General features: G+C 60.3%; 50 protein-coding genes and 1 pseudogene (1 of these 51 only partly in view). 24 read left to right on the top strand and 27 right to left on the bottom strand.

Annotation, left to right across the window (positions count from 1 at the left end; genetic code table 11):
* Positions 1 to 62 precede the first annotated feature (62 nt).
* A complete protein-coding gene (locus ACP7C6_RS06020) occupies positions 63 to 422 on the top strand; it encodes a winged helix-turn-helix transcriptional regulator (RefSeq protein ID WP_122685067.1) in 360 nt (119 codons plus the stop codon).
* 60 nt (positions 423 to 482) lie between these two features.
* Here the strand turns inward: ACP7C6_RS06020 and ACP7C6_RS06015 are convergent, their stop codons facing one another.
* The gene (locus ACP7C6_RS06015) at positions 483 to 1,208 is read right to left on the bottom strand and encodes a methyl-accepting chemotaxis protein (protein ID WP_426108602.1); all 726 of its coding nucleotides are present in this window, start codon (positions 1,206 to 1,208) and stop codon (positions 483 to 485) included.
* Between the two features lie 132 nt (positions 1,209 to 1,340).
* A pseudogene (locus ACP7C6_RS06010) lies at positions 1,341 to 2,096 on the bottom strand (MCP four helix bundle domain-containing protein); the annotation flags it as partial.
* 161 nt (positions 2,097 to 2,257) lie between these two features.
* Between ACP7C6_RS06010 and ACP7C6_RS06005 the strand changes: the two are divergent.
* The gene (locus tag ACP7C6_RS06005; RefSeq protein ID WP_122685063.1) at positions 2,258 to 3,466 is read left to right on the top strand and encodes a multidrug effflux MFS transporter; all 1,209 of its coding nucleotides are present in this window, start codon (positions 2,258 to 2,260) and stop codon (positions 3,464 to 3,466) included.
* Here the strand turns inward: ACP7C6_RS06005 and ACP7C6_RS06000 are convergent.
* The 8 genes from ACP7C6_RS06000 to ACP7C6_RS05965 form a co-directional block, all read right to left on the bottom strand.
* On the bottom strand, positions 3,436 to 3,744 hold the full coding sequence (locus ACP7C6_RS06000; protein ID WP_068933156.1) for a DUF971 domain-containing protein: 309 nt from the start codon (positions 3,742 to 3,744) through the stop codon (positions 3,436 to 3,438). The two genes, ACP7C6_RS06005 and ACP7C6_RS06000, sit on opposite strands and share 31 nt — an antisense overlap.
* Positions 3,741 to 4,685 (bottom strand): HEAT repeat domain-containing protein, encoded by a 945-nt coding sequence (locus ACP7C6_RS05995; RefSeq protein ID WP_068933155.1) that lies wholly within the window; start codon positions 4,683 to 4,685, stop codon positions 3,741 to 3,743. The genes ACP7C6_RS06000 and ACP7C6_RS05995 overlap by 4 nt, the downstream gene beginning before the upstream one ends.
* Entirely contained in the window at positions 4,682 to 5,512 is an 831-nt protein-coding gene (locus ACP7C6_RS05990) for an ABC transporter ATP-binding protein (protein WP_426108413.1), read from the bottom strand. The genes ACP7C6_RS05995 and ACP7C6_RS05990 overlap by 4 nt, the downstream gene beginning before the upstream one ends.
* Positions 5,512 to 6,288 carry an ABC transporter permease gene (locus ACP7C6_RS05985; RefSeq protein WP_426108412.1) on the bottom strand — a complete coding sequence of 259 codons (777 nt, stop codon included), beginning with the start codon at positions 6,286 to 6,288 and terminating at the stop codon, positions 5,512 to 5,514. The genes ACP7C6_RS05990 and ACP7C6_RS05985 overlap by 1 nt, the downstream gene beginning before the upstream one ends.
* A 1-nt stretch (position 6,289) precedes the next feature.
* Positions 6,290 to 7,696: an ABC transporter substrate-binding protein gene (locus ACP7C6_RS05980; protein WP_426108411.1), complete on the bottom strand. Its 1,407-nt coding sequence runs from the start codon at positions 7,694 to 7,696 to the stop codon at positions 6,290 to 6,292.
* A gap of 118 nt (positions 7,697 to 7,814) precedes the next feature.
* Entirely contained in the window at positions 7,815 to 8,060 is a 246-nt protein-coding gene (locus ACP7C6_RS05975; RefSeq protein ID WP_028616162.1) for a 4Fe-4S dicluster domain-containing protein, read from the bottom strand.
* Positions 8,061 to 8,174: 114 nt separating this feature from the next.
* Positions 8,175 to 9,905 (bottom strand): fumarate reductase/succinate dehydrogenase flavoprotein subunit, encoded by a 1,731-nt coding sequence (locus ACP7C6_RS05970; protein WP_122685052.1) that lies wholly within the window; start codon positions 9,903 to 9,905, stop codon positions 8,175 to 8,177.
* On the bottom strand, positions 9,902 to 10,657 hold the full coding sequence (locus ACP7C6_RS05965) for a GntR family transcriptional regulator (RefSeq protein WP_028616164.1): 756 nt from the start codon (positions 10,655 to 10,657) through the stop codon (positions 9,902 to 9,904). Before ACP7C6_RS05965 ends, ACP7C6_RS05970 begins: the two co-directional genes overlap by 4 nt.
* Before the next feature lie 184 nt (positions 10,658 to 10,841).
* Here ACP7C6_RS05965 and ACP7C6_RS05960 point away from each other — a divergent pair, with 184 nt between their 5' ends.
* Positions 10,842 to 11,699: an SDR family oxidoreductase gene (locus ACP7C6_RS05960; protein WP_028616165.1), complete on the top strand. Its 858-nt coding sequence runs from the start codon at positions 10,842 to 10,844 to the stop codon at positions 11,697 to 11,699.
* Between the two features lie 177 nt (positions 11,700 to 11,876).
* Here the strand turns inward: ACP7C6_RS05960 and ACP7C6_RS05955 are convergent, their stop codons facing one another.
* Both ACP7C6_RS05955 and ACP7C6_RS05950 read right to left on the bottom strand, forming a co-directional pair.
* Entirely contained in the window at positions 11,877 to 12,791 is a 915-nt protein-coding gene (locus ACP7C6_RS05955; RefSeq protein ID WP_016975660.1) for a site-specific integrase, read from the bottom strand.
* Between the two features lie 108 nt (positions 12,792 to 12,899).
* Entirely contained in the window at positions 12,900 to 13,712 is an 813-nt protein-coding gene (locus ACP7C6_RS05950) for a M949_RS01915 family surface polysaccharide biosynthesis protein (protein ID WP_068933144.1), read from the bottom strand.
* Between the two features lie 412 nt (positions 13,713 to 14,124).
* Between ACP7C6_RS05950 and arnC the strand changes: the two genes are divergently transcribed.
* From arnC to ACP7C6_RS05895, 11 genes are all read left to right on the top strand, one after another.
* Positions 14,125 to 15,159: an undecaprenyl-phosphate 4-deoxy-4-formamido-L-arabinose transferase gene (gene arnC, locus ACP7C6_RS05945; RefSeq protein WP_068933143.1), complete on the top strand. Its 1,035-nt coding sequence runs from the start codon at positions 14,125 to 14,127 to the stop codon at positions 15,157 to 15,159.
* The gene (arnA, locus tag ACP7C6_RS05940; protein WP_236321567.1) at positions 15,156 to 17,147 is read left to right on the top strand and encodes a bifunctional UDP-4-amino-4-deoxy-L-arabinose formyltransferase/UDP-glucuronic acid oxidase ArnA; all 1,992 of its coding nucleotides are present in this window, start codon (positions 15,156 to 15,158) and stop codon (positions 17,145 to 17,147) included. The genes arnC and arnA overlap by 4 nt, the downstream gene beginning before the upstream one ends.
* Positions 17,147 to 18,031: a 4-deoxy-4-formamido-L-arabinose-phosphoundecaprenol deformylase gene (gene arnD / locus ACP7C6_RS05935; RefSeq protein WP_068933140.1), complete on the top strand. Its 885-nt coding sequence runs from the start codon at positions 17,147 to 17,149 to the stop codon at positions 18,029 to 18,031. Before arnA ends, arnD begins: the two co-directional genes overlap by 1 nt.
* A complete protein-coding gene (arnT, locus tag ACP7C6_RS05930) occupies positions 18,028 to 19,683 on the top strand; it encodes a lipid IV(A) 4-amino-4-deoxy-L-arabinosyltransferase (RefSeq protein ID WP_426108410.1) in 1,656 nt (551 codons plus the stop codon). The genes arnD and arnT overlap by 4 nt, the downstream gene beginning before the upstream one ends.
* Positions 19,680 to 20,027, top strand: a complete 348-nt coding sequence (gene arnE, locus ACP7C6_RS05925; RefSeq protein ID WP_028616171.1) for a 4-amino-4-deoxy-L-arabinose-phosphoundecaprenol flippase subunit ArnE — start codon at positions 19,680 to 19,682, stop codon at positions 20,025 to 20,027. The genes arnT and arnE overlap by 4 nt, the downstream gene beginning before the upstream one ends.
* Positions 20,024 to 20,425 (top strand): 4-amino-4-deoxy-L-arabinose-phosphoundecaprenol flippase subunit ArnF, encoded by a 402-nt coding sequence (gene arnF, locus ACP7C6_RS05920; protein WP_308908865.1) that lies wholly within the window; start codon positions 20,024 to 20,026, stop codon positions 20,423 to 20,425. The genes arnE and arnF overlap by 4 nt, the downstream gene beginning before the upstream one ends.
* Positions 20,422 to 21,801, top strand: a complete 1,380-nt coding sequence (locus ACP7C6_RS05915) for a UDP-glucose dehydrogenase family protein (protein WP_028616173.1) — start codon at positions 20,422 to 20,424, stop codon at positions 21,799 to 21,801. Before arnF ends, ACP7C6_RS05915 begins: the two co-directional genes overlap by 4 nt.
* Positions 21,802 to 21,804: 3 nt before the next feature.
* Positions 21,805 to 23,427, top strand: coding sequence for an ArnT family glycosyltransferase (locus tag ACP7C6_RS05910; protein ID WP_426108409.1), 1,623 nt, complete (start codon positions 21,805 to 21,807; stop codon positions 23,425 to 23,427).
* 192 nt (positions 23,428 to 23,619) lie between these two features.
* The gene (locus tag ACP7C6_RS05905) at positions 23,620 to 24,330 is read left to right on the top strand and encodes an HPP family protein (RefSeq protein ID WP_323623640.1); all 711 of its coding nucleotides are present in this window, start codon (positions 23,620 to 23,622) and stop codon (positions 24,328 to 24,330) included.
* A gap of 141 nt (positions 24,331 to 24,471) precedes the next feature.
* Positions 24,472 to 25,575 carry an enoyl-CoA hydratase/isomerase family protein gene (locus ACP7C6_RS05900; RefSeq protein ID WP_308907439.1) on the top strand — a complete coding sequence of 368 codons (1,104 nt, stop codon included), beginning with the start codon at positions 24,472 to 24,474 and terminating at the stop codon, positions 25,573 to 25,575.
* Between the two features lie 3 nt (positions 25,576 to 25,578).
* Positions 25,579 to 26,730: an acyl-CoA dehydrogenase family protein gene (locus ACP7C6_RS05895; RefSeq protein WP_426108408.1), complete on the top strand. Its 1,152-nt coding sequence runs from the start codon at positions 25,579 to 25,581 to the stop codon at positions 26,728 to 26,730.
* A gap of 161 nt (positions 26,731 to 26,891) precedes the next feature.
* On the opposite strand, the gene ACP7C6_RS05890 is transcribed toward ACP7C6_RS05895, so the two are convergent.
* From ACP7C6_RS05890 to ACP7C6_RS05875, 4 genes are read right to left on the bottom strand one after another with little or no spacing between them, the layout of a single operon-like run.
* Positions 26,892 to 27,665, bottom strand: coding sequence for an enoyl-CoA hydratase (locus ACP7C6_RS05890; RefSeq protein ID WP_033902889.1), 774 nt, complete (start codon positions 27,663 to 27,665; stop codon positions 26,892 to 26,894).
* Positions 27,666 to 27,676: 11 nt separating this feature from the next.
* Positions 27,677 to 28,804 carry an acyl-CoA dehydrogenase gene (locus tag ACP7C6_RS05885; RefSeq protein ID WP_122685042.1) on the bottom strand — a complete coding sequence of 376 codons (1,128 nt, stop codon included), beginning with the start codon at positions 28,802 to 28,804 and terminating at the stop codon, positions 27,677 to 27,679.
* A 9-nt stretch (positions 28,805 to 28,813) separates the two neighbouring features.
* The gene (locus ACP7C6_RS05880; protein WP_028616180.1) at positions 28,814 to 29,998 is read right to left on the bottom strand and encodes an acetyl-CoA C-acyltransferase; all 1,185 of its coding nucleotides are present in this window, start codon (positions 29,996 to 29,998) and stop codon (positions 28,814 to 28,816) included.
* Between the two features lie 12 nt (positions 29,999 to 30,010).
* Positions 30,011 to 30,778, bottom strand: coding sequence for an SDR family NAD(P)-dependent oxidoreductase (locus ACP7C6_RS05875; RefSeq protein ID WP_426108407.1), 768 nt, complete (start codon positions 30,776 to 30,778; stop codon positions 30,011 to 30,013).
* Between the two features lie 201 nt (positions 30,779 to 30,979).
* On the opposite strand from ACP7C6_RS05875, the gene ACP7C6_RS05870 reads away from it, so the two are divergent.
* The 5 genes from ACP7C6_RS05870 to ACP7C6_RS05850 all read left to right on the top strand — a co-directional run bounded on the left by ACP7C6_RS05870 (position 30,980) and on the right by ACP7C6_RS05850 (position 41,250).
* Positions 30,980 to 31,873 carry a bestrophin family protein gene (locus ACP7C6_RS05870; protein WP_028616182.1) on the top strand — a complete coding sequence of 298 codons (894 nt, stop codon included), beginning with the start codon at positions 30,980 to 30,982 and terminating at the stop codon, positions 31,871 to 31,873.
* Positions 31,874 to 31,943: 70 nt separating this feature from the next.
* Entirely contained in the window at positions 31,944 to 33,002 is a 1,059-nt protein-coding gene (locus tag ACP7C6_RS05865; RefSeq protein WP_028616183.1) for a tetratricopeptide repeat protein, read from the top strand.
* Between the two features lie 144 nt (positions 33,003 to 33,146).
* The gene (locus ACP7C6_RS05860) at positions 33,147 to 34,646 is read left to right on the top strand and encodes an ATPase domain-containing protein (protein WP_236318941.1); all 1,500 of its coding nucleotides are present in this window, start codon (positions 33,147 to 33,149) and stop codon (positions 34,644 to 34,646) included.
* The gene (locus ACP7C6_RS05855) at positions 34,646 to 36,361 is read left to right on the top strand and encodes an ATP-binding protein (protein ID WP_426108406.1); all 1,716 of its coding nucleotides are present in this window, start codon (positions 34,646 to 34,648) and stop codon (positions 36,359 to 36,361) included. Before ACP7C6_RS05860 ends, ACP7C6_RS05855 begins: the two co-directional genes overlap by 1 nt.
* A 116-nt stretch (positions 36,362 to 36,477) precedes the next feature.
* A complete protein-coding gene (locus ACP7C6_RS05850) occupies positions 36,478 to 41,250 on the top strand; it encodes a hypothetical protein (RefSeq protein ID WP_426108405.1) in 4,773 nt (1,590 codons plus the stop codon).
* A 25-nt stretch (positions 41,251 to 41,275) separates the two neighbouring features.
* On the opposite strand, the gene ACP7C6_RS05845 is transcribed toward ACP7C6_RS05850, so the two are convergent.
* The 5 genes from ACP7C6_RS05845 to ACP7C6_RS05825 all read right to left on the bottom strand — a co-directional run bounded on the left by ACP7C6_RS05845 (position 41,276) and on the right by ACP7C6_RS05825 (position 47,849).
* Positions 41,276 to 41,653: a response regulator gene (locus ACP7C6_RS05845; protein WP_027605876.1), complete on the bottom strand. Its 378-nt coding sequence runs from the start codon at positions 41,651 to 41,653 to the stop codon at positions 41,276 to 41,278.
* A 78-nt stretch (positions 41,654 to 41,731) separates the two neighbouring features.
* Positions 41,732 to 42,925: a hybrid sensor histidine kinase/response regulator gene (locus tag ACP7C6_RS05840; RefSeq protein WP_426108404.1), complete on the bottom strand. Its 1,194-nt coding sequence runs from the start codon at positions 42,923 to 42,925 to the stop codon at positions 41,732 to 41,734.
* Positions 42,919 to 43,524 (bottom strand): chemotaxis protein CheB, encoded by a 606-nt coding sequence (locus ACP7C6_RS05835; RefSeq protein ID WP_426108403.1) that lies wholly within the window; start codon positions 43,522 to 43,524, stop codon positions 42,919 to 42,921. Before ACP7C6_RS05835 ends, ACP7C6_RS05840 begins: the two co-directional genes overlap by 7 nt.
* Positions 43,521 to 44,351, bottom strand: a complete 831-nt coding sequence (locus tag ACP7C6_RS05830; protein WP_012724198.1) for a CheR family methyltransferase — start codon at positions 44,349 to 44,351, stop codon at positions 43,521 to 43,523. The genes ACP7C6_RS05835 and ACP7C6_RS05830 overlap by 4 nt, the downstream gene beginning before the upstream one ends.
* Positions 44,352 to 47,849, bottom strand: a complete 3,498-nt coding sequence (locus tag ACP7C6_RS05825) for a response regulator (protein ID WP_028616190.1) — start codon at positions 47,847 to 47,849, stop codon at positions 44,352 to 44,354. It abuts the gene before it with no gap.
* 240 nt (positions 47,850 to 48,089) lie between these two features.
* Between ACP7C6_RS05825 and ACP7C6_RS05820 the strand changes: the two genes are divergently transcribed.
* Together ACP7C6_RS05820 and ACP7C6_RS05815 are read left to right on the top strand one after the other, a co-directional pair.
* Positions 48,090 to 48,455 carry a response regulator gene (locus ACP7C6_RS05820; protein WP_426108402.1) on the top strand — a complete coding sequence of 122 codons (366 nt, stop codon included), beginning with the start codon at positions 48,090 to 48,092 and terminating at the stop codon, positions 48,453 to 48,455.
* A gap of 157 nt (positions 48,456 to 48,612) precedes the next feature.
* Positions 48,613 to 50,013 (top strand): DUF1254 domain-containing protein, encoded by a 1,401-nt coding sequence (locus ACP7C6_RS05815; RefSeq protein WP_068933120.1) that lies wholly within the window; start codon positions 48,613 to 48,615, stop codon positions 50,011 to 50,013.
* A 49-nt stretch (positions 50,014 to 50,062) separates the two neighbouring features.
* Here the strand turns inward: ACP7C6_RS05815 and ACP7C6_RS05810 are convergent, their stop codons facing one another.
* Positions 50,063 to 50,734: a DUF3313 domain-containing protein gene (locus ACP7C6_RS05810; RefSeq protein ID WP_426108401.1), complete on the bottom strand. Its 672-nt coding sequence runs from the start codon at positions 50,732 to 50,734 to the stop codon at positions 50,063 to 50,065.
* Positions 50,735 to 50,823: 89 nt separating this feature from the next.
* A complete protein-coding gene (locus tag ACP7C6_RS05805) occupies positions 50,824 to 51,318 on the bottom strand; it encodes a hypothetical protein (RefSeq protein ID WP_426108400.1) in 495 nt (164 codons plus the stop codon).
* 166 nt (positions 51,319 to 51,484) lie between these two features.
* Here ACP7C6_RS05805 and ccoN point away from each other — a divergent pair, with 166 nt between their 5' ends.
* The 3 genes from ccoN to ACP7C6_RS05790 all read left to right on the top strand — a co-directional run bounded on the left by ccoN (position 51,485) and on the right by ACP7C6_RS05790 (position 53,903).
* Positions 51,485 to 52,912: a cytochrome-c oxidase, cbb3-type subunit I gene (ccoN, locus tag ACP7C6_RS05800; RefSeq protein ID WP_028616195.1), complete on the top strand. Its 1,428-nt coding sequence runs from the start codon at positions 51,485 to 51,487 to the stop codon at positions 52,910 to 52,912.
* Positions 52,896 to 53,123 (top strand): cbb3-type cytochrome c oxidase subunit 3, encoded by a 228-nt coding sequence (locus ACP7C6_RS05795; protein WP_426108399.1) that lies wholly within the window; start codon positions 52,896 to 52,898, stop codon positions 53,121 to 53,123. Before ccoN ends, ACP7C6_RS05795 begins: the two co-directional genes overlap by 17 nt.
* A 90-nt stretch (positions 53,124 to 53,213) precedes the next feature.
* A complete protein-coding gene (locus ACP7C6_RS05790) occupies positions 53,214 to 53,903 on the top strand; it encodes an aspartate/glutamate racemase family protein (protein WP_028616197.1) in 690 nt (229 codons plus the stop codon).
* On the opposite strand, the gene ACP7C6_RS05785 is transcribed toward ACP7C6_RS05790, so the two are convergent.
* From ACP7C6_RS05785 to ACP7C6_RS05770, 4 genes are all read right to left on the bottom strand, one after another.
* On the bottom strand, positions 53,900 to 54,412 hold the full coding sequence (locus ACP7C6_RS05785) for a GNAT family N-acetyltransferase (RefSeq protein WP_028616198.1): 513 nt from the start codon (positions 54,410 to 54,412) through the stop codon (positions 53,900 to 53,902). The two genes, ACP7C6_RS05790 and ACP7C6_RS05785, sit on opposite strands and share 4 nt — an antisense overlap.
* Positions 54,413 to 54,473: 61 nt before the next feature.
* Positions 54,474 to 55,538, bottom strand: coding sequence for a DUF1176 domain-containing protein (locus ACP7C6_RS05780; RefSeq protein ID WP_426108398.1), 1,065 nt, complete (start codon positions 55,536 to 55,538; stop codon positions 54,474 to 54,476).
* Between the two features lie 53 nt (positions 55,539 to 55,591).
* Complete coding sequence (locus tag ACP7C6_RS05775; RefSeq protein ID WP_426108397.1) at positions 55,592 to 56,731, bottom strand: glycerate kinase; 1,140 nt, start codon at positions 56,729 to 56,731, stop codon at positions 55,592 to 55,594.
* A gap of 91 nt (positions 56,732 to 56,822) precedes the next feature.
* Positions 56,823 to 57,435 carry the 3' portion of a sugar diacid recognition domain-containing protein gene (locus tag ACP7C6_RS05770; protein ID WP_426108396.1) on the bottom strand. It continues 494 nt past the right edge of the window, so the window shows 613 of its 1,107 coding nt (coding positions 495-1,107); the start codon falls outside the window, past its right edge; its stop codon occupies positions 56,823 to 56,825.

Here is a 57,435-nt window from a genome sequence, read left to right as displayed (position 1 = left end):
GAGCTATTCTTTTGAATAGTATGCACCTTTAAGTAAGTACCCTATGCGGAGTCCTCTGGATCATGGCCAACAACTCATTCAATTGCGGGCTCGAGGCCGCCCTGGCGGTGATTGGCGGTAAATGGAAGCCGCTGGTGCTGTTCAACTTGGCGCAAAATGTTCATCGATATGGGGAATTAAGGCGCGCGATTGGCGGCGTGACCGATAAGGTGCTGATCCAGCAGCTCAAGGAATTGGAGCGTGATGAGATCATTTTCCGGGTGGATTTCCAGGAAATACCGCCCAAGGTCGAGTACTCGCTGACACCATTCGGGCGATCCTTGGCAACTGCGTTGGGCGCGCTGTGCCAATGGGGCACGGAACATATGCAAACCGTTGAGCGTATCGCCGAGCGGCGTATGGCCACCCTCTCCCAGTCTTGAGCCCCCTGCCCTGAGATCCAACTCAACTAAATGACTATTTAGTTGAGTTAAATCAATGAGTTACATTTGAAATCGATCAACCGACTGTGACAGCTTTCCTGCTAGGTTGGACAGTTCATCGGTGGTCGACGCTGTCTGCTCGATCACTCGGCTATTGCTCTGCGACATCCCCGCAATCATCTCCACTTGGTGCGCAATTTCATTGCTGGCCAGGCTCTGCTCGCCGATGGTCCGAGAGATATCGTTGACCATTTCCGTGGTGTTCAACGTCGCTTGGAGAATCTCGCGAATTGCCCGCTCCACTTCGGCGGTTACCGCCATGCCTTTGTCCACCTGAGCAACGCCCTCCTCCATGCTGGTCACCGCTTCCCGGGTGTTCTGCTGGATACGCCCGACCATGGCGGCAATTTCCTGGGTCGATGCGCTGGTGCGTCCGGCAAGGTTGCGCACTTCATCAGCAACCACAGCAAATCCACGCCCCTGCTCACCGGCACGGGCAGCCTCAATCGCGGCATTCAGGGCCAGCAAGTTAGTCTGGTCAGCGATCCCCTTGATCACTTGGATAATGCTGAAAATGGCCTCGGACTCCTTGTCCAGCGTGCGAATCACTTGGGCGGATTGCTGTGCGGAACGAGCGATGCCGTCCATGTCACTGACCACCTGATGAATCACCCGGCCGCCGTCCTTGGCCAAGGTTTGCGCCTGGTTGGCCATGTCCAGTGCGCGTCCGGCGTGCCGGGTGATTTCCTCGATACTCGCGGTCATCTCACTCGCAGCAGCGGCCATGGTGCTGGCGGCGGCGCTCTGTTGCTGGCTGCTGCCAGCCACTTCATGGCAGCCGCGGCTCAGTTGCTCGCTCATGCCATTGACGCCATGGGCGTTGCTGCGCACCACTTCAATCATGCCGCGCAGGTCCTTTTGCATGGTGGCGAGGCTGCGGATCAAGGCGCTGGCTTCATCCTTGCGCCGGGGCTCGACGATAGGTTCACTCAAGTTGCCACGCGCGATGCTGGCGGCAATGCGGCTGGCCGCCTGTAGGGGGCCCATGATGCTGAGGATCACCCAGCGCCCCTGGGCCAGCAGCAGTAAAAGACTGGCGATCAACACCGCGCCCAGCGTGAAGTTGGCGTTGCTGATGGCCTGTCGCGTACCGACGCTGGTCTGCTGGGTATTGGTTTCGATCAACTCGCTCAGGCTCGCCATTTGATCTTCCAACTGGCTGAACGCGGCATTGAATGTGCCCAGTTCCCCGCGCGCGGCCTCAGGGTTATCCAATGCCAGGGCGACGATGCGTTCGCCGGTGGCGATGTAGTTATCCAGGCTGGGTTTGATTTTTTCCAGGCTTGCCTTGAGCGAATCGTCCAGCGGCAGCTTGAGGTTGTCTGCCAACACTTGCCGAAAGTGTTCGGCGTGCTCTTTTAGAGAACTATCGACGTCGGCCTTGCTGCTGGTGCTTTTACCCAGGCCCACCAGCATCGCCGATAACACATCGGCGCGCAGGGCGTCGTGCATCATGTCGGCTTCCATGTGGTTGCGCAGCACCGTCATGCTCACTTCGTTGTCCTGCACGGCAGTGCCCATCCGGGTGTTTCCCAGGTAGCCGGCCAGGCTCATGATCAAGGCAGTGAGCAATCCGGTCGCTATCAACAGCATCAAGCGCAGTTTGATCGTCATGCTGGTATCCCCGTGCCTGGTCAGCCGGTTGAGAACCCAACCGTAGAAGCCCCGCTGCTCATGTTATCGGCCATCCATACTGTTTATTGAAGCCTAAGTTTGCGGATCTGCGCAGATCCCTTAAGCTGGCCGACCTTTGTTTGCTCCGCCCGGAATTGCCCATGTCTCGAAGTATCGCCCGCCTGGCCCTGCTGCTGGGCTTGATCACCGCCGTCGGCCCCTTCGCCATCGACATTTATCTGCCGGCCTTGCCGACCCTGGGCGCGAGCCTGCACGCCTCGCCGGCGTTGGTGCAGATGAGCCTCACGGTGTTTTTTGTCATCGTCGGCGTGTGCCAGTTGTTCTACGGCCCGATCAGTGATGTGTTCGGGCGCAAGCCGCCGATTTATGCCGGCCTGGTGATTTTTGCCGTGGCCAGTGTCGGTTGCGCATTGGCGCCTAACATTGAATCACTGATCGCCTTTCGGGCCCTGCAGGCGTTCGGTGCGTGCGCGGGCATGGTGATTCCACGGGCCATCGTGCGTGACCTGTACACCGGGCATGAAGCCGCGAAACTCATGGCGTTGCTGATGCTGGTGATGAGTGTCTCTCCGATTCTTGCGCCGCTCGCCGGTAGCCTGGTGATTTCGCTGTGGAGTTGGCGCGAAGTGTTTGCTGTGCTGGCGGTGCTCGCAGTGGCGTGCCTGGTGATGACCATCGTACAACTGCCGGAAACTCACCCGGCCGAACGGCGCTTGGGCAAGACTCTGGGCAACGCCTTCAGCAGCTACGGTGCGTTGCTGCGTGACCCGGTATTTATCGGTTTGTCGGTGGTGTGCGGGTTCGGCTTGGCGACGTTTTTCGTGTTTATCGGCAGCGCGCCATTCGTGTACATCGAGCATTACGGCCTGACACCCACGCAGTTCAGCCTGGGGTTTGCCGTGAACGCTGCGTCGTTCTTCGCCATGAGCCAACTCACTGCACGCCTCAGCGCACGCTTTGGCCTGGCGCCGCTGATTCGTTGGTCGGTGGTGGCCGTGGCGGCGGTTATGGCGGTGCTGGCGGTCACGACGCTGTGGGTCGACAGCCTGACCTTGATGATGACGTTGCTGTTTATCGGCTTCGGTTTTCTCGGTTTGCTGTTACCGGCGGCGGGCGTCTTGTCGCTGGAGGACCACGGCGCGGTAGCCGGCTCTGCGTCAGCCTTGCTCGGGGCGATCCAGATGATCACGGCGGCCGTGTCCATGACGGTGATCGGTGTGTTCGCGGATCACACGCCAGCGCCGATGCTGGTTGGCATTGCGTTGTGCGCCATCGCCGCAATGCTCACCACGCTGTGGACCTTGCGCCGCCTGCCGGCTCACTTGGCCAGCGCACCGCCCTCCTCCTGATCGCTGCCCATCCCGGCCAAATACGCCCAGGGATAAATCCCGCGCTGGTGACCATCGCTGAACACCAGTTGTACGCCATAACCCTGAGGGTGTATCTGCACCACCCTCACCGCTTCCGACACCAACGGCTGGCTGCCCCGCAACCGCAACGCCTGGCATTGGGAGCACGGGCATTCGCGGCGCAGGCGTGCGTGGTTAATCCACTGCGCGCCTTCCATCCACTCCAGGCGCAGTCGACCGTCGCGGCCTTTGCCAATGGCGTGCGGCGCGGCGGTCATTGCAGTTGCGCCAAGGCAATCCGCACGGCCTTGCGCACTTCCGGATCGCCATCGTCGGCGGCATCGCGCAAGGCCGTCAGTGCTTGACGATCACCCAGCTCACCCAGTGCCAGAGCGGCTTCCTTGCGCAGGTTGCTGATGCTATGGCCCAGGGTCTGGACCAAGGCGTCCAGTGCGGGTAAATACCGTAACCGGCCCAGGCTGCGAGTCGCACGCAGACGAACCTGCCAATACTCATCGGCCAGCGCGCCGACCAGCGCATCCCCGGCATTGCGGCTACCGACTTTGCCCAAGGTGGTCGCGGCTTCCTCGCGCACTTGCCACGCCGGGTCCAGCAACGCTTGGTGCAACGCCGGTAAGACCAGGTCATCACTCGCCAAGCCGAGTGCGCCGGTAGCCGCGCGGCGGACTTCGGTGTCGGGATCGCTGCTGGCCAAGGCGGCCAACGCCTCAAGCGCAGGTAGATGTTTGAGCCAACCCAGCACACCCACCGCTTCACGGCGGACACCCGCATCAGCATCCATCAACGCCAGCAAGGCCGCCGGCGCAGCGGCTTCCAGGCGCAGTTCGCGCAGAGCACGGAAGATGGCGGTGCGCACGCTGGCATCGGTGTGTCCGGTCCAGGGCAATAGCACCCTGCCCGCCTCGATGGTCTTCAATACGCTCAGGCTTTGCGCCGCGGCGTCGCGCACGGAGTACTCGGTATCTGTGAGGGCTTCACACAAGGCCTGTACCACTTCGCCGTCTTCCCAGGCTTCGAGCAAGGTCGCGGCCTGGGCGCGCACTTCTATGCTGGGGTCGTTGCGCAGGCTGTCCACCAGCCATTCCAAACCGTCGGGGTCTTCAAGATCAGCCAGGTCGATCAGGGCAATGCGGCGCATGCCGGCGTCCGAGGCTTGCAGACGTGGGCGCAGGGCTTCTATTTCCAGGTTATAGGTCATATGGCAAATCGCGGTGTTGAATGATCGGTGGGCAACCCGAGCGGGTTCAGCCGTGGCAACTGGCGGCCATCCTCATGATGCAGCAGTGCCAAGCAATGACGCTTGAGGAGAGTGAATTCGGGGGTGGTCATCAGTTCGGTGTGGCGCGGGCGCGGAAAGTCCAGCTGAAAATCCTCGATGATGCGACCCGGCCGTGGGCTCATCACCAGGATGCGATCGGCCAGGAACAGCGCCTCATCGATATCGTGGGTGACAAACACCACAGTGGTGCGGATGCGCGTCCAGATATCCAGCAACAAGGCCTGCATCTTCATGCGGGTCAGCGCATCCAGTGCGCCAAACGGCTCATCCATCAGCAACAGGCGTGGTCGATTGACCAGCACACGGGCGATTTCCACACGCTGCTGCATGCCGCCGGAAAGCTGGTTCGGCCAACGCTCGGCGAAGCCTTCCAGCCCGACCAACGCCAAGATCTCATCCGCCGCCGCCAGCCGTTCAGTCTTGCTCACGCCGCGCATTTTCAAGCCGAACGCGACGTTCTCACGCACGGTGCGCCACGGGAATAACGTGTGCTGCTGAAACACCATGCCGCGCTGCTGGGACGGACCGACCACCGCCTGCCCATCCATCTGCAAGCTGCCCTGATTAGGCACCAGATGTCCGGCCAACGCGCCGAGCAAGGTCGACTTGCCACAGCCCGACGGCCCCAGGATGCACACAAATTGCCCCGGCTCGATGTCGCAGTCCAACGCCTTGACTGCCTCGAATGCCTGATCACGCTCGCCGAGCACAATGGACAATCCGCTGATTGCTATACGTCCTTCCATCAGGCTTTACCTCCCGGGCGATGCCAAGGGGTGAATACCGTGCCCAGGCGCTTGACCAGCCAACTGCTGCCCATGCCCAGCACGCCGATCAACAACATGCCGACCACAATGTCGGCATAGTTCTGGATGGTGTACGACTCCCAGGTGTAATAGCCGATGCCGAACTGCCCGGAGATCATCTCCGCCGTCACCAGGCAGAACCACGACGTGCCCATGCCGATGGCCAGGCCGGTGATGATGCTCGGCGCGGCCCCCGGCACAATCACCTCCAGCAGGATCGCGCCGCGCCCTGCCCCCAGGCTGCGCGCCGAAGCGATCAGCCGGGGGTCGACACCTTCGACGCCATGCACGGTGTTGAGCAGGATCGGAAACAGCGCGCCGGTGAAGGTGATGAACACCATGGACAGCTCTGACGACGGAAACATCAGGATTGCCAAAGGTATCCAGGCCACCGCCGGAATCGGGCGGATCACTTCCAGGGGCGGTAGCAGCACATCTTCAGCCCATTTCGAGCGGCCGATGGCGATGCCCAGGCCAACGCCCACCAGCACCGCCGCCAGGTAGCCTTCAAACACCCGGGTCAGGCTGGCACTCAGGTGCTGAGCCAGCTTGCCCGAATCCACCAGGCCCAGCGCCGCCTCGACCACGGCGCCCGGCGTGGGCACGTTGGCAAAGGTCACCAGCCACAGGTTCCAGTGATGGCTGGCAGCGAGTTGCCAGAACAGCAGGCACACCAGCAATGAGGCCGCGCGCGGCAGCCAGCGATAGGTCGACATATCAGCGACCGACCACGGCCTGGGCGCCGGCGCTGGTGAAATCGAACACCTGGCCGCCCTGGGCATCCGCGAATTGCTGGGCCTGGCCCTTGAGCAGGAATGCACTCAATTTGCCCTGGCGATCACTGGCGAACCAGGCCTGGTTGGCGAGCAGCTTGATGCCGCTGTCTTCGGCCTGGGCGTAGACCGCACGCACGTCCTTGCCGTCCTTCTTCAAACGGGCCAACGCACTGAAGGCTGATTCAGCCGACGCGTAGTCACGCACCTTGGGCTCGCCTTTCACCCAGATCTGCGCCACGTGTTTCCAGTCGGTGATCGGCTTGCCGGTCAACGCGTCGTTGGCTTTGAGCGGGCTCTGGGCGTAGTTGCCCAGCTGTGCCTGATAGTCCAGGCCGGACGCTTTGAAGGCGGCGCGCAGGTACTGGTCGTCGATAAAGGTATTGAGGTCCAGGCCACGGTCGGCTTTTTTCAGCAGCTTGAGGGTGTCGATGGCGGTGCCGACGGCCTGGCGGTATTCCGGCTTCCAGCTCAGGTCACGGGTTTGCACGCCCAGCGGGCCATGGAACAGGTAGTTGACCTCAGCCTCGACGCCGGTAACTTTCTCGATCAGCTCGCTGTATTTCTCAGGCTCTGCCGTCAGCAGCTGATTGGCTTCGATACTGGCTCGCAGGTAAGCAACTACCACTTCAGGGTACTGGCGGGCGTAGCTTTCATCCACCAGGGCGCCGTGGAAGGTGGGCGTGTTGGACTGCGACCCGTCGTAGATCTTGCGGGCGAACCCACGGTTGGGAAACAGCTCGGCAAACGGCACGAAGTCGGCATGCGCGTCGATCTTATTGGCCTGCAACGCCGATCCGGCCACTTCAGGCGCCTGGGCGATGATGTTCACGTCCTTGAGCGGGTCCCAGCCTTGCGCAGCGACCGCACGCAGCAACATGCCGTGGGCGGTGGAGGCGAACGGTACGGAAATGGTCATGCCTTTCAAGTCCGCCAAGGACTGCGCGCTGGACTCGATAGGCACCACGATGCCATTGCCACTGCCCTTGATATTGCCCGACAGCACACTGATAAACAGGCTGTGCTTGCCCGCGCCCTCGAACGCCACGCCGTTGAATGCGCCGGGGAAGTCCGCCATGGCGCCGAAGTCCAGCTTGCCGGCCACCATTTCATTGGTCAACGGTGCGCCACTGGTGAAATTCTTCCACTGGATATCGTAGGTGGCATCCTTGTACTTGCCATCGTGGGGCAAGTACTTGTCCAACAGCCCCAACTCCCGGATCAGCAAGCCGCCGGCGGCGCAGTTGATAGTGGTGTCCTGGGTGCCGATGGCCACCCGGATGGTTTCAGCCTGTACCGACAGGCTGATGGAAGCCAGCACCAGGCTGGTGAAGGTTGCGCGCAAGAACATTGGGTGTATCCCCTCGAATCATGGTTATAGGATCGTCTCCGCCGTGATCAGGCACGGTGGGAAACGAGGGGTATGGCAGTGGCGTCCGGTGATGGCGGATAGCTTGGAGTCGTAACGCTCAGCGCAGCAGGTACGGGATCTCGACCTTGACTGCGCCTGTGGGGCAATCCTTTTCGCAGGGCATGCAGTACCAGCATTCGTCGAACGCCATGTACGCTTTCTGCGTCGCGGGATTGATCGCCAACAGGTCCATCGGGCACACGTCGACACACACCGTGCAGCCTTTTTCGGCGATGCACTTGTCTTCGTCTATCGTCACCGGCGCGTTGGAACGAAAGAATATTTCCTGGGGTTGGTAGGCCATTTCACGGTGTCCTTAGCACTTTGTGGTTGTGCTGATTGTTTTGGTGAGCGGGCTTCTGTGGTGAGCGGGGCAAGCCCGCTCACCACAACAAGCCCGTTCACAAGAGATTGAGCTTCAAGCAGCATCAGCCCCCACGCGCAGGCGGTCGTAGGCTTGCATTTCTTCGGCGTCCAGTGGAATTACGTAGGGTTCCACGGGTTTCTTGAAGCTGACCATCTGCCCGTCATCGCCCTTTTTCAGGTGGCAATGGCAGAACCAGTCGGCGTCATTGCGCAGCGGGTGATCGACGCGATGGTGGTAGAGGCCCCAGCGACTTTCGGCGCGGTACAACGAGGCGCGGGCGGCCATTTCGGCACAGTCACGGATCACGCTGGTTTCCATGGCGCGCATCAGTTCGTGGGGGTTATGGGCTTTCATCTGGTCGAGGTCGCGCTCGATATCGCTGAAGCGCTGCAGGCCGATTTCCATCTTGCGGGTGACCTTGGGCGGTTGCAGGTAATCGTTGACGAAGCGGCGCAGCTTGTATTCGACCTGGGCCGGGGGCAGGCCGGTTTCACGGTCCAGCGGCGCGTAGACACGGGCCTGTTCGGCGGCGACCTGCTCGGCATTCACCGCGCTGAAGTCTTTTTCCACCACATACTGGGCGGCGTTGGTGCCAGCGAACCAGCCGTAGGTAAAGGCGCCCAACATATAGTTATGCGGCACCGCCGCCATGTCCCCGGCCGAATACAGGCCCTTCACCGACGTCTCCGCGCGCTCATTCACCCACACGCCGGAGGCCGAATGCCCGCTGCAAAAACCGATTTCGGAGATGTGCATTTCCACCATGTCGCTGCGGTAATCGGTGCCGCGATTGGCATGAAACTGGCCACGGCTCGGCCGTTCATTGCTGTGCAGGATGGTCTCGATGTTCTGGATGGTTTCCTCGGCCAGGTGGTCGAGCTTGAGGAACACCGGGCCATTGCCGCTTTCAAGCTCCTGATGGAACTCCCACATCATCTGGCCGCTCCAGTAGTCGCACTCGATAAAGCGCTCGCCCTTATTGTTCGCGGTGTAGCCACCGAGCGGACCGGTAACATAGGCGCAGGCCGGGCCGTTGTAATCCTTGATCAACGGGTTGATCTGGAAGCACTCCAGATTCGCCAGTTCGGCGCCCGCGTGATAGGCCATCGCGTAGCCGTCGCCGGCATTGGTGGGGTTTTCATAGGTGCCCATCAGGTAACCCGACGACGGCAGGCCCAGCCGGCCCGCCGCGCCGCAGCACAGAATCACGGCCTTGGCCTTGATCACCTGGAAGTCGGCCGTGCGGCAGTCGAAGCCCATCACGCCGTTGACTGCCCCTTCGCTGTCGGTCAGCAAACGTGTGCACACCAAGCGGTTAGTGATGGTCACCCGCGCACGCTTGAGCTGGCGATACAGCACCTTCTTGATGTCATGCCCCTCGGGCATTGGCAGCACATAGGCGCCCATGTGATGGACCTTTTTCACCGCGTAGTCGCCGGTCTCGTCCTTTTCGAACTTGACGCCCCAGCGGTCCAGTTGCTCGATGGTCTCGAAACTGTGGGTAGCGTAGGCGTACACCGCCGCCTGATTGACGATGCCGTCATTGGCGATGGTGATTTCCTTGGTGTACTGCTCCGGCGTCGAGTGGCCGGGGATGATCGCGTTGTTCAGTCCGTCCATGCCCATGCTGATCGCACCGCTGCGCTTGACGTTGGCCTTGTCCACCAGCAACACACGCAGCGCCGGGTTGGCTTCTTTGGCCTTGATCGCCGCCATCGGCCCGGCCGTACCGCCGCCGATCACCACGATGTCGTATTCCAGCTCCAGGGTTGTGCGGCTCACGGGCGGCTTCCTCGTTCACGGTCGATGCGCAGGCGATACTGGAAGGCGTCGCCACGGTAATACAGGTGTTCAAAGTCAACCGGCTGGCCGTCGGCGGTGTGGGTCAGGCGCTCGATATGCATGATCGGCGAGCCTGGCTCTACATTCAGCGCCTGGGTCAGGTCGCTGTCGGCCAGCACGGCGTCGATGGCCACATCCGCATGCCCCAAGTGCAGGCCGCAGTCGTTTTCCAGGATCAGGAAGATGTCGCGGGTGACCAGGTCAGCCTTTTCCAGGCGCTCGCCGAGGGGTTGCGGCAGGTAGGTGATTTCCAGCGACACCGGCTCTCGGTTGATCAGGCGCACCCGCTTGATCTGCGCAACCACGGTGCCCTCCTCCACGCCCAGGCGCTCGGCCACCTGCTTGTCGGCTGGCACGAAACGAAAACTGCGCAAGCGGTTGATCACTTCGTAGCCGCGTTCGGTCATGGATTCGGCCAGGCCCTGCAAAGTGCTGACGTTCTGGTAGGCCTTGGGCTTGGACACAAACGTGCCTTTGCCATGAATCTTGTAGATCAAGCCCTCTTTTTGCAGATCGCCCAATGCCTGGCGCACGGTGATGCGGCTGACGTTGAAGCGCGTGCCCAACTCGCTTTCTGAGGGCATTTGGGTGTTGGGCGCGTATTCGCCGTCGAGAATGCGACTGCGCAACAGGTCGCGCAGTTGGGCATGCAGGGGAATACTGGACAGTGGAGAGAGGCTGGAATCGTTCATCAAGTTCACTTGTCATAACGAGTTATGACGTGATCTTAAGAAGTCTAATGGCGGCGGTGGAAATACCGTTTATGCATAAGCTTAAAGCCAACCACTCGTCGGGCTTCGGCGGCATCCGTCACAACTATCGCCCGGCATGTCACTACTAACCCCATAGCCCCTTTGCACTGCTATGGAGATTGATATGACTGACTATCCTCGCCCGCCCTTCGCCCCTCAAGCCCAAGCCGTCCCAGGTGCGCAGAAAAAAATGGACCCGTACCCCGACTGCGGCGAGAAAAGCTACAAGGGCTCCGGCCGGCTCGCCAACAAGATCGCGCTGATCACCGGGGCCGACAGCGGCATCGGCCGCGCCGTGGCGATCGCCTTTGCCCGTGAAGGCGCCGACGTGGCCATCGCTTATCTGGACGAGCATGAAGATGCCCAGGAAACCGCACGCTGGGTCGAAGAGGCTGGTCGCCAGTGCCTGTTGCTGCCCGGTGACATCGCGCAGAAAAGCGTGTGCCAGTCGTTGGTGGACAAAACCGTCGAGCAGTTCGGCCGCATCGACGTGCTGGTGAACAACGCCGCGTTCCAGATGACCCACGAGACCCTTGAGGACATCGAGGACGAGGAATGGGTGAAGACGTTCGATATCAACATCACGGCGATGTTTCGTATCTGCAAGGCGGCCTTGCCACATATGAAGGCCGGCAGTTCGATCATCAACACCAGCTCGGTCAACTCCGACATGCCCAAGCCGACGCTGCTGGCCTATGCCGCCACCAAGGGCGCGATCGCCAACTTCACCGGTGGCTTGGCGCAGTTGCTCGGTAGCAAAGGGATTCGGGTCAACAGTGTGGCACCGGGGCCGATCTGGACGCCGCTGATTGTGGCGACCATGCCGGATGAGGACGTGCAGGGCTTCGGCAGCGAAACCCCGCTGGGGCGTCCGGGCCAACCGGTGGAAGTGGCGCCGATCTATGTGCTGTTGGCCTCGGATGAAGCCAGCTACATCTCGGGCTCGCGATATGCGGTGACTGGCGGCAAGCCGATCCTCTAATCCGTGCCCCCTGTGGGAGCAGACTTGCCTGCGAAGGCGGCTGCCCTCTTACTGTAACTCTGCGATCCAAAGGTGGAGCTGGCTTGCCGGCGATTGCATCACCTCGGTACAACTGAGATACCGAGGTGGCTGTATCCCGGACAAGCCAGGCTCCCACAGGGATAGTGTTGGCCAGTACTACAGATCGAACCGGTCCACCGCCCGGCGCCGCTCATTGTCGTCGCGCACGTCATAGCTGGCGGTGGTCTGGATATTGGTGTGGTGTGCCAGTTTCTGCGCGATCGACAGGTCATGCTCCTCAATCACCCGCGTGATGAATGAGCGGCGAAAGTCATGGGGCATGATCTTTACCCCTACCTGTTCGCCACGCTGGCGGGCGATGTAGTAGATCGCATGCTTGGTGATGCGTTCACGGGTGATATGGCTGCCACGGCGGATGCGGTTGAACAGGAAACTGTCGTCCTGCTCGCCTTCCTTGAGCTGTTCGCGGCGAAACGCCAGCCACGCCTGCAGCTTGGCGAACGCCCAATCCGGCGCGTACTTGATCAACTCCTTGTTGCCCTTGCCGATCACGCGCAAGCTGCGTTCTTCGAAATTGATCTGGGCCAGGTCGAGGTTGACCGACTCCGACTTGCGCATGCCGGAACCATAGAGAATCCCAATCACCGCCGCATCGCGCAGGCCCTGCGGGCGTGGGTCGGCGGCGCAGACTTCCATCATTTCGCGGATCAAACTGCGCCGCAAGTTGCGACCCTGACTCAAGCGTGTGCCCGGCGCAGCCTTGACGGTGCGCATGCGCAACAGGTGTTCCTGGCTGATCAAGTTCATCCGCCAGGCTTCGTTCATTACGCCACGCACCGCATTGACGTACAGCGATGAGGTGTTCGGCGCATAGCCATCCTCACGCAAGGCGGCAACCAAGGCGATCACGTGTTCGGGTTGCAGCAGGTGCCAGTCGATGTCTTCAAGGTTGATGTCCTCGAAGCCCAGGCGGTCGGCCGCATCTTGCAGCACGTAGCGCATGGTCAATTGGCTGGAGGGCGCCAGACGAGTGAGGTAAAGGGTCAGCGGGTTGCGGATAGACTCAGTCAAGATACATTAGCCTTTGGCTTAAATACCCCGAGCAAGCCTTTGTTTAATCGAGGTATTTAGTGAATTGGCGAAGGCCGAGTCTAACCCAGGACCGGCCCTGGCACAAAATCACGGGGCCGTGTCGTCATCTTCGGAAGAGTCCTGCGGCTGGACCTGGGCCTGGCTCCAGTCGCTGTCTTGCTTCTGCATCAGCGCGAACCAGTGCTGGCGCATGAACGCCAGGTAGGCCTCGGGGGCCTTGGCAAAGTCCTTCTCGTCGCCGTAGCAACCGGGCAACGGCAGCTCGGTGCCCTGTTCCTTGTACTGGCTCACCAGCGCCTGCTGCCCGGCCACGCTGCAATCCTTGGGCAACGGCATGCCGCGCAAGGCGCCGGCCTCCTCGTCCCACCAGGCCGCACCGACCCGGTCGACACCGCGCAAACGATACTTCTGCGACTTGCCGACATGCATGATCAGCTTGAATTCATTGGGGCTGACATCACTGGTGCAGGTGCGCGAATAGCCCACGGTGGCCTGGGTGATACCATCGCCGGTCAGGTCGGTGACCTTGGTCGCAGCGCGGTCGAAGCGCAACGAGGCGTCGAATTCGCAGTGCTGTACATCGTCGTAGAGCATCCACACGCGTTTGGGGCGGTTGCCATCGATCAAATACTGGGCCGCGTACACAAAAGCCGACTGAGTGCCGTCGTCGTCACGCTCGCTGACCTGCTCGGCGAGCACCAGCAGGTTCTTGCCTTGCTTGTCGTCCCAGGTATAGGCGGCGATCTGCTTGCCACGCACCTCCACCCCGTCCGGTACCTGGTCGATGCTCGTGAGCGCGACCCCGTCGTCGGCTTGCACGGTGGTGATACACGCCACGCTCAACAACAAACCCATCAACACTGGCCGCAACTGGCCACGTAAAAGCTGCACGCTATTCATCCGATCACCCTGGCAAGAGACGGCTTACTTTACCGGCACTTGGGGCGCCTTGCAGAGAAGATTCTTCACTAAAATTCGAGGGTGGAGCGTAGGCGCTCAAGTTGAACCAATCGTCCTACAGCCAGTTCCTATTTCGCTTACTAACTAAAGCCGACGCGCCGTTAGTTGCTTAGCTGAACCCTAGCTGTCTACCTGTCAAATAAACGAGTTTTTCATCTGCCTTTCATATCTGTTCCACATTTTTACGCTTAATCTTAAAGACAGCACTTCATAGCAAACCGCGCTATATCGTCTAACCTCTTGATTACGCTTCATCTTTAGCGCCGTTTATTAACCTGCGGCCTGGACTTTCGCCCAATGATTGCTGCTGTTGCCACGCGCCAAGTTGCTCTAACCCCGAGGTCATGAATCTTTGAAACCCTACCCTATTCATTGCGTGTCGATCGTTATCCCGGTCTACAACGAACAAGAGAGCCTGCCTGAATTGCTGCGCCGCACCACGGCAGCCTGCAAGCAACTGGCCTACGAATACGAAATCATCCTGGTGGATGACGGTAGTCGCGACAATTCGGCCCAACTGCTGGAAGACGCCGCCGCTGAAGACGGCAGCAACGTGGTGGCGGTGATCCTCAACCGCAATTACGGCCAGCATGCGGCGATCATGGCCGGTTTCGAGCAGTGCCGGGGCGAAGTGGTGATCACCCTTGACGCCGACCTGCAGAACCCGCCCGAAGAAATTCCGCGCCTGGTCGAGCAAGCCGCCCTCGGCTACGACGTGGTGGCCACCGTGCGCAACAATCGCCAGGACTCGGCCTTCCGCCGCTGGCCTTCGCGCCTGATCAACCTGGCCGTGCAGCGCTCCACCGGCGTGGCCATGACCGATTATGGCTGCATGCTGCGCGCCTACCGCCGCACCATCGTCGATGCGATGCTGGCCTGCCGCGAGCGCAGCACCTTTATCCCGATCCTGGCCAACGGCTTTGCCCGCCACACCACCGAGATCCTGGTGCACCACGCCGAGCGTGAACACGGCGAATCCAAATACAGCGCCATGCGCCTGATCAGCCTGATGTTCGACTTGCTGACCTGCATGACCACCACCCCGCTGCGCCTGCTCTCCATCGTCGGCTTTAGCCTGGCGGCGCTGGGCATGCTGTTTGCCCTGGCGTTGATCGTCATGCGCCTGGCCTTTGGTGCCGACTGGGCCGGCGACGGCTTGTTCGTGCTGTTCGCGGTGCTGTTCGTGTTCACCGGCGGCCAGTTCATCGGCATGGGCCTTTTGGGTGAATACCTGGGCCGCATGTACAGCGACGTGCGCGCCCGCCCACGCTTCTTTATCGAAAAAGTGCTGCGCAACCAACCGGCAGCACCGGCTCCCGTGGTCGTCGTCGACGGCCTGGTGTCTTCCCATACCTCTACTTCTTCTGCTGATCAGGTCCAATCATGAGTTCAAAAGCTGTTGTATTCGCGTACCACGACATTGGTTGTGCAGGCATTGAAGCGCTGCTCAACACCGGTTACGAAATTGCTGCTGTGTTCACCCATGCCGACGACCCGAAGGAAAACAATTTCTATGGTTCCGTTGCCCAACTGTGCGCACGTAACGGCATCCCCGTGCACGCGCCGGAAGACGCCAACCACCCGCTGTGGATCGAGCGCATCGCCAAGCTGAACCCTGACTACATTTTCTCGTTCTACTACCGCAACCTGCTGAGCGAGCCCCTGTTGGCCACTGCGCGCAAAGGCGCGTTCAACCTGCATGGCTCGCTGCTGCCGAAATACCGTGGCCGTGCCCCGGCCAACTGGGTACTGGTCAACGGCGAAACCGAAACCGGCGTGACCCTGCACCGCATGGTCAAGCGTGCCGATGCCGGCGCGATCCTGGCCCAGCAGAAAGTCATCATCGAGCGCAACGACACCGGCCTGACCCTGCACGCCAAACTACGCGACGCCGCCAGCAACCTGCTGCGCGACGCCCTGCCGCAACTGGCCCAAGGCAAGCTGGCTGAAACTGCCCAGGACGAAAGCCAGGCCACCTACTTTGGTCGCCGCACCGCTGCCGATGGCAAGCTGGAATGGAAGAAACCGGCTGAAGAACTGTTCAACCTGGTCCGCGCCGTCACACAACCGTACCCGGGTGCCTTCTGCGCCGTGGGTGAGCACAAGCTGATCGTGTGGCAAGCCGAAGTGGTCAAGGGCAACGAAGGCCTGGCGCCAGGCCGCGTGATCAGCGTCAACCCGCTGCGCATTGCTTGCGGTGAAGACTCCCTGGTGGTCAAGTTCGGCCAGCGCAACGACAACGGTCTGTATCTGGCCGGTCCTTCCCTGGCCAACGAATTGGGCCTGGTCGACGGTTCCGTGCTGCGCGGCGCCGAGTCCGGCCGCAAGCCACGCCGTACCCGCGTGCTGATCCTGGGTGTGAACGGTTTTATCGGTAACCACCTGTCCGAGCGCCTGCTGCGTGACGACCGCTACGAAGTCTATGGCCTGGACATCGGCTCCGATGCCATCGAGCGCCTGCGCAGCCACCCGAACTTCCATTACGTGGAAGGTGACATCAGCATCCACACCGAGTGGATCGAGTACCACATCAAGAAATGCGACGTGGTCTTGCCGCTGGTGGCCATTGCCACGCCGATCGAATACACCCGTAACCCGCTGCGCGTGTTCGAGCTGGACTTCGAAGAAAACCTCAAGCTGGTGCGCTACTGCGTCAAGTACAACAAGCGCGTGATTTTCCCGTCGACCTCCGAAGTCTATGGCATGTGCCAGGACCAGTACTTCGATGAAGACACCTCCAACCTGGTGGTCGGCCCGGTCAACAAGCAGCGCTGGATCTACTCGGTTTCCAAGCAACTGCTGGACCGCGTGATCTGGGCCTACGGCGCCAAAGGCCTGAACTTCACCCTGTTCCGTCCGTTCAACTGGATGGGCCCGCGCCTCGACCGCCTGGACTCCGCGCGTATCGGCAGCTCCCGCGCCATCACCCAGTTGATCCTGAACCTGGTGGAAGGCACGCCGATCCGCCTGTTCGACGGTGGCGAGCAGAAGCGTTGCTTCACCGACATCGCCGACGGTATCGAAGCCCTGGCGCGCATCATTGATAACGACAACGACGCGTGCAACGGCCAGATCATCAACATCGGCAACCCGGAAAACGAAGCCAGCATCCGTCAGTTGGGCGAAGAATTGCTGCGTCAGTTCGAAGCTCACCCGCTGCGTGGCAACTTCCCGCCGTTCGCTGGTTTCCGCGATGTAGAAAGCAAGGCGTTCTACGGCACTGGTTACCAGGATGTGGCCCACCGCAAGCCAAGCATCGAAAACGCCAAGCGCCTGCTGAATTGGGAGCCGACCGTTGAAATGAGCGAAACCATCGGCAACACGCTGGATTTCTTCCTGCGTGAAGCCATGCTTGAAATAGCGGACAAAAAGTAATGCAGGCAGGCTTGCGAATCGACGTCGACACCTACCGAGGCACCCGTGAAGGTGTGCCACGGTTGCTCGAATCCCTGGATGAAGCCGGGGTAAAAGCGACGTTCTTCTTCAGTGTCGGGCCGGACAACATGGGGCGCCACTTATGGCGCCTCATCCGCCCGCAGTTCCTGTGGAAGATGCTGCGTTCCAACGCCGTCGGGCTGTATGGCCTGGACATCTTGCTGGCCGGCACCGCCTGGCCGGGCAAGCCGATCGGCCGTGACCTAGGGCATTTGATGCGCCAGGCCAAGGCCGCCGGGCATGAAGTGGGCCTGCATGCGTGGGACCACCACGGCTGGCAGGCCAACACCGGGCGTTGGAGCGAAGCACAGCTGGTCGAACAGATCCGCCGTGGCGTCGACACCTTGAACGACATTCTCGGCGAGCGCATCGACTGTTCGGCCGCCGCCGGTTGGCGTGCCGACGAGCGCGTGGTGCAAGCCAAGCAAGGCTTCAATTTCCGCTACAACAGTGATTGCCGGGGCACCAGCCTGTTTCGTCCAACCTTGGCCGATGGCAGCGCGGGCACCCCACAAATTCCGGTGGACCTGCCTACCTTCGACGAAGTCGTCGGGCCGGTGGTGGCTGCCAAAGACTTCAATACGTTCATCCTCGACCGCTTTGCCGCGTCGAAGCTCAACGTCTATACGATCCACGCAGAAGTAGAAGGGATTCTGATGGCCAATGATTTCCGCCAGTTGCTCGCCCAGGCAGGGCAGCGCGGCATCGACTTCAAACCGCTGGGTGACTTGTTGCCGGCGGACCTGACTACCCTGCCCCAGCAACAACTGGTGCGCGGCGTCTTGCCCGGCCGTGAGGGTTGGCTCGGAGTGCAACAGGCATGATCCGCCGTTGGGCCCTGCCCCTGCTCCTGTTGGCATTTGGCGTGTTTTACCTGCTACCGCTGGCTACCCATGGCCTGTGGATTCCGGATGAAACCCGTTATGCGCAGATCAGCCAGGAAATGCTGCTGACCGGCAAATGGGCGTCGCCGCACTTCATGGGCATCCGCTATTTCGAGAAACCGGCGGCGGGCTATTGGATGATCGCGCTGGGCCAGGCGATCTTCGGACAGAACCTGTTCGGCGTGCGCTTTGCGTCGGCGTTGAGCACTGGATTGAGCATCCTGTTGGTGTACCTGGTGTCGCGTCGGTTGTGGAACGACCCGCAGAAGAGCCTGATCAGCACCGTGCTGTACATGAGTTTTGTCAGCGTGGCGGCCCTGGGCGGTTATGCCAACCTCGATCCGCAGTTCACGTTCTGGGTGAATCTGACCGGTGTGGCCTTGTGGTTTTGCTTCGACAGCACCACCCGCAATGGGCGGCTCGGTGCTTGGGCGCTGCTGGGGTTTGCCTGTGGCATGGGCTTCATGACCAAGGGTTTCCTCGCCTGGTTACTTCCCGTGTTGATCGCCCTGCCCTATGCGATCTGGCAAAAGCGTTTTCGTCAGCTGTTGGGTTACGGCCTGGTGGCGGTGGTGGCGGCGATTGTCGTCAGCCTGCCGTGGGCGCTGGCCGTGCACCTGCAAGAGCCCGACTACTGGAACTTCTTCTTCTGGCACGAACATATCCAGCGCTTTGCCGGCGACGATGCCCAGCACGCCGAGCCGTTCTGGTATTACCTGCCGCTGCTGGTTGCGTTCTGCCTGCCGTGGGTGGCGTTGTTGCCGTCCACGCTCAAACAGGCCTGGCAGGACAAACGCAGCGCACAAACCGGCTTTGTATTGCTGTGGTTGCTGATGCCCCTGGCGTTCTTCAGCCTGGCCAAGGGCAAGTTGCCCTCCTATATCATGCCGTGCCTGCTGCCGTTGGCGTTGCTGATGGGCAGCACCCTGGCCGACAAGCTGGCCCAGGGTCGTTACCGCGCATTGCGTATCAACGGCTGGCTGAACCTGATCATCGGCGTGGTGATGCTGCTGGCGCTGAGCTGGTTCCAACTGAAAAAACCGGTGTATGAACACGGTCAGGAAACACTCAGCCTGGTACTGGTGTTCACATTCCTGTTCGGCTGGATCCTGGTCAACCTGCTGCAGGCCGCACAGCCGCTTCGCTTGTGGGCGATGCCAGTGCTTGGCAGTTGGCTGATGGTCGCCCTGTTGCCAGCCGCGCTGCCGCACTCTGTGGTTTACAACAAGACCCCCGACCAATTCATCATCGATCACCTGCAGGAACTGCAACCGGCCACTGCACTGTTGAGCAATGACCTCGGCGCCGCTTCGGCCTTGTCGTGGCGCCTGGCACGGCCGGACGTGACGCTCTACAACACCGTCGGTGAAGTCAAATACGGCCTTGCCTACCCGGATGCCGGGCATCACAAGGTGGATATGCCTCAGGTTCAGCAGTGGATGAGCGATGCGCGTAAAAAAGGCACTGTCGGTGTGGTGATGCGCGTCAAAGGTGACGATGAGCGAGCCGAAATCGCTTTGTTGCCCAGCGACGGCCAGCGCTATGAGCAAGGCAACATCGTGATCCTGATCTTCCCGCAGGTGACGCCTTGATCACCCTGCTGCTGTTATTGGCTGCCTGCTTGCTGACCTGCATGGGCCAGGTGTCGCAGAAATTCGCCGTGGAAAGTTGGCGCGACCTGCCCGAAGGCTGGGCGCTGAAACTGCGTTCGCCGTGGTTATGGTCGGCGCTGATGTGCCTGGGCCTCGGCCTGCTGGTGTGGCTGCTGGTGTTGCAGCGCCTGGAAGTGGGCATTGCCTACCCCATGCTCAGCCTGAACTTCGTGCTGGTCACGCTGGTGGCGCGGTTTGTCTTTCATGAGCCCATCGACAGCCGTCATTGGCTGGGCGTGGCGCTGGTAATCGGTGGTGTCGTGTTGTTGGGGCGCCACGTATGAGCCGGGTTCAAGGGTTTGCCTTGGCCCTGGGCAGTGTCGGCCTGGTCAGTGCCGCCCAACTGGGCATGCGCTGGAGCATGACGCGCTTGCCGCTGCCCAGCGAATGGCTCAGTGCGCAAATCAATCTTGGCGCTCTCGGCGTGGTAAGCCTGGCGATCCTGGCCTACGCGCTGTCGATGCTCTGCTGGTTGGGCGCGCTCAAGCACCTGCCGCTGGGCCGCGCCTACTCGCTGTTGAGCATCAGCTACGCCTTGGTGTACCTGCTGGCTGCCAGCCTGCCGGTGTTCAACGAACATTTTTCCGTTTCAAAAACCCTGGGGGTGGCGCTTGTCATCCTCGGTGTGCTGGTTATCAACTCTCGTCGTGCTAGCGCTACAAGTCCCAGGAATGCCCCATGAAAATCAGTGTATTTGGTAGTGGTTACGTCGGTCTGGTGCAGGCCACCGTATTGGCCGAAGTCGGTCACGATGTCATCTGCATGGACGTTGACAAAAACAAGGTCGAGTCTTTGCAGAAAGGCCATGTGACGATCTTCGAGCCGGGGCTGGCAGCGATGGTCAAGGAAAACCTGGAAAGCGGGCGACTGCACTTTACCCATGACGAGAAACTCGCGGTCGAACACGGCGAAGTGCTGTTTATCGCCGTGGGTACGCCTTCGGATGAAGACGGCTCGGCTGACCTGAAGTACGTGCTGTCGGTGGGCGATGCGGTCGCTCGTCATCGCAAGGAACCGGTGATCCTGGTGGAAAAATCCACTGTGCCCGTCGGCACTGGCGATACCCTGCGCGCGCATATCGAAAAAGCCCTTCACCTGGCTGGCCGGCACCTGGAGTTCGATATCGTGTCCAACCCGGAATTCCTCAAGGAAGGTTCAGCCGTGGCCGACTGCCGCCGCCCCGATCGCATCATCATCGGCTGCGAGCGTGAAGAAGTACGCGAGGTCATGCGCGACCTGTACGCCCCGTTCAACCGCAACCATGACCGCATCATCTTCATGGACCTGCGCAGCGCCGAGCTGACCAAATACGCCGCCAACTGCATGTTGGCGACCAAGATCAGCTTCATCAACCAGATCGCCGAGTTGGCCGAGCACCTGGGCGCGGACATCGAAGCCGTACGCCTTGGTATCGGCGCCGACTCACGCATCGGTTACCACTTCATCTACCCCGGCTGCGGTTATGGCGGTTCGTGCTTCCCCAAGGACATGCGTGCCCTGATCCACAGCGCCAAGCAGGCCAACTGCTCCAGCGACCTGTTGGAAGCGGTGGAAGCCATCAATCAGCGCCAGAAGAGCAAGCTGTTCGAACGCATCAATGCGTTCTTCAAGGGCAACCTGCGCGGCAAAACCTTTGCCCTGTGGGGCCTGGCGTTCAAGCCGAACACCGATGACATGCGTGATGCGCCCAGCCGTGTGCTGATGGAAGCCTTGTGGGCCGCCGGCGCCAACGTGCGCGCGTTCGACCCCGAAGCCATGCAGGAAACCCAGCGCATCTACGGCGATGATCCACGGTTGATGCTGATGGGCACCCCGGAATCCACCCTCGGTGGCGCCGATGCGCTGATTGTCTGCACCGAATGGCAGCAGTTCAAGGCGCCGGACTTCGACTTGATCCACCAACGCCTGAAAACCCCGGTAATCTTCGACGGCCGCAACCTCTACGACGGCGAGCGCCTGGCGCGCAAAGGCTTCCAGTACTACCCGATCGGCCGTGGCGACTCCTGCCAGTTGCCGATTCCGCAGCAACAATGGTTGCCGCAGGTTGTGGAAGCCTGATACGTGAACAAAGCTCAACCGTCCCTGTTAAATCCAACGGTCCGCCGCCAATCCCTCGGTTTGGGATTGCTGGCGTTGTTGCTATTCATAGCCGGCAGTTGGCACCAGGCAATCATCGGCTTCGACTCCCGCTTCGTGCTGTTTGCCCAGGAAATGTTGCGCCATGGGCCTGGTTTCTTCCCAACCACCTACGGCCAGCCTTATGCGGATTACCTGGCCACGTCGACGTTGATGACGTGGCTGGTGTCGTTGCCGTTTGGCGAGGTCACCCGCTTTACTGCCTGGCTGCCTACGGCCGTTGCCTCGGCGTCGATTGTCACCCTGGTGTATCGCCTGACGGCACCCTACTCCCAGCGCTGGGGTCTATTGAGCATCGCAATGCTGTTGCTAAGCAGCAGTTTTATCAGCGAAACCCGTGCGGTGTCCCTCGACCAGATGTTGGCGGCGATCGCCCTGGCGGTGTTCTACCTGGGGTATGCACACGACCACTTCGGTGCAGGTAAACGCCTGCATTGGTTGTACCTGCTGCTGATTCTCGGCTTTGCGGTACGTGGGCCGATCGGGCTGGTCATTCCCACTGGCGTGCTGTGCAGCTATTACCTGATCAACCGCCAATGGCGGCAACTGTTCAGCTTTGGTTTGATCGCGTTGGCATTGCTGGTGGCGTGCGTCGGCTTGTTATTGCTGATGGCTAAACTGAGCGGCGGCGAGCGTTTCATGCAGGACGTAATCCGCATGCAGTTCCTCGGGCGCATGGATGGCAGCGAAGGCTCCAGCGGCGTGCTGTATTACTTCACGAGCTCCCTGGGCAACTATGCCCTGGCGTATCCGATGGCTGTGCTGGTGCTGTTGGCTATGGTGATCAGTGGGCGCCGGGTGCCGGGACCGGCATTGCAGTTGGTGTGGTACTGCGCCGCCGCGGGTCTGCTGGTGATGCTCGGCTTGTCGATTCCCCAGGCGAAAAAAGCGCGGTATGTACTGCCAATGCTGCCCATGGCGGCGATAATTGCCGCGTATCCGTTCCAGGTGGCACATGGGCGGCTGTTTGCCGGGTTGCGTGGGTTGATGCTCGGTATCTGGACGTTGTTGCCGACGCTGTTGATAGCCGGGTTGCTCTTCGCGCGGCCGCGCTACCCGGAACAATTGAGCCATTTGGGCTGGGTGTTCGGTGTGCTTGGCGGGCTGCAGCTAGTGGCGTTGCTGGCGCTGTTCAAAACTCAATTGCGCACGGTCGGACCGGCTTTTGCAGGCGTACTGGCGGTATGGGCCACTTATATCCTGGTGGTCGAACCGCTGGAACGCAGTGTCTATGACACCCGTACCTTTACCTTGCAAGTGCATGAGCACGTCATGCAGCAAAAGGCACCGGTGGTGTTGCACGGCCTGGGCAAAGACGCCAAGGCGATCAAATACATGGTCAACCTCGACTGCGACCAAGTGCCGATGTTTACCCAGCTGGAAGCCGAGCTGAAGCCAATCCAGGGGCCAGCCTGGTTGGTGATGAGTCAAGCGGATTACGAAGGCTTGCAGGACCCGCGCTTTCGCACCCTTACCCCGACCCTGGTCGGTGAGTTTGACCGCAACCCTTACGTACTGCTGCACTTGGCCAAAGCGCCGCAACCTTGACCACTGCACCGGCAGTGCCGGCATTCAATTCATTATTTTTGCACTCAACCTGCATCAATATGCATTGGCGCCATCCTTCCTAGGTCGGCACACTGCATGAGTTCCTTCCCCCAAATGTTGGAACTTTCAAAGGGCTTTTCCGGGCAACCAGACAAGCCTTTTTTTTGCCCGCTGTTTATGGATCCCCTTTCAATGCTCGCTCGCTGGTTCCCCGCTGCTATCAATACCCGCCCCACTGAATGGAGCCGCGCCGCCATCGGCATGGCCTTGGGCACCCTGCTCAGTGTCTGGTTGTGTTCCCAAGTATTTGGCATGGAGGTGGCGTTGCACCTGCTCGGCCCCCTCGGCGCTTCGGCGGTGCTGTTGTTCGCCGTGTCGTCCGGTGCATTGGCGCAACCTTGGTCGATCATCGGCAGCTATCTGTGTGCGGGTGTGGTTGCGCTGCTGGTAGCTCGTGTCTTGGGTCCCTCCCTGGGCGGCGCCTGCCTGGCAGCGGGCATGACGGTGGTGCTGATGTGCTGGCTGCGTTGCCTGCACCCCCCGGCCGGTGGATTGGCCATGACGCTGGTTTTGGCCGACCCTGCCTCCGCCGCTCTGGGTTGGTATGAATTGGGCGCCGTGTTGCTCGGCGCCAGCGCCTTGCTGGCCTGCGCACTGGCTTACAACAACGCGACGCGCACGCGTTATCCCAAAGGCGCTGCCGAATTCCCGCCGGCTATTCTCAATCGTCCGCAGGCCGGACGAGACCCTGCAATCACTGCCGCCGACTTGAAGCTGGCGCTGGCTGAAATGGAGCAATTCTACGACGTGGAGCCTACGGAGCTGGAACAATTGATCCACGCCGCAGAAACCCACGCGCGCCGCCGCAGCATCGCTGAAGTACTGGCCAGCCGGGTGCCTTGAAGCCATCGTCCACTCCCTGCATAAATGCAAAAACAACCTGCATGATTCATGGTTGTACTGGGCAAATTTGCACTGGTACGATCGCGAGATGGTTCGTCCGCGAACATCTTGATAAAGAACAATAAAAGCAGGGAGTTATCGATGACTGCTCAGGTTTCATCCGAGGCAAGCCACGCAGAAACACTTCAGGACGAAGTCCTCGCCGAGGTCCGTAACCACATCGGCCACCTCACCCTCAACCGCCCCGCCGGCTTGAACGCTATTACCTTGAACATGGTGCGCAGCCTGACGTCCCAACTGCAGGCCTGGGCCGATGACCCACAGGTGTACGCCGTGGTCTTGCGCGGCGCCGGTGAAAAAGCCTTCTGCGCCGGCGGCGATATCCGTTCGCTGTACGACAGTTTCAAGAACGGCGATAGCCTGCACCAGGACTTCTTCGTCGAGGAGTACGCACTGGACCTGGCCATCCACCATTACCGCAAACCGGTACTGGCACTCATGGATGGGTTTGTCCTGGGCGGTGGCATGGGCCTGGTGCAAGGCGCCGACTTGCGCGTGGTCACCGAGCGCAGCCGCCTGGCGATGCCGGAAGTGGCCATCGGCTATTTCCCTGACGTGGGCGGCAGCTACTTCCTGCCGCGTATTCCGGGTGAGCTGGGGATTTACCTGGGCGTCACCGGGGTGCAGATCCGCGCAGCCGACGCGCTCTACTGCGGGCTGGCGGACTGGTACCTTGAAAGCAACAAGCTGGCCGACCTGGACCAGAAGCTTGATCGCCTGCAATGGCAAGACTCGCCGCTCAAGGATCTGCAAGGCGTGCTCGCCAAGCTGGCCGTGCAGCAACTGCCCGACGCGCCACTGGCTGCCTTGCGTCCCGCTATCGACCACTTCTTTGCGCTGCCGGATGTGCCGAGCATTGTCGAGCAACTGCAACAGGTCACCGTGGCTGACAGCCACGAATGGGCGCTGACCACCGCCAACCTGATGCAGACCCGCTCCCCCCTGGCCATGGCCGTTACCCTTGAAATGCTACGTCGCGGCCGCCGCCTGCCTTTGGAGCAGTGTTTTGCCCTGGAATTGCACTTGGACCGCCAATGGTTCGAACGTGGCGATCTGATTGAGGGCGTGCGTGCGCTGATCATCGACAAGGACAAGGCCCCGCGCTGGAACCCACCCACCCTGCATGGGCTTTCCCTTAGTCATGTAGAAAGCTTCTTTCAACACTTCGAGCAGGTTGCGAACTAAGCCATGCAAGACATTGAATATACAGAAGAACAAGTAATGATCCGCGACATGGCGCGCGACTTTGCCCGTGGCGAAATTGCGCCCTACGCCCAAGCCTGGGAGAAAGCCTGCTGGATCGACGACGCCCTGGTCGCCAAGATGGGCGAACTGGGTCTGCTGGGCATGGTGGTGCCTGAAGAATGGGGTGGCACCTACGTCGATTACGTCGCCTACGCCCTCGCTGTGGAAGAGATTTCTGCCGGCGACGGCGCCACGGGCGCGTTGATGAGTATCCATAATTCAGTGGGTTGCGGGCCGATCCTCAATTACGGCACAGAGGCACAGAAGCAGACTTGGCTGGCGGACCTCGCCAGCGGCCAGGCCATCGGCTGCTTCTGCCTGACCGAGCCCCAGGCCGGCTCCGAAGCTCACAATTTGCGCACCCGCGCCGAATTGCGTGATGGTCAGTGGGTGATCACTGGCGCCAAGCAATTCGTCAGCAACGGCAAGCGCGCCAAACTGGCAATCGTATTTGCCGTGACCGACCCCGAGCTGGGCAAAAAAGGCATCTCGGCGTTCCTGGTGCCCACCGCAACACCGGGATTCGTGGTGGACCGCACCGAACACAAAATGGGCATTCGCGCCTCCGACACCTGCGCCGTCACCCTCAACCAATGCACAGTGCCCGAGGCCAACCTGTTGGGTGAGCGCGGAAAAGGCCTGGCAATTGCCCTCTCCAACCTGGAAGGTGGACGCATCGGCATTGCCGCCCAGGCGCTGGGCATCGCCCGTGCGGCGTTTGAGGCAGCGTTGGCTTATGCCCGTGACCGCGTGCAATTCAATAAGGCGATCATCGAGCACCAGAGCGTGGCCAATCTGCTGGCCGACATGCAAACCCAGCTGAATGCCGCACGCTTGTTGATCTTGCATGCTGCACGACTGCGCAGTGCCGGCAAACCGTGCCTGTCGGAAGCTTCCCAGGCGAAGCTGTTTGCCTCGGAAATGGCGGAGAAGGTCTGCTCGTCAGCGATGCAGATTCATGGCGGGTATGGGTATCTGGAGGATTACCCGGTGGAGCGTTACTACCGGGATGCGCGGATCACGCAGATTTACGAGGGGACCAGCGAGATTCAGCGAATGGTGATTGCTCGCGAACTCAAGCACTACCAACTGTAGTGAGCGGGCTTGTCGAATCGTCGCACCGCCCGCGCTGGGGGGCGAAGCCGCCCCAACAAAAACGCCGCATTCTGTCTGAAAGAACGCGGCGTTTGGTTTTAGGGCGGCTTCGCCCCCCAGCGCGGGACAAGCCCGCTCACTACAGAGGCACGGTGGTCAGGTTACTTGTCTTTGAACTCAGGCGCACGCTTGGCCACAAACGCCGCCATGCCTTCCTTCTGATCCTGCGTCGCGAACGCTGCATGGAACACCCGGCGCTCAAAGCGCACGCCTTCCGACAGGCTCACTTCAAACGCACGGTTCACGCTTTCCTTGACCATCATGCTGATAGGCACTGACTTGCCAGCAATCAGAGTCGCGACTTTCAGCGCCTCTTCCAACAGCTCATCAGCCGGGACGATACGCGCGACGATCCCGCAGCGCTCGGCTTCTACCGCGTCGATAAAACGCCCGGTCAGGCACATTTCCATGGCCTTGGCCTTGCCCACGGCACGGGTCAGGCGCTGGGTGCCGCCCATGCCCGGCAGTACGCCGAGGTTGATTTCCGGCTGGCCGAACTTGGCGCCGTCGCCTGCCAGGATAAAGTCGCACATCAAGGCCAGTTCGCAGCCGCCACCCAGGGCAAACCCGTTGACGGCGGCAATGATCGGCTTGCGGCGGTTGGCCACGCGGTCGCTGTCGCTGAACAGGTCATCAAGGTAGATCTGCGGGTAGGTCAGCTCGGCCATTTCCTTGATGTCGGCACCGGCGGCGAAGGCTTTCTTGGAGCCAGTCAGCACAATGCAACCGATTTCCGGGTTGGCTTCCAGGCCATCCAGTGCCTGGTTCAATTCACTGACCAGTTGCGCGTTGAGAGCGTTCAAGGCTTGCGGGCGATTGAGGGTAATCAGCCCGACGCGGCCTTGGACGTCGAGCAAAATGGTTTCGTAACTCATGTATCGGCTCCTTAGAGATTGCGTGAGATGACCATGCGCTGGATATCGCTGGTGCCTTCGTAAATCTGGCAGACCCGCACGTCGCGGTAGATCCGCTCCAGGGGGAAGTCGCTCAGGTAACCGTAACCGCCCAGAGTTTGCAAGGCGGCCGAACAGACTTTCTCGGCCATTTCCGAGGCGAACAGCTTCGCCATCGAGGCTTCCACCAGCGCTGGCTTGCCGCTGTCACGCAGGGCGGCGGCGTAATGCACCATCTGCCGGGCGACCGCAATTTGCGTGGCCATGTCCGCTAGGCGGAAGGCCACGGCCTGATGTTCAATGATCGGTTTGCCGAAACTTTCACGCTCACGGGCGTAGTCGCGGGCGGCTTCAAAGGCGGCGCGGGCCATGCCCACCGCTTGTGAAGCAATACCCACGCGGCCGCCCTCAAGGTTGGCCAGGGCAATCTTGTAGCCTTCGCCCTCCTCCCCAAGACGGTTGGCGACTGGCACCTTCACCTCCTCGAACAGAATCTGACAGGTGTCGGACGCATGCTGGCCGAGCTTGTCCTCGACCCGCGCCACGCTGTAGCCCGGCGAATCGGTCGGCACGATGAACGCGCTGATCCCGCGTTTGCCCGCCGTCGGATCGGTCACAGCAAACACAATCACCACCCCGGCGTTTTGCCCAGAGGTGATGAACTGCTTGCAGCCATTAAGCACGTAATGGTCACCTTCCAGGCGTGCACGGGTTTTCAGGCTGCTGGCGTCGGAACCGGCCTGGGGCTCGGTCAGCGCGAAGGCACCGAGCATGGCGCCGCTGGCCAGGGGCTTGAGGAATTGTTCTTTCTGCTGGTCGTTGCCGAACTTGAGGATCGGCACGCAGCCTACCGAGTTGTGCACACTCATGATGGTGGAGCAGGCGCCGTCACCCGCGGCGATTTCTTCCAGGGCCATGGCGTAGGCCAGGTAGCCGGTGTCGCAACCGCCCCACTGTTCCGGCACCAGCATGCCGAAGAAGCCCAGTTCGGCCATTTCACCGATGGCTTCCTTGGGAAAGCGATGCTCGCGGTCCCATTCGGCGGCAAAGGGTTTCAGGCGCTCCTGGGCAAATTGCCGGGCCGCGTCGCTGATTTGCAGTTGTTCGTCATTGGGCAGCATGGTCAGTCCTTAGTACAGGCATTCAACAGCCATGGCCGTGGCTTCACCACCGCCGATACAAATGGCTGCGACGCCACGCTTGAGGCCGTTCTGGCGCAGGGCCGAAAGCAGCGTCACCAGGATCCGCGCACCAGAGGCGCCGATCGGATGGCCCAGGGCACAGGCGCCGCCGTGGATATTGACCTTGGCGTGGGGGATTTCCAGCTTGCTCATGGTCACCAGGCTGACCACGGCGAAGGCTTCGTTGATCTCGAACAGATCCACCTCATCCAGGTTCCAGCCGGTCTTGGTCATCAATTTGCGGATAGCGCCCACCGGCGCCACCGGGAACAATCCTGGCTCATCGGCAAATGCCGCATGCCCACGGATCACTGCCAAGGGCCTGAGGCCACGTTGCTGCGCCTCGGACTGACGCATCAGCAGTAAGGCCGCTGCGCCATCGGAAATCGAGCTGGAGTTGGCCGCCGTTACCGTGCCGCCTTCACGGAACGCCGGTTTCAGGCTGCTGATCTTGTCCAGCTTGGCCTTGGGCGGCTGTTCGTCATGCAGGATGGTTTTCTGCTCCTTGCCCACGGTGACCTGCACCGGAACAATCTCGGCGGCAAAATTGCCATGGGAGATCGCTTCCTGCGCGCGGGTCAGGGACGCAATGGCAAACGCATCCTGGGCCTCGCGGGTAAAACCGTTGTGCAGGGCACAGTCCTCGGCAAAGGTGCCCATCAGGCGGCCTTTGTCGTAGGCATCTTCCAAGCCGTCGAGGAACATGTGGTCCAGCACCTTGCCGTGGCCCATGCGGTAGCCACTGCGGGCGCGGTCGAGCAGGTACGGTGCGTTGGACATGCTTTCCATGCCACCGGCAATCACCACGTCGACGCTACCGGCCAGCAGCGAATCATGGGCCAGGATCACGGCTTCCATGCCCGAGCCGCACATCTTGTTGAGGGTGGTGCAGCGCGTGGCCTTGTCCAGCCCGGCGCCCAACGCCGCCTGGCGTGCGGGTGCCTGGCCGAGGCCTGCGGGCAGGACGCAGCCGAACAGCACTTCATCCACGGCATCGGTGGCGATACCGGCCCTGTCGACGGCCGCACGAATCGCGGCGGAACCCAGCTGCGGCGCGGTCAGGCCCTTGAGGTCACCCTGGAAGCCACCCATGGGCGTGCGCACGGCGCTGACAATAACGATGGGATCGGTCATGGAAAATCCTCCTTACTTGGCTGCCATGCGCAAGGCACCGTCGAGACGGATCACCTCGCCATTGAGCATGCTGTTTTCAATGATGTGCCGCACCAGCGCGGCGTATTCGGCGGGTTTGCCCAGGCGTGGCGGGAATGGCACGCCGGCCGCCAGGGAATCACGGACTTCCGGGGTCATGCCAGCCATCATCGGCGTCTCGAAAATGCCGGGCGCGATGGTCATGACGCGGATGCCAAAACGCGCCAGTTCACGCGCGGCCGGCAGGGTGAGGCTGGCGATGGCGCCCTTGGACGCGGAATACGCCGCCTGGCCGATCTGACCGTCAAACGCGGCAACGGAGGCGGTGTTGATGATCACACCGCGTTCGCCGTCGGCTTTCGCCTCGGTTTCGGCAATGGCAGCGGCCGCCAGGCGCAACAGGTTGAAACTGCCGATCAGGTTGATGTTGATCACTTGGGCGAAGCTGGCCAGGCCATGGGGGCCGTTCTTGCCGAGGATTTTTTCGCCACGCACTACGCCGGCGCAGTTTACCAGCCCATGCAACCCGCCAAAGGCTGCAACGGTGGCCTGTACGGCGGCTTCGGCGGCCGCTTCCTGGCTGATATCCGCCACGCTGCTACGGGCATTCGCGCCCAACTGCTGGGCCTTGGCCGCCACGGCATCGGCGTTGAGGTCTACCAGCATCACCTTGGCGCCTGCCGCTACGAGCATTTCAGCGGTGGCCGCACCCAGGCCGGAAGCGCCGCCGCTGACCAGGAAGATCTTGTTTTCAATCTGCATTGTTATTCTCTTTAACGGTCCGAATCGTCGAAATAGTCGCCCCAGAGCGCCACTGCGGCAATGGTCAAAGCCCTCAACCTGCCTGACTGGTTTGGCCAGTCATCGACCCCGCCGATCAGCCAGTCAGCCCAAGCGATTGGACGGGCGCAGTGCGTGCTTCTAACCTGATGGGCTGCACCAACACAGAAGCTCGCCCCCTGAATGATAGTCCGACCCAAACCCAACCTCCTGGGCATCCTCTTTTCCCTCAAGGGTTCGATAGCCAAGCGCATCGCCCTGCGCAGCCTGTTAGTCACCCTGCTGGCCTCGGTGATCGTGCTGGTGGAAACCCTGCACCCGGCGTATTTTTCCAAGGTCAATGCCACGCCGTTCACCTTGCTCGGGCTGTCGCTGTCGATCTTCATGAGCTTTCGCAACAACGCCTGCTATGACCGTTGGTGGGAGGGCCGCAAGCAACTGGGGCAGATGATCATCGATGTGCGCTCGTTGATCCGCGAAACCCAGGTGCTGCGGGACCCGGCCGAGCGTGCGGGTTTGCTGCGCAGCGTGTGCGGCTTCGCCCATGGCCTGGTCGCACGGCTGCGCCATGAAGATGAAGCCCAGGCCATAAAGCCGTGGAGCCAGTTCCAGGCCAACCATCCCAACCTGCCCGACAACCTGCTGCAACAGGTCGGCGCACGGTTTTGCGCATTGGCCGAGCAAGGCGTGATCAGCGAATGGCGCTACACACAGTGGGAGGCGCGCCTGGTCAGTCTCAGCCAGGTGCAGGCGTCCTGCGAGCGGATCAAGAGCACGCCGCTGCCCTTTCCCTATACCTTGTTGCTGCATCGCACTATCTACCTGTTCTGCATCTTGCTGCCGTTCGCCATGGCCGAGCCGTTGGGTTGGTTGACGCCAGTGTTCACGGCCATCGTCAGCTACACGTTTTTCGGCCTCGATGAAATCGGTGATGACCTGGAGGACCCGTTCGGCTTTGACGAAAACGACCTGCCCTGCAATGCCCTCCTGCGCACTCTGGAGCGCGAAGTATTGGCCGCCCTCGGTGAAACCGATCTGCCACCGCCTTTGGAGCCGGTGGAATACGTGCTGACCTGATGCGGGTTTGACACCTGCCGTGGTCTGACCGAAGCTGACGGCTTTGCTGCCCACGCTTTCGGACGCCTGCATGTCAAAGTCACGCCGTTACTCCCTCGTCGGCCTGTGCGCCCTGTTGTTGATTGTGCTGATCACCTGGTATTTCTCTCGCTCCACCCCGGTGGCTGTAGCGCCCGCTATTGCCCATGGTTACTCCAAGGCCCTGAAACAGGCGCGTAACGGCGAGCCTGGGGCGGCGCGGGTGTTGTACCAGCAACTGGGCCGGCCGGACCTGTCCCCCGAGCGCCGCGCTGCGTTGCATGCTGAGTTGCCTAACTATCCCAGTCCCCAGGCCCTGAAGCTGGCAGACAAAGACTTGGCCAGCGAGTCGCCCCTGGTGCGCGAGGCCGCCATTCACAGTATTGTCGGCCTGGTCCCGACCGGTCAGCGCACGCTGTTGCTCGGCCCCGTGCTGGACGATCCCGAGGAGGAGGTACGGTTTGCCGCCGCCAACGCGTTGCTCGGTTTATCGCCAGATACCTTGGGCCTCTATTTTGGCCCGTTGCAGCAGGTACTGGACGAGTTCGTGAAAAAACTCAAGGCCCAGCCCGAAACGGCCGAAGGCTGGATTCAACTGGCACGCCTGTACATCCACAGCGCGCTGTTGCCGGAGGCGCAAAATGCCCTGGAACAGGCGATGCGCCTGCAGCCAGACAACCTGCAAGCCGTCGTCGCGCAGATCGAACTGCTGGATAAACAAGGGAAGACCGATGAGTCCCGCCAGTTGCTCGCGCGTCAGTTGTCCGCGCACCCCGAGTCGGCCTACCTGCAGCACGCGTTGGGCATTTGGCTGTTGCACCACGGCGAGCGGCCCTATGCACTGCTCGGTCTGTCCAAGGCCGTTGAGCTGGAACCGGACAATCAGGACTATCGCTACGACCTCGCCACGACCCTGCACGCCCAGGAAGAACTGGAGGCGGCCCAGCGCCAACTGGAAGAAATCATCCAGCGCCACCCCGCCAATCGCAAGGCACGGGTGTTGCTGATCAATTACTGGAAGGAAAGCGGTCAGTTGCAGAACGTCCAGGTCCTGCTGGCGCAGCTTGAGCAACAGAATCCGGATGATCCGGCGTTGCAGCAAGGCCTGTAGGTCCAGGCTGAAAACGTGTAAACCCAAGCCATCGTTGCACAAACTTTACGAAACGTTGAACCGCTAAAGGCCACTACGGTCAAGTAAATATGGCGCACCAAGAGCGGCGCGCCCCTCTATTTGAACGTGACCTGAGGGCACTCCTTGTCTACATCCAACGAGCTGTTCAGTGAAAAGGCCGCCACCGGCATCGAAGGTCTGGATGACATTCTTTCCGGGGGACTATCGCGCAGCCACCTGTTCCTGCTGGAAGGTGAACCAGGCACCGGTAAAACCACCGTCGCCCTGCATTTTCTGCAGGCGGGCGCAAAGAGCGGTGAGACTTCGTTGTACATCACCTTGTCCGAGACCGAACGTGAACTGCGTCAAGGTGCCAAATCCCACGGCTGGGACTTGGACGAGAATATCCATATCTTCGAGCTGACCCCACCGGAAAGCCTGCTCAACGCTGAACATCAGCAAAGCCTGCTGTATTCCTCGGACTTGGAACTGGGCGAAGCCACGCGGCAAATCTTCGAGGTGGTTGAGCGGGTCAAGCCGACCCGCGTGGTCGTCGACAGCCTCTCCGAGATCCGCCTGCTGGCGCAGAGTTCTTTGCGTTATCGTCGACAGATCCTGGCGATCAAACATTACTTCGTCCGTTATGACGCGACCGTGCTGCTGCTGGACGACCTGACCACCGAATCCTTGGACAAGACCGTGCACAGCGTGGCCCACGGGGTGATTCGCCTGGAAGAACTGACGCCCAACTACGGCGCCGAACGTCGCCGGGTACGGGTGGTGAAGTACCGGGGCCAGAAGTACCGTGGCGGCTTCCATGACTTCACCATCATGCGAGGTGGTGTGCATGTGTTCCCGCGTCTGGTCGCGGCCGAGCACCGTGGCGGCTACAACCGCGAGACGCTCACCAGCGGCATCCGCGAGCTTGATTCGTTGCTTGGCGGCGGCATCGAGACGGGCTCCAGCAGCCTGATCCTCGGCCCGGCCGGTACAGGCAAGTCGCTGATCTCGATGATTTTCGCCGCCGCCGCCGTGGCCCGTGGCGAAAAAGCCGCGCTGTTCATCTTTGATGAAGAGTTGGGCTTGCTGTTCGAGCGCATGAAGAACATGGGCATCGACCTGGCGGCCTTGCAAGCCACCGGCAATCTGCTGATCGAGCAAGTGGACGCCGCTGAACTGTCTCCCGGCGAGTTCTCCCACCGCGTCCGGCGTTGCGTGGATGAGCGTGGGATCAAGACTGTGGTCATCGACAGCATCAACGGCTATCAGGCCGCAATGCCGGAAGAGAACGCACTGATCCTGCATATGCACGAACTGTTGCTGTACCTGAACCGCAGAGGCGCAGCCACCTTCATGACCGTCGCCCAGCATGGCCTGGTCGGTGACATGCAGGCGCCAGTCGATATTACTTACTTGGCCGATACGGTGATTCTGCTGCGTTACTTCGAGGCACTCGGCGAGGTGCGTCGCGCCATCTCGATTATCAAGAAACGTACCGGCTCCCATGAGTCGACGATTCGTGAGTACCGCATCGGCAGCCGTGGCATGACCGTGGGCGAGCCGTTGAACAACTTCCAGGGTGTCCTGCGCGGCATTCCCACCTACATGGGCGCCGGCTCGCCCCTGCTCAAGGACATGGGCTAGTGACGGTCGTGACACCTGTCTCCGAGCGCGCGATCATCCTCGCGCCGCTGGGACGTGACAGCTCGCTTGCGCTGATGATGCTCAATGAGGCCGGTTACAGTGGCATCATTGCCAGCGATCTGGGCACGTTGTGCGAGGCATTGGAGCACGGCTGCGGTTTGCTGATCATCGCCGCCGAAGCGCTGCGGGGCGTTGACCTCGATCCCTTGCTGGAGCATTTGCACCAACAACCTGCCTGGTCAGACTTGCCTATTGTCCTGATGACCCACCACGGCGGCAGCGAACAGAACGGTTCATCCCGGTTCAGCGGCTTGCTGGGCAATGTGACGTTCCTGGAGCGTCCGTTCCATCCGGTGACGCTGATCAGCCTGGTCAGCACCGCCCTGCGTGGGCGTCGTCGGCAATACGAAGCACGGGACCGCCTGATAGAACTGAGTGAAAGCGAACTGCGCCTGCAGCGTACGTTGGAAACCCTCGAGCAACAGGTCGAAGAACGCACTGCCCAACTGCGTCACAACGAAGATGCGTTGCGCCAATCGCAGAAGATGGAAGCGGTCGGCCAGTTGACCGGCGGCATCGCCCATGACTTCAACAACATGCTGACCGGCATCATCGGCAGCCTGGAGTTGCTGAGAAGGCGTGTGTCCCGGGGCAAACTGGACGACCTCGACAGCCTGATCGACCTCGGCGTTACCTCGGCCAATCGTGCCGCCGGCCTCACCCACCGGCTGCTGGCGTTCTCCCGCCGCCAATCCCTTGATTCAAAACCTGTGGAGATCAACCAACTGGTCACGTCCATGGGTGAGCTGCTGCAACGCAGCATCAATGAAAGCATCGCCCTGGACATGCGCCTCACCGGCCACCTGTGGACCGCCGAGGCCGACCCCAATCAGTTGGAAAGCGCCCTGCTCAACCTGGTGATCAATGCGCGAGACGCCATGCCCAACGGCGGCAGCCTTACCGTGGAAACCACCAACCGCCACCTCGACAACGTGTTCACGGCCGCTTATGGCACCTTGGAACCCGGTGACTACGTCGAATTGAGTGTCAGCGACACGGGCTGCGGTATTCCGGAAAGTGTGATGGGGCGTGTATTTGATCCGTTCTTCACCACCAAACCGATCGGCCAAGGCACGGGCCTGGGGCTATCGATGATCTATGGCTTCGCCCGCCAATCCCACGGCCACGTCATCATCCACAGTGAAGTTGGCAAAGGCACGACTGTCAGCCTGTTTCTACCTCGATTCATCGGGGAAATCGTCGCGGACGTGGCGGCCGACGCGGCGCTGCTGCCTTTCGCCAATGCGGGAGAAACGGTGTTGATCGTCGAGGACGACCCCGCCGTGCGGGTATTGGTCAGCGCGGTGCTCAAAGAGTTGGGCTATGGCTTTGTCGAGGCCGGTGACGCCAACACTGCGGTGCCGATCATCGAATCCGATCAGCGTATCGACCTGATGATCAGCGATGTCGGCCTGCCTGGCATGAACGGCCGGCAACTCGCCGAAATAGGCCGGCATATCCGCCCTGACCTCAAGGTGCTGTTCATCACCGGCTATGCCGAACACGCGGCCGTGCGTGGTGGTTTTCTGGACCCTGGGATGCAGTTGATCACCAAGCCGTTCACCTTTGATTTGTTGACGGCGAAGGTGCGGGAAATGATACGGGCGCACAACACAGAGGCAGATCCTCCGCGGACGCAAAGCAATAACAAGTAATAGAGTTTTCGCATTTGGCCGGAATCGATCAAGGGGATAGCGGTACGAACGATTACCACGGGTAATCAGAATCTGTACCCAGTGGGCCTCAGTTCCCAAGATCGAGTCCAAATGCCATGACGATTACGAATAGTTTATCGCGCACCTCGCTGTTGCCTCTCTCCACTCATACTGAGGCGCCTGTAACACAAGCACGCTCTGAAGCCAGACGCGCAGACGTACCCTCTCCGGCTGGCGATGGGTCGTCTCGTGCCCACGGCGATAGTTTACTGGCACAAAACTATGGCAAGGCGTTGAGCGGTTTTACAGGCGTCCCCGTCAACGACAATGCGATTATGGTTGATGTCCCGGCGCACTCCACGTTCGGACAGTGGTGGAAGCAGTTGGGTGATGCCGCTCAATCGCCCGACTTTATTGCATGGAGACGTGACAGCAGTGCAACTGGCACGATCAAAATACTGCCAGCTGCCGGGCGAATCTATTTCCAAACGACAGCGCGTGGTACAGACATCGCCGGAAACGGGGACCCAGCGTGGGCCGCAGTCAGAGGTCCGCTGATGGAAGCCGGTAGGGCCGTCTCCAGCAGAAGCCTGCCCTTCAGCCCGCCACACCCAACGAACATCGATCGCGCACCGGCCTGGCTGGTTGGGCAGTTTTACTTCGAACAGGCGCTGCACTCACCTTCCGCTTTCCAGCAACGCGCAGCCGAGTTGGAGCGCGACAAATCCTTTTCGACGCTGGATCCCGTCGCGTTTTCCAACGTCCACGAGCAACGCAGTGAAGACGCACTCAACCGCCAGAAAACCCTGCTGGGAAATACTCACGACCGGCACACGGCCGCCAAGTTGTTAAGGGAACTGGGTGAGGAGCTGAAGTCAGGCACGCGTGAAGCCTCCACCCTTTCCCAGTATTTGAGTGGGACCCCTTTCGAGGCTCATCCCGACTCCTCATACACCCAAGACTGGGGGCGCGCGGGAACTGGCTTGCATACCCTTGAAGATTTCCTTGAGTACCATGGAATCAACCTCCCCGGGACTGCTCAAGAGGTGGAAAACCTCAAAATTTACCTGCTGACACCCACCCTCCACAGCCCGATCAATGGCAACTATGGTGGGGCCTTGTCCTGGCCTCAACCCCTTGATGCAGGCAGCCAGCGCCAATTGTTGGCGTTTTTGCTGCACGGCAATGTGGGCGATCTGAACGTCGGGACCACCGGTGGAGTGCTGGAGGCATTGATGCAGGGTGTTGCCATAGATCCGTCCGAACTGCGCAAGCCGCGACAACTGATTGACCGGCTCATTCAGTCACCCAAGGGCCAGGCACTGGGCACTGCGATCCAGGCCAAGTTCGACACACTGTCAGTCAAAGGCAGTATCAACGACTGGTTATTGGCTGCCTTAAACGTGAACGTAGGGGATCTACTGACCCAGCGTGCCTTACCGCAAAAGCACATCTCGGGCTTTGACCTCGCTGGCCAGCAACTCAAAGGCAAGCCGTTATCGGGAACGCTCCAGCGAGTGGCCGACCACTTGTACTACCGCGTACGTGAGGCCTCATCTCCCGAGAGGGCATTGGTTCAAGCACATTTGCGATTGGCCTCGAAGGCGCCGGAGTTACTGGTGAAGGATATTCCGCCGACGCTCACCCACGGCTCTCCGGCCCACGTGAGCTTTAGCACGGCGGTGGCCCGTATCGAGGCGCAGGCGCCTGGTGCGACGGCGACGATGAGTTATGCGGACGTGATGATGTCGGGGGACATTGCGCCCGTCTCCGATGCCCAGCGCAAGATCGAATACGTCAGCCAGTACGAGGCGCTCAAGGAGTGGGGTCTTACTAACAGCATCGTCACAAGCGTCACGTCGCCTGCGGACATGGCAACAATCACCGATGCCTATAACGCGCAAGTAACCGAGTTGCGCGGCGCGTCCGAAGCACAACGTACGCTTGCACCTCCTTCCCGCAAGGAGCTTGCCCTGGCAGCGTTGCGCAAGGCACTGGGGGATGACGTGCGCCTGGAATTGAAATGCATATTGCTCGACAAATACGACAGGGATCGAGAAGGCCCTTATTCGCTTCTGGACCTGTACATGGAAAACATGCTCCATAACCCGCCAAAAGCGCCGAATGTAAGGGGCAGGTCCAATGGGACCAACGCCTGGCGACTCGCCTCTTATAAACCGCCGACCAGAGGCCGTGGCCGCTCCGAGGTCAATACGCCAAACTTCACGATTGAGGATGTACTGAGTAAGACCAAGGACCTGAAGAACATAAACACAGAGTTTGCGACTCAATACAAAGCCTTTGGCCTTGCTCTGGACAAAAGTGTCGAAACACAAGTCAAGAACTTGATTGCGCAGTTGCCCCTGGAAGATCGCAAGAATATTGAATTCGGAAGTATTTCTGCCTTCAGCGAGATGAGAGGTGTGCCAGATCTTTTACGTACGCGCGGCGAGGCTAAGGTACCGGTCAAGGAGGGCAAGCCTGTTCTGTTGAAAGTCATACGCGACGGAATCCCTCACACGTATGAACTCAATGTTCAGAAAAACACGCTCGAAAAACGCCTGGACCTGGGTGATTTTCCATCCGGCATCCAGCCCGGCCCTTTTATTTACGACGGCGTGCCACTTAACGTCAATACGCCTTATAGGTCCATGGAACCCGTCGCCCTTTCCATTCGCGACGACTTGAGGCAAGAAACAGCGGATGGCGCAGGGCCATTGAATAGCTTCGCAAGCCTGAGAACAGCGCTGATCGGCGTAACAGTTGCCAAACATACCAGCACATGGCGATCACTCGAAGCCCAGGCCCGTGGTCTCACGACGTTTGAGTCCGAAGTGCCGTTCTACAAGAAACTGGGTGAGATCCTGCTTAACCTGATCCCGTTCAGGTCGGCTATCAACAACTTCATCAATGGCAATATCGGGGAAGGCATCATTGACTTGTCCCTCGATATATTTGGCGTACTGACAGTCGGGGCTGCCACGGCTGGTAAAGTGGCGAAAGCGGCATCCAGTGCCGCCTCTGCGGGAGGCAAGGCCTTACGGATAACAAAATCCATCGGCCTGGGTGCGGTCAGCCTGGTGAACCCGCTTGACGGTACCGTGGATTTATTGCGAGCGGGTGGACGTGGTGTGGTGAGCGCCGGAAAACGCGTCATCTCCGATGCGGCTCAAGACATCCGACAATTGAAAGGGTTGAACAACTACGATTTAGTGGCCGCAAGCAAACAATTTGATGCAGCTGCGGTGGGAACTTACAAGGCAGGCGGGTCTGTTTCCAATGGCATTGCTGTGCTTCAGGATAATAAATGGTATGCCTTTGATACGGACTCCCTGCGTCCCTATGGCAAAGCACTGGATGACTTCCAACCGTCTATTCGGGGGAACGCACGTGAGCTTGGCGCTTGGGAGACTACCGTTACGTCTCCATCAGCGGCATCTATCCAAGCGCGAAGAGAGTGGGGACGGTTGCTCGATACTCACCAAGGCGATGGGGTGCCCAGTGCAGCGTATAAGCGGGGGTACGATCAAGGCGATCCGCAACGTATTGAGGGCTACACCAACGGCATGAAATCAGAAGACGTCATAAAGCTGGCGATTCGTCCCGGCCGAACGGCAGAGGAAGTCGGTACGTTAGTCCGTCAGCAGGAAAGACTGGCCGTCCAGCATGGGTTCAAGGGCGCACAGATGTTCGACACGCATGTAAATTCCGTGGGCGGCGCGTTTACCCCAGTTCCTCAAACGCTTTACCTTAGCCAAACCAACCCGCTTTCCCAGGGGCAATGTGCAGGCCTTTCACGGGCCTTTGCGTCCGCCAAGGCAGAGGGTAAAGAGCGGATCTTTCTTGACAATGTATATGCCGCAGCTGCAAATCCCACAGAAGAAGCATCAAGAACATTCAAGCGATCGTTGGCTCGACTACAACAATCCGTGGGCCACCCGGATACGATCCACATCGGCAAGGCACCCCACCAAGTATCCTATCAAGACATGATGAAAGATTTGGCGCGCGCCGACGGTAACAAGACCTTTATGATCGAGACACCTGACCACGCAATGCTGGCGGGTGTGACGTCGGATGGCACAAATAAAACATTCTTTTTTTACGATCCCAACTATGGCGTTGCGGAGTTCTCGAGCGAAAAGATGATGCGTCGCGGCTTGGATAGAATATTCAATGACAAGAAACTTCCGGCGCCCTATAAAACGCACAGCGCCGATCGGAACAGGCTTGAATTCAAGATCAGTGAGTTCGAGGCGTCGTGGATGAGCGCCGCAACCTTTGACACCCGTAACGTCAAAGGGCTTTATGACAAGCGCATTACTGTGCTGAAACCGACCGGCACCACGAATGGAATCCCGACAAGGGAGGCGGCGATTACGAAGCCCCAAGGTGACACTCCCCCCGCCGCCACCTTCCACGAAGTCCACATGTCGGACTATATAAATGTCACCGCCACAGACTCCACCTCGATAATTCGCACCAGGGGGATCAGTGATTGCACGGCCATTGCCGTACTTACCGACCTCAAAGAGGGGATCTACGGCAAGCGCACATTGATGCACTTTCAAGGCGGCGTTCCAAGTACCGAACAATATCGTGTACTCAAAGAGCTGGATGCATCCTTGGCGGGTGGCGGAAAAGTGATTTTCGTGGGAGGCGATCTAAGCAGGTCCACCTCCGGGCTGGGCAGTGCGCTAGGGCAAAGCCATAACGGTGAGACTGTGTTACTGAACATCATGAAGCGACAACCCGCCTCCGCCACGATCGCCACCGCCTCCGGCATTGATGTCAAGCCAGATGGGACGTTTGACCTGATCGAAGGCGGGCATGTGCCTCAGGTGCTTGATTCTCGCGCCAAGGCTGAGGTGTTTGACCGCGCGGACTGAGTCCATTGATTGACACAAGGACGTGTCACGCCAACAACCGCTGTATATGCTCCTGCAACGTATCCAGGTCAAACGGCTTGGCCAGGATAGGCGCGTTGCGCGTGATCGGGCTGTTGCAGTCGAGGATTTCCTGCGGGTAACCGCTGATGAAAATAACCTTCAATTCCGGTCGCAACTTGATCGCCGGCTCGGCAATCTGCACGCCGGAAATCCCGCCCGGCAAACGGTAGTCCGTCACCATCAAATCCAGGTGCGGCTTGGTCGCCAGGATTTCAAAGGCTTGCTCCCCATTGATCGCCTTCAATACCCGATAGCCCAGGCCAGCCAGGTATTCACCCAGCACAAACATAATGGATTCGTCGTCCTCGACGATCAGTACGACATCTTGTGCATCTTCACTCATGGGAGGCCTTAGTCCGGTCAGTTGCTGCAGTTACGACCATGGGGTCACGCAGAGGTTGCGTCGAGGTGACGATTGAATTCATGCCGCGGCCTGCAACGGCAGGCATACCCGGAACAAGGCGCCCTCGCCTATCTGGCTCTCGACCTCGATGGTGCCACCATGGGCTGCAACGATCTGCTCGGAAATGAACAGCCCGAGGCCCAGGCCCGCAGCCACTTGGCTGGCGGACACGCGCTCAAACTGTTGGAAAATACGCTTCTGGTTTTCTTCGCTGATGCCGATCCCATGGTCGCGCACCTCTACCCGCGCCTCGCCATGCTCGCTGTACACGCGCACCTCCACCGGGCTCTTGGCCCCGTAGCGCAGGGCGTTGGTCAGCAGGTTGGTCACCACCTGTTCGATACGGAACTCATCCCAGTTGCCTTCCACCGGGCCTTCGGCAACCAGTGTCATGGAAGAATCCGCTGCGGCGACCTGGGGGGCGAAGTTCTCCACCAGATTGCTCACCAATTGGGTCAGGTCGAAGTGGGCCGGACGTATTGACAGCTTGCCGGTGCGGATGCGCGAGACATCGAGCATGTCTTCGATCAGGCGGATCAGGCTCTGGATCTGGCGTTCATCGCGGTCGACCATGGCGTGCATCTTGTCCAGGGTGAACGCGGCGGCATTGTCACGGGCCAGGTGCATCTTGCGCAGCTGGGTCTCGAGGATCAGGCCGTTGAGGGGCGTACGCACTTCGTGGGCGACGATCGACATGAAGTCGTCACGCATGCGCACGGCCTGCTCCAGCTCGGCCTGGGTCGCCTGCAGGCGCGTCAGCAGCAGTTCCTGCTCGCGACGGCTGCGCTCCAGGGCCTCGACCTGTTGCTTCATGGCCTTGCTTTGGCGGAACAGGTCGACGAACACGTTGACCTTGCTCTTCACCGCGTGAATATCCAGCGGCTTGTGCAGGAAATCCACGGCGCCGCTCTCGTAACCCTTGAACGCGTAATTGAGTTCGCGGCCGGCCGCGCTGACAAACACGATCGGGATGTTCTTGGTTTTCTCGGTACCGCGCATCAATTCGGCCAGCTCGAAACCATTCATGCCGGGCATCTGCACATCGAGAATCGCCATGGCGAACTCATGCTCCAGCAACAGGGACAAGGCCTCGTCGGCACTCAATGCCTTGAACACATGGCGGTCCTCGCGCTTGATCAGCGCTTCAAGGGCCAGCAGGTTTTCCGGCAGATCGTCGACGATCAGCAGTTTGGCCTGGACAGTACTTAACATGGGGAATATTCCAGGGAAGCCAGCAATGAGCCAATGTGGCTCAGCGTCAGAATGTGGTCGGGTGTGTGGAGCGCCAGGGCTGCAAGGGGCATGACGGCAACGCGTGCTTCTGTGGGCTCTTGCACCACAGTGGTTCCACCTTGTTGCTTGACATGGGCCAAGCCGCGCGCGCCGTCGTGGTTGGCGCCGGTCAACAGAATGGCCAGCAAGCCCTTGCCATAGGCATCGGCGGCGGATTCAAAGAGGTAATCAATCGCCGGCCGCGAGTGGTGCACGCGGTCTTCCTGGCTCAAGGACAGGCTGCGGTCATGCTCTACCGAAAGGTGATAGCCAGGGCCGGCAAAATACAGGGTGCCCGGCTTGATCACTTCCTTGTCACGGGCTTCCACCACGGGCATGGCGACGCGGCGGTCGAACACTTCAGCCAGTTGGCTGCGACGCTCGTCCGGCAAGTGCAGCACGGTGATGATCGGCAAGCCGAAATCGGCAGGCAGCTCGGCGAAAATCGTCAGCAACGCCTCCACGCCACCGGCGGAGGCGCCGATGACGATCGCTTCTATGCCCCGGACCGATGCCGGGCTGGCAGCCGCTTGATTCATAGTTTGCGGTAGATCCGTTCCTGTTTGACCAAGGGTTCGAACTGTTTGCCGTAGGCGGAGAAATCCAGGGTCTCCTTGCTGCCCAGCACCAGGAAGCCGCGATGGCACAGCGACTCATGGAACAATCCAAACGCGCGATCCTGCAATTTTTTATTGAAATAAATCAGTACGTTACGGCACGAAATTAATTGAGTTTCTGAGAATACACTGTCGGTCGCCAAGCTGTGATCGGCAAAGGTGACATTTTCGCGCAGCGTTTTATCGAATATCGCGTAATCGTAAGCCGCGGTGTAGTAGTCGGCAAATGAACGTTGTCCACCGGCCTGCTGATAGTTGGCGGTGTAGGCGCGTACGTTCTCCAGGGAAAAAATACCCTGCTTGGCCTTGTCCAGGGACGCCGGGTTGATGTCGGTGGCGTAGATGATCGTACGCTCCAGCAAACCCTCCTCGCGCAGCAGGATGGCCATGGAGTACACCTCCTCGCCCGTGCTGCAGCCGGCAATCCAGATCTTGATCGACGGGTAAGTCTTGAGCAGCGGTACCACTTCCTGACGGATCGCCAGGAAGTGCGACGGGTCACGGAACATCTCGCTCACCGGAATCGTCAGGAACTGCAGCAACTGCATGAACGCCGCCGGGTCGTGCAGCACACGCTCCTGCAAGGCGGAAATGGTCGCACAATCGAACTGGCGCAAGGCATGGGCCACGCGCCGCTTCACCGACGCCCCGGAGTAATCGCGGAAGTCGTAGCTGTACTTGAGGTAAATCGCCTCGATCAACAGGCGCAGCTCAATGTCGCTGCTTTTTTCCAAGAAACTTCGCTCCACTTAAATGCGTTCCATCTTCGGTAGCCAGACGCGAATCAGTGAGAACAGACGGTCCAGATCAATCGGCTTGGCCAGGTAATCATTGGAACCGGCCGCGAGACAGCGCTCCTGATCGTCCTTCATGGCCTTGGCCGTCACGGCGATGATCGGCAGCTTCTTCCAGCGTGGGTCCTGGCGGATCAAGGCGGTGGCCTCGTAACCGTCCATTTCCGGCATCATCACGTCCATCAGCACCAGGTCGATATCCTCGACTTCATTGAGTTTGTCGATGGCTTCACGGCCATTACGCCCGATCACCACCACTGCACCTTTGTGCTCCAAGGCGCTGGTCAGGGCGAAGATGTTGCGCACATCGTCGTCCACCAGCAGGATTTTACGCCCCTCAAAGACCTTATCTCGGCTGCGGGCGGTCTTGAGCATCTTCTGGCGGTCATGGGACAGCTGGGATTCGACTTTGTGCAGAAAGAGTGTCACTTCATCCAGCAAGCGCTCCGGCGAACGTGCACCTTTGATGATGATCGAGCGCGAATACTTGCGCAGCTCAGCCTCTTCATCGCGGGTCAGGTTGCGCCCGGTGTAGACGATCACGGGTGGGAATGAGCAGATGTCCTCGGTCGCCATGCGCTTGAGCAGCTCGTTGCCAAGCATGTCTGGCAGCTTGAGGTCGATGATCATGCAGTCGTAGATATTCGTGCGCAGCAGGTCCAAGGCAGCCTGGGCGTAGCCTACGTCGGTGATCTCGATGTCATCGTCGCCGATCAGGCGCGCAATGCTGTCGCGTTGCAGGTCATCGTCCTCAACCAGAAGCACGCGCTTGACCTTCTGGGTCAGCTTGGCTTCCAGGCGCGCGAACACGTCCTTGAGCTCTTCGCGAGTGGTCGGCTTGACCGCATAGCCGATGGCGCCCATGTGCATGGCGGCTTCGACGCGGTCTTCCACGGAAATCACGTGCACCGGGATATGCCGGGTGCTGGCATGTTCTTTCAGGCGTTGCAGCACGGTCAGCCCGGAATGGTCCGGCAGGCGCATGTCCAGCAGGATCGCATCGGGTACGTATTCCTCGGCCAGGCTGTAGCCTTCGTCCGCGCCGTGGGCCACCAGGCAGTTGTAGCCCAGCTCATGGGCCAGGTCGAAGAGGATACGGGCGAAGTTCGGCTCGTCTTCCACCACCAGGATGCAGCGCGTGGTGAACGGCGCCTTGTCGCGGTCGTCGGCAAAGCGCGGGATCAGCTTGGCGTCGGCCACTGGCATCGGGGACACCTTCACGGGTGTCGGCGCAGGCGTCACCACCACTTGGCGCGGTTGTTCGATGGGGGCAGCGTCTTCTTCGCGCTCGACATACTGTTCCGGCAGGATCAGCGTGAAAATGCTGCCCTTACCCGGCTCGCTGGTCACGCTGATGTAGCCTCCCAGCAAGGTCGCCAGGTCGCGGGAAATCGACAGGCCCAGGCCGGTGCCACCGTAGCGACGGTTGGTGGTGCCATCCGCCTGACGGAAGGCTTCGAAGATGCTTTCCTGCTGATCCGGCGCAATGCCAATGCCGGAATCGCGCACGGCAAAGGCAATGCCCTCCCCCGGTGCGCGGGACACTGACAGGCTGACCTCGCCCTGTTCGGTGAATTTGACCGCGTTGGACAGCAGGTTCTTGAGGATCTGCTCCAGGCGCTGGCGATCCGTGAACAACATGCCCGGCGCGCCTTCCTGCACCTCCACCTGGAAGGCCAGTTTGCGATCGGCCGCCAGCGGCTCGAACATGCCACGCAGGCCGTCGACAAGGCGTGCAACGCTGGAATTCTCCGGTCGCATTTCCAGCTTGCCGGCCTCAACCTTGGAGATGTCGAGGATGTCGTTGATCAGGTTGAGCAGGTCATTACCGGCGGAGTAGATCGACTCGGCGAACTTGACCTGTTCAGCGCTGAGGTTTTCCTGGGGGTTCTCGGCCAGCAGCTTGGCCAGGATCAGCGAGCTGTTCAGCGGTGTACGCAGCTCGTGGGACATGTTGGCGAGGAATTCGGACTTGTACTTGCTGGAACGCTGCAGTTCTTCAGCGCGATCTTCCAGCTCAAGTTGAGCCTGGTTCAGTTCAACGTTCTTGCGGTCCATGGCGTCACGTTGTTCGGCCAGGGTTTCGGTCTGCTCGGCCAACTGCTCGTTGGTCTGCTCCAGCTCCGCCTGCTGGGTTTCCAGGTGGGCCTGGGATTCCTTGAGGATGCGTGACTGTTCTTCCAGCTCTTCGTTGGCGGTCTTGAGCTCTTCCTGCTGCACTTGCAGCTCTTCGTTGAGCTGCTGTGTCTCGGCCAGCACTTCCTGCAAGCGCTGGCGATAGCGGGCGGCTTCGATGGAGGTGCCGATATTGCCGGAAATCAGCTCCAGGAGCTCGACGTCGCGCTCTTCCAGAGGGCGCAGGAACCCCAGCTCAAGCACTCCGTTGACCCGCTCGTCATTGTTGGTCGGCACCACCAGTACACTGCGGGTAGCGCTTTCACCCAGGCCGGAGCTGACTTTGAAGTAATCCACCGGAACGTCATCCAGGCGAATCAGGCGACCCAGGTTGGCGGACTGCCCAACGATGCCCTCGTCGCTGTAGATCGACTGTTCCTGCTGCTCCTGCTCGCGGGAGAAACCATAGGTGGCCACGCGCTTGAGGCCGCCATGTTCTTCACGCACGTACAGCGCGGCGACGACCGAGCCCATGTACTGGGCAAAGAATTGCAGGATATTGCGGCCCAGCATGTTCAGGGTGAGCTGGCCGAGCACCTGCTCGGCCAGTTCGGTCTGGCCATTGCGCAGCCAGGCTTGTTGTTCCAGGCGCCGCGCAATCTTCTGTTGTGACGCGAGGTTATCGCTGTAACTCTCTGATAATGAGATTAAATTCTTGCGTCCGATGTAGGCCAGAAAACCACTCAACCCCAGTACGAACGCCAAGTACAAGGTGACACTGATCACCGTGGTACGGGTAACCTCTTCATTCCGGGAGATGCGGAACTGCTGCTCCATCGCCACCGCGTCGTCGTATTCCTTGCGGATCTCGTCCGTCAGGCGCTTGCCACGACCGGCCTTGACGGCGCTGCGGTAGTCACCGCTCTCACGCTGCATATCAATCATCGACTGGGCGTATTTGTTCCACTCGAGTTGCAGGGCTTCCAGGCGTTTGAGGCGATCCACCTGTTGTGGGTTGTCGGCCACCAGGTCCTGCAAATTGCGCAAATCGGCAATGATGCGCGGCTTGGCCACTTCGTAAGGGTCGAGGAAATGCTCGTCACCCGTGATCAGAAAGCCGCGCATGCCGGTTTCCAGGTCGACGGTCAGCTTGGACGACTCATTGAGGTTATTGATCACCCGATCGGTGTGTTCAACCCACTGGATCACCGACAACAGATAGGTGATCAGCACTACGAAGAACACCGCGCTGAGCACGCCCACACTCAAGGGCAGCGCGACGTTTCGGCTCAGGAGGTTACGAAAGCTCTTTTCATCGACGGACGACGCTGGAGTCATGGGCATGCCTTGGCCAAGTGTGGAAAAACCGGGAGTTTGCCCCAAAGTGGCTGGCAAGACCATTTTTCTGGAACGGTTTTGTACTGATTCCTATAAAAGAACAGGCTATTCTCTATGGCTTTTCTATCGCATTGTTTTTACGGCCCGCGGGAACTTGTCATGAGTGCGCGCTTACTCAAGGAAGAGGCCTGTCAGAACGGCCGCGTGTAAACCCTCGTCTTTTTTTGGGAATTTCATATTATGTCCGCAGTCACCTCCACCATCCTTGTCGTCGAAGACGATGACATCGTGCGCATGCTCATCGTCGATGTCTTGGAGGAGTTGGAGTTCACTGTGCTGGAAGCAGCCAATGCTGAAGAGGCGTTGGCGCAGGTGCAGAACACCGATAACACCATCGACCTGATGATGACCGACGTCGGCCTGCCGGACATGGACGGCAAGCAACTGGCGACCAAAGTGCGCGCATTGCGCCCTGCACTGCCCATCCTGTTCGCCAGCGGTTATGCCGAGAATATCGACGTGTCTGACGGCATGCAGCTGATCGCCAAACCGTTCTCGATCGATCAATTACGCGACAAAGTCAAATCGATGCTGCCAAAGCATTAATGCCCGTTCGCTATTGAGTGCCGCCTGCATGGGCGGCATTTTTGCGTCAAACGTACAGAGATTAACGTGACCTTCGGCCAAGAAAACCGGAAACTCAACGCCTCCCCGCGCCACTCAGCCCTATTCTTCAAAACGCACTCACGAAGGACGCAACGACATGATTGGAAAACCGACGCGCCTGCTGTTGGCGAGCCTCTCGATACTCATGAGCACCGGCGTCTGGGCGGACTTCACCGCCACCCCAGGCGAAGCCCGGGCGATCGCCAAGGAAGCCTATCTATACGGCTACCCGGTCGTTGAGATGTACAAGACGCTCTATACCCAGGCCGTTGATCAAGGTGGCACAGGTTTCAAAACGCCGATTAACCGTATTAGTCACTCCGCTCAGGTGCTGGGGCCTAAAGACACGTCGCAACTCAAGCCCAACCCGGACACGCCCTACTCCTTCGTCTGGATGGATCTGCGCAGGGAGCCACTGGTACTGACGTTGCCCCGGATCGAAGACGATCGGTATTACTCAGTGCAGTTGATCGATCTCTATAGCCAGAACATCGCCTACCTGGGTACCCGAAACACTGGAAACAATGGCGGCCACTACATGATCGCGGGGCCTGACTGGAAGGGTCAGCAGCCGGTGGACATAGACCGGGTGATCTATAGCGAAAGCAACCTGGTGTATGCGCTCTACCGCACGCAGTTGTTTGACGAAAAAGACCTGACCAAAGTCAAACAGATCCAGAACGGCTATAAGGTGCAGCCGCTGAGCGGCTACGTGAAACAACCTATGCCGGCCAAGGTGGCTAAAATCGAATGGCCCAAGCCCACGGCAGCCATGACAGACAGCCCGCAACTGTTTCGATACCTGAACTTTATGCTGGCCTACGCAAAGCCTCAGGACAGCGAGAAAGACGTGCTGGCTCGCTTTGCCAAGATCGGCATCGCGCCGGGTGAGCCGTTCAAGGTCGGCCAACTGAGCGCCGAACAACGCAAAGCCCTGGAAGACGGCATCGCAGACGCCAAGGCCGAGTTTGCAGCGTTCAAGAAAGACAAGCTCGATACCCATCAAGTAACCAGTGGTGAACTGCATGGCAGCCGTGACCGCCTGAAAAACAATTACCTGTATCGGTACGCCGGGGCCAACCTGCGCCTGTTCGGCAACTCGCCAGACGAAGTTGCCTACCTGACCTACGCGGTCGACAGCGAAGGCAAGCCGGCCAACGGTGCGCGTCACAGCTACACCGTCCATTTTGCCAAAGACCAACTACCGCCGGCCGATGCGTTCTGGTCACTGACCATGTACGAGGCCAAGACCGGGCAATTGGCGCCCAACCACAAGAAACGCTACCTGATCAATTCGCGGATGCTGCCTAACCTCAAGCGTGATGCTGACGGTGGGCTGACCCTGGCGTTGCAGCACCACGAGCCGCCCAAGGCGGAACAGAGCAACTGGTTGCCCGCACCGCCTGCGCCCTTCTATGCCGTACTGCGCATTTACCTGCCCAAGCCGGAGGTGGCTAACGGCCAGTGGAAACTGCCGCCGTTGACGCCGCTCAAGTAACGCTGCCTGGCCGGCGGTTGTTTTCACAACACGCCGGCCAGCGCTGGGCTCAGTGCTTTTTGAGCTTGACGAACGACTGGCGCAGGTCCGACGCCCAGCCATCGATCACGCCTTTCACATCCTCCGCTTTCATCACTTGCGAATCATTGGCCAGCGGCTTGCCGGTACCTTTGCGCACCACCTGAGCGAGTACCTTGCCGCTGGCGCCGTCGAGAAACTGCGCCTCCGTGCCCAGGGTGGTTTCCTGGTCACGGATGCCAGTGCCGGTACTGACGGCGGCAGCGACCAATGCGACGGGTACAAACTCATAGGGTTTGAGCCCTTCGGTCTTGCTGCTGACTGCGGTGATGGCCGCGCGCACCACGATCACACCCGGGCCGGGGCCCTCGGCCAGGGGCAGCGACTTGACCAGCTCACGCTTGAGCGCCTGGTTGAAGTAATTGTTGATACCGTGCAGGGTGCTGTCCGGAATTTTCGCCGTTGCCTGGGGTTTGGGGTAAAACTGCGTGGGCTCGATATACACAGCGCTATAGCGCTTTAAATCCAATTGAGGATCGACCCAGCGCATCACTTCAGCGCCGGAAGGCGACTTGGCTTCCTTTAGTTGGCTGTAGTCCGAGAGGAAACCGGAGTATTCATCCGGTTGCGTAATCTTGCTGGCACAACCCGCCAGTCCAAGCGAAGTAATGCACAGCGTGCTGATCAATAGCCTTAGTTTCATCGATGAACTCCCTGGCGGTCGGCGCTGGAACAGTGAGCTGTAGGTATAGCAAATCCTGGGAAAATAGCCCTGCGCCTACCGCCTGAGGTTCAGGCACGTTCGCGTGGAATCAGGCTCTGCAACTGCGACGCCAGGAAATTCGCGTCGAAACCAAAGGTGTCCGGGTCTTTCAGGCCATTGGTCTTCTTCCACAGCCAATCGTTTTTATCCACCGGCAGCACCAGCGAAACGCTGCCGTGCCGCGCAGCGGTCAAGCCCATGACCGACACGGAGATCAATCCGCCCACGCCCATCACGTCTGGCACGAATTCCACCGGTTTGCCGGTGATCTGCACCGTCAGTTTCTCGGTCTTGAACGTCGATGTCTCCACCGGCACGCTGGGGCCGCTGGCGACATACGCCTCACGATGCACCTCCAGCAACCCGACCTTCTTTACCGGCTCAAGCCACTGCTCGATCTGGCCGAACAACTCATTGAGCTTTTGCGCCCAACGAGCCGACTGCAGATCGAATTGCTGTTTTTTATGCGCTTCGCTGTCTGCGTAATGACGAAGCATCTCGCCCAGTTGTTGTACATCGTCCATTGCGGATCTCCTTGGGTGAGCCAGGTTGCGAAGCCTGATCATGGCAGATGCAGTCGCTCAACGTACGGCTTAAAACTGATCCGCAACAATGAGGTTTTTCTGAGCCTGTTTTGTTTTGCCCACGCTTCCTACAGTGCCGCCACGTGGAACCGTGGGAGGACTGAGCATGAGCACAGCAACAATCGGGCAGGCCTATAACTATAAAGTCGTCCGCCAATTCGTAATCGCCACCATCGTCTGGGGTGTGGTAGGCATGGCCATGGGCGTGTGGATCGCCTCGCAACTGGTGTGGCCGGAAATGAACCTGGACTTGCCCTGGACCACCTTTGGCCGTTTGCGACCCTTGCACACAAGCCTGGTGATCTTCGGTTTTGCCGGCAGCGCGCAGTTCGCCGCCAGTTATTACGCGGTACAGCGCACGTGCCAGGTGCGGCTGTTTTCCGATGGCCTCGCGGCGTTCACCTTCTGGGGCTGGCAATCGGTGATCGTGATCATGCTGATCAGCTTGCCACTGGGCTACACCACCACCAAGGAATACGCCGAGATCGAGTTCTCCGGCGCGGTATGGATGGCCGTGGTGTGGGTGGCGTATGCCATTGTGTTTTTCACCACCGTGGTGCGACGCAAAACCAAACATATTTACGTGGGCAACTGGTTTTTCGGCGCATTTATTCTGGTGATCGCCATGTTGCATGTGGTCAATCACCTGGCGATCCCCGTGGATTGGTTCAAGTCGTACCCCGTGTATTCCGGGGCTACCGATGCCATGGTGCAGTGGTGGTACGGGCACAACGCTGTAGGGTTTTTCCTCACTACCGGCTTTTTGGGGATGATGTATTACTTCGTGCCGAAACAAGTCGGACGCCCGGTGTACTCCTATCGCCTGTCCATCGTGCACTTTTGGGCGTTGATCACCCTGTATATCTGGGCCGGTCCGCATCACCTGCACTACACCGCTTTGCCGGATTGGGCGCAGTCGTTAGGCATGGCCATGTCGCTTATTCTGCTGGCACCGAGTTGGGGCGGGATGATCAACGGCATGATGACCTTGTCCGGCGCCTGGCATAAGTTGCGCACCGACCCGATCCTGCGGTTCCTGGTGCTGTCCCTGGCGTTCTACGGGATGTCGACGTTCGAGGGGCCGATGATGGCGATCAAGACCGTCAACGCCCTCTCCCATTACACCGACTGGACCATCGGCCACGTACACGCCGGGGCCCTGGGATGGGTGGCGATGATCACCTTTGGCTCGCTGTACCACATGATCCCCAAAGTGTTCGGGCGCGAGCAGATGCACAGCGTGCCGCTGATCAACCTGCACTTCTGGCTCGCGACCATCGGCACCGTGCTGTACATCGCGTCGATGTGGGTCAACGGCATTACCCAAGGCCTGATGTGGCGGGCGGTCAACGATGACGGCACCCTCACCTATTCCTTTGTCGAAGCCTTGCAGGCCAGCCATCCGGGGTTTGTGGTGCGGTTTGCCGGGGGTGTGTTCTTTCTCACGGGGATGGTGCTGATGGCCTACAACACCTGGCGGACGGTGCGAGTCGCGGACTTGAAAATGGCGCAGCTCGATGCGCGGATCGCCTGACGTGTGGGGCCTGCTGAAGATGGTGTGCCTGTACGGCGCGGTGGAGTATTGCCTGCGCGGGCAGTCGGACCAAAGCCTGGACGACGCCAGCCTGATGCCCTTTGCCGATGACCCGGAGGTGGCGCGACGCGTGGAGCAGGCGACTGGCAAGCAAATCAACGCGGTAGCGCCAGAGGAAGCCAAGCCGGGTTGGGTCAACCAGGACATGTAAAACTGCACCGGTCATTTCGCGGCCAACTGCGTATGACTAATCCCCGGCCGATGGGTAAGGTGAAGCGACTTTCCTTGTCAGGAGCATCGCATGCGCACCATCGGCCTTATCGGCGGCATGAGCTGGGAGTCCAGCGCCGAGTATTACCGCATCATCAACCAGCGCGTGCGCGACCAGCTTGGCCCGCTGCGTTCGGCGCAACTGTTGATGTACAGCGTGGATTTCGGCCCGGTGGAACAGGCCCAGCACGCCGGCCGTTGGGATGACACTGCACTGATCCTCGAAGACGCCGCGCGCCGTCTGCAGGCCGGTGGCGCCGAGTGTGTGGTGCTGTGTACCAATACCATGCATTTGGTAGCGCCGCGCATTGAAGCGGCGGTGTCGATTCCGTTCCTGCACATCGCTGATGCCGCGGGTGCGGCGGCCGTGGAAGCCGGCACGCTGACAGTCGGCTTGCTCGGCACCGCGTTTACCATGGAGCAGGACTTCCTCAAGTCGCGCCTGGCGGCCCAGGGCCTGACCGTGCTGGTGCCCGGGGCGGACGAGCGCCAGGCCGTGCACCGGATCATCTATGAGCAATTGTGTGTCGGTGTGATCAGCGATGCGTCACGCAAAGTCTACCAAGGCGTGATCGAGTCCCTGGCCGCACGTGGCGCCCAGGCGATCATCCTCGGTTGCACGGAAATCAGCCTGTTGATCAAGCCCGAGCACAGCGACCTGCCGCTGCTGGACACCACCGAGCTGCATGCGCAGGCTGCGGTGGCGTTTGCCTTGGGCTAAGCCGACTGGCGCAGGCGCGCCATGCTGACAGTGTCGACAAACTGGCCGTCACGCAGGGCGTAATCACGCAACACACCTTCGACCTCAAAACCGAACTTGCGGTACAGCCTCTGTGCCGCTTCGTTGTCGGCGTACACGGTCAGTTCCACCCGGCGCAGGTTCATCCAGTTGTCGGCCACGTCCAGCGCGGCGGTCAGCAAGCGCGAGCCCACCCCTTTGCCCTGCCACGCCGTCGCCACGCCCATACCAAATGAACCGACATGGGCCTGGCGTACCCGCAGGTATTGTTCCAGGCCAAGCTGGCCGATCACCTCGCCACCGTGCACGGCCACCAATTGCAGGCGCCGCTCGTTGTCCTGTACCAGCTTGTTACGCCACGCCTCGACCGACTGGAAAGGCATTTGCAGCACCTGACGGCACACGGCCGGTTCGTTATAGAGCGCAGCGACGCCTTCAAGGTGGGCCTCGCTGAAACGCTGGATCACGATGTGGGGTTCAGGTGTGTGCATTGTGTTTCATCCTTTGAAAGACAAGTGGCCGACCAGTGTAGAGGCGATGTGAGCCAGATGGCTAGGGCGCTGGCACCGTCGTCCACAACGCTGGCCAATCACCGTAACCGACCCCGGTACAGCGCGGCATCCTGTGGAACTCACTGAGCTGGAAGCGCTTGCCGTCAAACACCCAGGATGCACCACCACCGCAATCCCCGATCCCACGTTGTTTGTAGAAATAACTCAGGGTTCCGGACGCTTCGTCATACCCGACAGAGCCTTGCAGCGCGGCGTCTTCCAGGGGTAGCGGCTGCAGGTCCATCGGCGTTTCCTTGTAAGGCGCCTGGCGCTCACGGCTGCTGACGTCGAACTCGCAGTTATAGGCCGCGCAGTCATAACGCGTTACCGTCATTGCCTGTTGCGCCGTCAACGCGCCGACTGTGGCCTCGGGCTCACCTTCCTCGGGCTTCACGGCCTGCAAGGCAGCAGCCACCAGGCCCGCCTGCTCCTCTGCGGTCAGCGGTGCAGCGGCTGTAAACTTACGCAGCACCGGCGCGGGCGCGCGTGGCGCAACCTCGCCGGCCGCGCCCTTGCCGGGTCGGGAAAGGGCCGTCACGTTGTCTAAGCGTCCCTGTACAGCATCCATCAACAGCAGCGAAGCACTCAGGCCGCTGAGCGACACATGGGCCGCCTCGTCGCCCGGCAACTGCAGTCGCTGGCCATTGCGCAAACGCTGCAACCAACGCCGCGCGGCCGCGTCCTCGATCACCCCGAAGGACTGCACCTCAGGGTCGCCACCCTGGTCGTCCAGCTCGATGTGCAAGTCCTGCGTCAGTTCCAGGCCCAGCGGCTTACCATCCAGTAGCAATGTGGACAGATCCACGTCCTCCCCTCGATGATCAAAACGCAAACGCAGATACCCTTGAGGACCGGCCTGGTGCCAGAGGTGCAGGGTCAATGAGCTGTAATCCTCTTCGTCGACGCCACTGGGCGCGCTAAGGGCGTGGCAATTGCGCAGGTTGTCGCAACCGATGACCCACTGCTTGATCTCCCGCAGCAGCGGGACCGTCTCGGTCGGTGGTTGAGCAAAGGCTGGGGCGGTGGCGCCTGTCAGAAACAGGGCCAGGAGTGCGGGGCGCAGCATGGGGACTCTCCGTGTCGAAAAGGCGCGGATTGTCCCATGTCCGGGGTTTTACGTCAGCGGCGTGTTGCCACGCGCCACACCCGCGCAATATCCGCCGCCCGCTCCTGCAACAAACGCGGCGCCTCAGCGCACGCCTGCTCCAGGCTCATCGGCCCGGAAGGCAAGGCGAACGCCGCGTCCACGCCGTGGGCGTACATCTGCTCATAGCCATCGCCCAATGTGCCGGCAATCACAATGACCGACACGTTGTGTTGTTGGGCGATGCGCGCCACGCCGAACGGAGTTTTACCGCGCAGGGTCTGGGCATCGAAGCGGCCTTCCCCGGTGATGACCAGGTCGGCGCCGCGTACGGCTTCGTCCAGGCCCACCAGTTCGGCCACTACCTCGACACCGGCGCGAAATTGCGCGCCCAGGAAGGCCTTGGCGGCAAATCCCAGCCCACCCGCAGCGCCGCTGCCCGGTTCGTCGCGTACATCTTTAGGCAGCACCTTCGCGCAGTGGTCGGCGAAGTGGCCGAGGGCGGCGTCCAGCTGGTGGACCTGCTCGGGATTTGCGCCTTTTTGCGGGCCGAATATCGCTGACGCACCGTGGTGGCCACACAGCGGGTTGTTGACGTCGGCGGCGATCTCAAAGCGCACCTGGGCCAGGCGTGGGTCCTGATGTTCAAGGCTGATCTGCGCCAGACGGGCCAAGGCCAGGCCACCGGCGGGTAGCGCTTGATGTTCGGCATCGAACAGCTGCACGCCGAGCGCCTGCATCGCACCCGCGCCGCCATCGTTAGTGGCACTGCCGCCAATCGCCAGGATGATGCGCTGGGCGCCGGCATCCAGGGCAGCGCGGATCAGTTCGCCGGTGCCATAGGTGGTCGTTTTGCATGCGTCGCGCTGGCCCGGAGGGACTAACTGCAAACCGCTGGCTTCAGCCATTTCGATGATCGCGGTGTGGCTGTCGGCCAACCAGCCCCAATGTGCGTCGACGGCTGCGCCAAGCGGGCCGCGTACGGTTTGGTGACGCAACTCGCCATCGCAGGCTGCCAGCACCGAATCCACCGTGCCTTCACCGCCATCCGCCATCGGGCACTGAACCAACTGTGCATCCGGCCAAACCTGGGCCAACCCTTGGGCAATGGCCTGGGCGACGCCTTCGGCACTCAGGCTGTCCTTGAACGAGTCGGGGGCGATGATGATTTTCATGGGCTTTCTCCGGTTTTTATGATGCCCATGCTGCCAGTTGCCAGGGCTGCTGACGCCGGTCAGATGCACAAGTACGACGGCGCTTTGTTGTTCATTCAGACAAAGCCTGGGGCAGCAGCTGTACGCCGAGGTAGAGGGCGAGCATACCGTCCAGGGTCAAAGGGTCGACACCACTGAGTTCGGCAATACGCTCCATGCGGTAACGCAGGCTGTTGCGGTGAATACCAAGGGCGTCCGCACAGGCCTGGCTTTGCCCGTCGTGTTCACACCAACTGCGCAGAGTCGCCTGCAACTGACCATTGCTGTCCTTGGCCAGCACTTTACGCAGCGGGTTGAGCAGTTCGTCGAGCGCGTCGTCATTGCGATGGCGCCAGAGCATAACGGGCAAGCGATAGCGATTGAGGGTCAGCAGGCGCGACTGCGGCAGCACATCACGGCCATAAGCGAGCAGATCGCCGACACGCCGATAGCAACGGCGCAGGCCGGTCAGGCCGTCCGCTTGCCCACCCACGGCAACGCGCAAGATGTTCCAACCGAGGCTTTCGAGTTTTTCCAGCAAGCGCGGGTTGTCGACCTGCACAGATGCCGGCCGGCACCACAGCAATGAGTATTGCGCCGAGCTGACACACCAGCTGTCCGGATAACGCGAGGCAAGCCACGCACTCAACGCTTCCGCCGATTGCCCCGTGCCCAGTTCAAACAGG

This window comes from Pseudomonas sp. TWR1-1-4 (assembly GCF_049897165.1).
In the GTDB taxonomy this organism is placed as follows: Bacteria; Pseudomonadota; Gammaproteobacteria; order Pseudomonadales; family Pseudomonadaceae; genus Aquipseudomonas; species Aquipseudomonas canadensis.
This window is presented reverse-complemented; position numbering and strand designations above follow the sequence as displayed.

Coding starts and splice junctions, on each gene's coding strand:
- ACP7C6_RS05825 (WP_028616190.1), bottom strand. CDS start 47,849: ATGACTCCAGCGTCGTCCGTCGATGAAAAGAGCTTTCGTAACCTCCTG.
- ACP7C6_RS05950 (WP_068933144.1), bottom strand. CDS start 13,712: ATGAATAGCGTGCAGCTTTTACGTGGCCAGTTGCGGCCAGTGTTGATG.
- arnT (WP_426108410.1), top strand. CDS start 18,028: ATGATCCGCCGTTGGGCCCTGCCCCTGCTCCTGTTGGCATTTGGCGTG.
- ACP7C6_RS05915 (WP_028616173.1), top strand. CDS start 20,422: ATGAAAATCAGTGTATTTGGTAGTGGTTACGTCGGTCTGGTGCAGGCC.
- ACP7C6_RS05960 (WP_028616165.1), top strand. CDS start 10,842: ATGACTGACTATCCTCGCCCGCCCTTCGCCCCTCAAGCCCAAGCCGTC.
- ACP7C6_RS05965 (WP_028616164.1), bottom strand. CDS start 10,657: ATGAACGATTCCAGCCTCTCTCCACTGTCCAGTATTCCCCTGCATGCC.
- ACP7C6_RS06015 (WP_426108602.1), bottom strand. CDS start 1,208: ATGGCCGCTGCTGCGAGTGAGATGACCGCGAGTATCGAGGAAATCACC.
- ACP7C6_RS05845 (WP_027605876.1), bottom strand. CDS start 41,653: ATGAGTGAAGATGCACAAGATGTCGTACTGATCGTCGAGGACGACGAA.
- ACP7C6_RS06005 (WP_122685063.1), top strand. CDS start 2,258: ATGTCTCGAAGTATCGCCCGCCTGGCCCTGCTGCTGGGCTTGATCACC.
- ACP7C6_RS05880 (WP_028616180.1), bottom strand. CDS start 29,998: ATGACCGATCCCATCGTTATTGTCAGCGCCGTGCGCACGCCCATGGGT.
- ACP7C6_RS05775 (WP_426108397.1), bottom strand. CDS start 56,731: ATGAAAATCATCATCGCCCCCGACTCGTTCAAGGACAGCCTGAGTGCC.
- ACP7C6_RS05905 (WP_323623640.1), top strand. CDS start 23,620: ATGCTCGCTCGCTGGTTCCCCGCTGCTATCAATACCCGCCCCACTGAA.
- ACP7C6_RS05810 (WP_426108401.1), bottom strand. CDS start 50,734: ATGAAACTAAGGCTATTGATCAGCACGCTGTGCATTACTTCGCTTGGA.
- ACP7C6_RS05835 (WP_426108403.1), bottom strand. CDS start 43,524: ATGAATCAAGCGGCTGCCAGCCCGGCATCGGTCCGGGGCATAGAAGCG.
- ACP7C6_RS06020 (WP_122685067.1), top strand. CDS start 63: ATGGCCAACAACTCATTCAATTGCGGGCTCGAGGCCGCCCTGGCGGTG.
- ACP7C6_RS05790 (WP_028616197.1), top strand. CDS start 53,214: ATGCGCACCATCGGCCTTATCGGCGGCATGAGCTGGGAGTCCAGCGCC.
- ACP7C6_RS05865 (WP_028616183.1), top strand. CDS start 31,944: ATGTCAAAGTCACGCCGTTACTCCCTCGTCGGCCTGTGCGCCCTGTTG.
- arnF (WP_308908865.1), top strand. CDS start 20,024: ATGAGCCGGGTTCAAGGGTTTGCCTTGGCCCTGGGCAGTGTCGGCCTG.
- ACP7C6_RS05870 (WP_028616182.1), top strand. CDS start 30,980: ATGATAGTCCGACCCAAACCCAACCTCCTGGGCATCCTCTTTTCCCTC.
- ccoN (WP_028616195.1), top strand. CDS start 51,485: ATGAGCACAGCAACAATCGGGCAGGCCTATAACTATAAAGTCGTCCGC.
- arnA (WP_236321567.1), top strand. CDS start 15,156: ATGAGTTCAAAAGCTGTTGTATTCGCGTACCACGACATTGGTTGTGCA.
- ACP7C6_RS05850 (WP_426108405.1), top strand. CDS start 36,478: ATGACGATTACGAATAGTTTATCGCGCACCTCGCTGTTGCCTCTCTCC.
- ACP7C6_RS05980 (WP_426108411.1), bottom strand. CDS start 7,696: ATGTTCTTGCGCGCAACCTTCACCAGCCTGGTGCTGGCTTCCATCAGC.
- ACP7C6_RS06000 (WP_068933156.1), bottom strand. CDS start 3,744: ATGACCGCCGCGCCGCACGCCATTGGCAAAGGCCGCGACGGTCGACTG.
- ACP7C6_RS05795 (WP_426108399.1), top strand. CDS start 52,896: ATGCGCGGATCGCCTGACGTGTGGGGCCTGCTGAAGATGGTGTGCCTG.
- ACP7C6_RS05785 (WP_028616198.1), bottom strand. CDS start 54,412: ATGCACACACCTGAACCCCACATCGTGATCCAGCGTTTCAGCGAGGCC.
- ACP7C6_RS05900 (WP_308907439.1), top strand. CDS start 24,472: ATGACTGCTCAGGTTTCATCCGAGGCAAGCCACGCAGAAACACTTCAG.
- ACP7C6_RS05975 (WP_028616162.1), bottom strand. CDS start 8,060: ATGGCCTACCAACCCCAGGAAATATTCTTTCGTTCCAACGCGCCGGTG.
- ACP7C6_RS05780 (WP_426108398.1), bottom strand. CDS start 55,538: ATGCTGCGCCCCGCACTCCTGGCCCTGTTTCTGACAGGCGCCACCGCC.
- arnD (WP_068933140.1), top strand. CDS start 17,147: ATGCAGGCAGGCTTGCGAATCGACGTCGACACCTACCGAGGCACCCGT.
- ACP7C6_RS05995 (WP_068933155.1), bottom strand. CDS start 4,685: ATGACCTATAACCTGGAAATAGAAGCCCTGCGCCCACGTCTGCAAGCC.
- ACP7C6_RS05815 (WP_068933120.1), top strand. CDS start 48,613: ATGATTGGAAAACCGACGCGCCTGCTGTTGGCGAGCCTCTCGATACTC.
- ACP7C6_RS05885 (WP_122685042.1), bottom strand. CDS start 28,804: ATGCTGCCCAATGACGAACAACTGCAAATCAGCGACGCGGCCCGGCAA.
- ACP7C6_RS05875 (WP_426108407.1), bottom strand. CDS start 30,778: ATGCAGATTGAAAACAAGATCTTCCTGGTCAGCGGCGGCGCTTCCGGC.
- ACP7C6_RS05990 (WP_426108413.1), bottom strand. CDS start 5,512: ATGGAAGGACGTATAGCAATCAGCGGATTGTCCATTGTGCTCGGCGAG.
- ACP7C6_RS05820 (WP_426108402.1), top strand. CDS start 48,090: ATGTCCGCAGTCACCTCCACCATCCTTGTCGTCGAAGACGATGACATC.
- ACP7C6_RS05895 (WP_426108408.1), top strand. CDS start 25,579: ATGCAAGACATTGAATATACAGAAGAACAAGTAATGATCCGCGACATG.
- ACP7C6_RS05890 (WP_033902889.1), bottom strand. CDS start 27,665: ATGAGTTACGAAACCATTTTGCTCGACGTCCAAGGCCGCGTCGGGCTG.
- ACP7C6_RS05805 (WP_426108400.1), bottom strand. CDS start 51,318: ATGGACGATGTACAACAACTGGGCGAGATGCTTCGTCATTACGCAGAC.
- ACP7C6_RS05840 (WP_426108404.1), bottom strand. CDS start 42,925: ATGTTAAGTACTGTCCAGGCCAAACTGCTGATCGTCGACGATCTGCCG.
- ACP7C6_RS05985 (WP_426108412.1), bottom strand. CDS start 6,288: ATGTCGACCTATCGCTGGCTGCCGCGCGCGGCCTCATTGCTGGTGTGC.